This is a genomic window from Devosia yakushimensis, from assembly GCF_030159855.1.
GTDB lineage: Bacteria > Pseudomonadota > Alphaproteobacteria > Rhizobiales > Devosiaceae > Devosia > Devosia yakushimensis.
Genome location: NZ_BSNG01000001.1, coordinates 1,136,761 through 1,190,104, shown reverse-complemented (window position 1 = coordinate 1,190,104; position 53,344 = coordinate 1,136,761). Strand labels below are relative to the sequence as shown.

63 protein-coding genes and 1 tRNA gene are annotated in these 53,344 nt (G+C 61.8%); 36 read left to right on the top strand and 28 right to left on the bottom strand.

Going from position 1 to position 53,344, the window contains the following annotated elements:
• Positions 1-15: 15 nt before the first annotated feature.
• The 4 genes from QQL79_RS05825 to QQL79_RS05810 are packed head-to-tail and all read right to left on the bottom strand — an operon-like array spanning position 16 to position 1,771.
• Positions 16-279 carry a hypothetical protein gene (locus tag QQL79_RS05825; RefSeq protein ID WP_284388810.1) on the bottom strand — a complete coding sequence of 88 codons (264 nt, stop codon included), beginning with the start codon at positions 277-279 and terminating at the stop codon, positions 16-18.
• Positions 276-1,130, bottom strand: coding sequence for a helix-turn-helix domain-containing protein (locus QQL79_RS05820; protein ID WP_284388808.1), 855 nt, complete (start codon positions 1,128-1,130; stop codon positions 276-278). Before QQL79_RS05820 ends, QQL79_RS05825 begins: the two co-directional genes overlap by 4 nt.
• Positions 1,127-1,516 (bottom strand): hypothetical protein, encoded by a 390-nt coding sequence (locus tag QQL79_RS05815; RefSeq protein WP_284388806.1) that lies wholly within the window; start codon positions 1,514-1,516, stop codon positions 1,127-1,129. The genes QQL79_RS05820 and QQL79_RS05815 overlap by 4 nt, the downstream gene beginning before the upstream one ends.
• A gap of 6 nt (positions 1,517-1,522) precedes the next feature.
• On the bottom strand, positions 1,523-1,771 hold the full coding sequence (locus tag QQL79_RS05810) for a hypothetical protein (RefSeq protein ID WP_284388804.1): 249 nt from the start codon (positions 1,769-1,771) through the stop codon (positions 1,523-1,525).
• Positions 1,772-1,887: 116 nt separating this feature from the next.
• On the opposite strand from QQL79_RS05810, the gene QQL79_RS05805 reads away from it, so the two are divergent.
• Complete coding sequence (locus QQL79_RS05805; RefSeq protein ID WP_348523172.1) at positions 1,888-2,202, top strand: helix-turn-helix domain-containing protein; 315 nt, start codon at positions 1,888-1,890, stop codon at positions 2,200-2,202.
• Between the two features lie 11 nt (positions 2,203-2,213).
• On the opposite strand, the gene QQL79_RS05800 is transcribed toward QQL79_RS05805, so the two are convergent.
• Positions 2,214-2,459, bottom strand: a complete 246-nt coding sequence (locus QQL79_RS05800) for a hypothetical protein (RefSeq protein ID WP_284388803.1) — start codon at positions 2,457-2,459, stop codon at positions 2,214-2,216.
• 163 nt (positions 2,460-2,622) lie between these two features.
• Here QQL79_RS05800 and QQL79_RS05795 point away from each other — a divergent pair, with 163 nt between their 5' ends.
• The 19 genes from QQL79_RS05795 (at position 2,623) to QQL79_RS05705 (ending at position 12,610) form a co-directional block, all read left to right on the top strand.
• A complete protein-coding gene (locus QQL79_RS05795) occupies positions 2,623-2,886 on the top strand; it encodes a hypothetical protein (protein WP_284388801.1) in 264 nt (87 codons plus the stop codon).
• Between the two features lie 5 nt (positions 2,887-2,891).
• Complete coding sequence (locus tag QQL79_RS05790) at positions 2,892-3,146, top strand: hypothetical protein (protein ID WP_284388799.1); 255 nt, start codon at positions 2,892-2,894, stop codon at positions 3,144-3,146.
• Between the two features lies 1 nt (position 3,147).
• Complete coding sequence (locus QQL79_RS05785; RefSeq protein ID WP_284388797.1) at positions 3,148-3,396, top strand: hypothetical protein; 249 nt, start codon at positions 3,148-3,150, stop codon at positions 3,394-3,396.
• Positions 3,397-3,398: 2 nt separating this feature from the next.
• Positions 3,399-3,764 (top strand): hypothetical protein, encoded by a 366-nt coding sequence (locus QQL79_RS05780; protein WP_284388795.1) that lies wholly within the window; start codon positions 3,399-3,401, stop codon positions 3,762-3,764.
• 90 nt (positions 3,765-3,854) lie between these two features.
• Positions 3,855-4,115: a DUF2312 domain-containing protein gene (locus QQL79_RS05775; protein WP_284388793.1), complete on the top strand. Its 261-nt coding sequence runs from the start codon at positions 3,855-3,857 to the stop codon at positions 4,113-4,115.
• 4 nt (positions 4,116-4,119) lie between these two features.
• Complete coding sequence (locus QQL79_RS05770; protein WP_284388792.1) at positions 4,120-4,455, top strand: hypothetical protein; 336 nt, start codon at positions 4,120-4,122, stop codon at positions 4,453-4,455.
• A gap of 3 nt (positions 4,456-4,458) precedes the next feature.
• Entirely contained in the window at positions 4,459-4,866 is a 408-nt protein-coding gene (locus QQL79_RS05765) for a hypothetical protein (protein ID WP_284388790.1), read from the top strand.
• Positions 4,859-5,581: a hypothetical protein gene (locus tag QQL79_RS05760; protein ID WP_284388788.1), complete on the top strand. Its 723-nt coding sequence runs from the start codon at positions 4,859-4,861 to the stop codon at positions 5,579-5,581. The genes QQL79_RS05765 and QQL79_RS05760 overlap by 8 nt, the downstream gene beginning before the upstream one ends.
• Complete coding sequence (locus QQL79_RS05755; RefSeq protein WP_284388786.1) at positions 5,578-5,895, top strand: hypothetical protein; 318 nt, start codon at positions 5,578-5,580, stop codon at positions 5,893-5,895. Before QQL79_RS05760 ends, QQL79_RS05755 begins: the two co-directional genes overlap by 4 nt.
• On the top strand, positions 5,892-6,107 hold the full coding sequence (locus QQL79_RS05750; protein WP_284388784.1) for a hypothetical protein: 216 nt from the start codon (positions 5,892-5,894) through the stop codon (positions 6,105-6,107). The genes QQL79_RS05755 and QQL79_RS05750 overlap by 4 nt, the downstream gene beginning before the upstream one ends.
• Positions 6,104-7,246: a DNA-methyltransferase gene (locus QQL79_RS05745; protein ID WP_284388782.1), complete on the top strand. Its 1,143-nt coding sequence runs from the start codon at positions 6,104-6,106 to the stop codon at positions 7,244-7,246. The genes QQL79_RS05750 and QQL79_RS05745 overlap by 4 nt, the downstream gene beginning before the upstream one ends.
• Positions 7,243-7,455, top strand: coding sequence for a hypothetical protein (locus tag QQL79_RS05740; protein ID WP_284388780.1), 213 nt, complete (start codon positions 7,243-7,245; stop codon positions 7,453-7,455). The genes QQL79_RS05745 and QQL79_RS05740 overlap by 4 nt, the downstream gene beginning before the upstream one ends.
• A complete protein-coding gene (locus QQL79_RS05735; RefSeq protein WP_284388778.1) occupies positions 7,452-8,270 on the top strand; it encodes a DUF6551 family protein in 819 nt (272 codons plus the stop codon). Before QQL79_RS05740 ends, QQL79_RS05735 begins: the two co-directional genes overlap by 4 nt.
• On the top strand, positions 8,263-8,625 hold the full coding sequence (locus QQL79_RS05730; protein ID WP_284388777.1) for a helix-turn-helix domain-containing protein: 363 nt from the start codon (positions 8,263-8,265) through the stop codon (positions 8,623-8,625). Before QQL79_RS05735 ends, QQL79_RS05730 begins: the two co-directional genes overlap by 8 nt.
• Positions 8,622-8,900, top strand: a complete 279-nt coding sequence (locus QQL79_RS05725; RefSeq protein WP_284388776.1) for a hypothetical protein — start codon at positions 8,622-8,624, stop codon at positions 8,898-8,900. The genes QQL79_RS05730 and QQL79_RS05725 overlap by 4 nt, the downstream gene beginning before the upstream one ends.
• Positions 8,897-10,939 carry a DNA cytosine methyltransferase gene (locus tag QQL79_RS05720; RefSeq protein WP_284388775.1) on the top strand — a complete coding sequence of 681 codons (2,043 nt, stop codon included), beginning with the start codon at positions 8,897-8,899 and terminating at the stop codon, positions 10,937-10,939. The genes QQL79_RS05725 and QQL79_RS05720 overlap by 4 nt, the downstream gene beginning before the upstream one ends.
• Positions 10,936-11,571 carry a hypothetical protein gene (locus QQL79_RS05715; RefSeq protein ID WP_284388774.1) on the top strand — a complete coding sequence of 212 codons (636 nt, stop codon included), beginning with the start codon at positions 10,936-10,938 and terminating at the stop codon, positions 11,569-11,571. Before QQL79_RS05720 ends, QQL79_RS05715 begins: the two co-directional genes overlap by 4 nt.
• Positions 11,571-12,383, top strand: a complete 813-nt coding sequence (locus tag QQL79_RS05710; RefSeq protein ID WP_284388772.1) for a hypothetical protein — start codon at positions 11,571-11,573, stop codon at positions 12,381-12,383. Before QQL79_RS05715 ends, QQL79_RS05710 begins: the two co-directional genes overlap by 1 nt.
• A gap of 2 nt (positions 12,384-12,385) precedes the next feature.
• Complete coding sequence (locus tag QQL79_RS05705; protein ID WP_284388771.1) at positions 12,386-12,610, top strand: hypothetical protein; 225 nt, start codon at positions 12,386-12,388, stop codon at positions 12,608-12,610.
• Here QQL79_RS05705 and QQL79_RS05700 read toward each other — a convergent pair.
• Positions 12,573-13,916, bottom strand: a complete 1,344-nt coding sequence (locus QQL79_RS05700) for a tyrosine-type recombinase/integrase (RefSeq protein WP_284388769.1) — start codon at positions 13,914-13,916, stop codon at positions 12,573-12,575. The two genes, QQL79_RS05705 and QQL79_RS05700, sit on opposite strands and share 38 nt — an antisense overlap.
• A 209-nt stretch (positions 13,917-14,125) precedes the next feature.
• Here QQL79_RS05700 and rlmB point away from each other — a divergent pair, with 209 nt between their 5' ends.
• Positions 14,126-14,878 carry a 23S rRNA (guanosine(2251)-2'-O)-methyltransferase RlmB gene (gene rlmB / locus QQL79_RS05695; protein WP_284388766.1) on the top strand — a complete coding sequence of 251 codons (753 nt, stop codon included), beginning with the start codon at positions 14,126-14,128 and terminating at the stop codon, positions 14,876-14,878.
• Positions 14,878-15,267: a hypothetical protein gene (locus QQL79_RS05690; RefSeq protein ID WP_284388764.1), complete on the top strand. Its 390-nt coding sequence runs from the start codon at positions 14,878-14,880 to the stop codon at positions 15,265-15,267. The genes rlmB and QQL79_RS05690 overlap by 1 nt, the downstream gene beginning before the upstream one ends.
• Before the next feature lie 2 nt (positions 15,268-15,269).
• On the opposite strand, the gene QQL79_RS05685 is transcribed toward QQL79_RS05690, so the two are convergent.
• The 3 genes from QQL79_RS05685 to QQL79_RS05675 all read right to left on the bottom strand — a co-directional run bounded on the left by QQL79_RS05685 (position 15,270) and on the right by QQL79_RS05675 (position 17,262).
• Complete coding sequence (locus tag QQL79_RS05685) at positions 15,270-16,166, bottom strand: polysaccharide deacetylase family protein (RefSeq protein ID WP_284388762.1); 897 nt, start codon at positions 16,164-16,166, stop codon at positions 15,270-15,272.
• Positions 16,167-16,244: 78 nt separating this feature from the next.
• A complete protein-coding gene (locus QQL79_RS05680) occupies positions 16,245-16,718 on the bottom strand; it encodes a YaiI/YqxD family protein (RefSeq protein WP_284388760.1) in 474 nt (157 codons plus the stop codon).
• A complete protein-coding gene (locus QQL79_RS05675; RefSeq protein WP_284388757.1) occupies positions 16,702-17,262 on the bottom strand; it encodes an AAA family ATPase in 561 nt (186 codons plus the stop codon). Before QQL79_RS05675 ends, QQL79_RS05680 begins: the two co-directional genes overlap by 17 nt.
• 57 nt (positions 17,263-17,319) lie before the next feature.
• Here QQL79_RS05675 and QQL79_RS05670 point away from each other — a divergent pair, with 57 nt between their 5' ends.
• Positions 17,320-17,673, top strand: coding sequence for a cupin domain-containing protein (locus QQL79_RS05670; protein ID WP_370461244.1), 354 nt, complete (start codon positions 17,320-17,322; stop codon positions 17,671-17,673).
• Between the two features lie 116 nt (positions 17,674-17,789).
• On the opposite strand, the gene QQL79_RS05665 is transcribed toward QQL79_RS05670, so the two are convergent.
• The 5 genes from QQL79_RS05665 to QQL79_RS05645 all read right to left on the bottom strand — a co-directional run bounded on the left by QQL79_RS05665 (position 17,790) and on the right by QQL79_RS05645 (position 23,762).
• On the bottom strand, positions 17,790-18,917 hold the full coding sequence (locus QQL79_RS05665) for an S-(hydroxymethyl)glutathione dehydrogenase/class III alcohol dehydrogenase (protein ID WP_284388753.1): 1,128 nt from the start codon (positions 18,915-18,917) through the stop codon (positions 17,790-17,792).
• 74 nt (positions 18,918-18,991) lie between these two features.
• Positions 18,992-19,705, bottom strand: a complete 714-nt coding sequence (locus QQL79_RS05660; protein ID WP_284388752.1) for a DUF1345 domain-containing protein — start codon at positions 19,703-19,705, stop codon at positions 18,992-18,994.
• Between the two features lie 146 nt (positions 19,706-19,851).
• Positions 19,852-21,738, bottom strand: coding sequence for a sulfate adenylyltransferase subunit CysN (gene cysN, locus QQL79_RS05655; RefSeq protein ID WP_284388750.1), 1,887 nt, complete (start codon positions 21,736-21,738; stop codon positions 19,852-19,854).
• 2 nt (positions 21,739-21,740) lie between these two features.
• On the bottom strand, positions 21,741-22,658 hold the full coding sequence (gene cysD, locus QQL79_RS05650) for a sulfate adenylyltransferase subunit CysD (protein ID WP_284388748.1): 918 nt from the start codon (positions 22,656-22,658) through the stop codon (positions 21,741-21,743).
• Positions 22,659-22,886: 228 nt separating this feature from the next.
• A complete protein-coding gene (locus QQL79_RS05645) occupies positions 22,887-23,762 on the bottom strand; it encodes a WecB/TagA/CpsF family glycosyltransferase (RefSeq protein WP_502258416.1) in 876 nt (291 codons plus the stop codon).
• A 340-nt stretch (positions 23,763-24,102) separates the two neighbouring features.
• Between QQL79_RS05645 and QQL79_RS05640 the strand changes: the two genes are divergently transcribed.
• The 5 genes from QQL79_RS05640 (at position 24,103) to QQL79_RS05620 (ending at position 29,071) form a co-directional block, all read left to right on the top strand.
• Positions 24,103-24,178: transfer RNA gene (locus tag QQL79_RS05640), tRNA-Thr, on the top strand.
• Between the two features lie 117 nt (positions 24,179-24,295).
• Positions 24,296-26,410 carry a GumC family protein gene (locus QQL79_RS05635; protein ID WP_284388743.1) on the top strand — a complete coding sequence of 705 codons (2,115 nt, stop codon included), beginning with the start codon at positions 24,296-24,298 and terminating at the stop codon, positions 26,408-26,410.
• A gap of 87 nt (positions 26,411-26,497) precedes the next feature.
• Entirely contained in the window at positions 26,498-26,761 is a 264-nt protein-coding gene (locus QQL79_RS05630; protein ID WP_284388741.1) for a spike base protein, RCAP_Rcc01079 family, read from the top strand.
• Complete coding sequence (locus QQL79_RS05625; protein ID WP_284388738.1) at positions 26,761-27,717, top strand: phage head spike fiber domain-containing protein; 957 nt, start codon at positions 26,761-26,763, stop codon at positions 27,715-27,717. Before QQL79_RS05630 ends, QQL79_RS05625 begins: the two co-directional genes overlap by 1 nt.
• Before the next feature lie 46 nt (positions 27,718-27,763).
• On the top strand, positions 27,764-29,071 hold the full coding sequence (locus tag QQL79_RS05620; protein WP_284388737.1) for an O-antigen ligase family protein: 1,308 nt from the start codon (positions 27,764-27,766) through the stop codon (positions 29,069-29,071).
• On the opposite strand, the gene QQL79_RS05615 is transcribed toward QQL79_RS05620, so the two are convergent.
• The 6 genes from QQL79_RS05615 to QQL79_RS05590 all read right to left on the bottom strand — a co-directional run bounded on the left by QQL79_RS05615 (position 29,011) and on the right by QQL79_RS05590 (position 35,838).
• Positions 29,011-30,195, bottom strand: a complete 1,185-nt coding sequence (locus tag QQL79_RS05615) for a polysaccharide pyruvyl transferase family protein (RefSeq protein WP_284388736.1) — start codon at positions 30,193-30,195, stop codon at positions 29,011-29,013. The genes QQL79_RS05620 and QQL79_RS05615 overlap by 61 nt on opposite strands.
• A complete protein-coding gene (locus QQL79_RS05610) occupies positions 30,192-31,430 on the bottom strand; it encodes an oligosaccharide flippase family protein (protein WP_284388735.1) in 1,239 nt (412 codons plus the stop codon). Before QQL79_RS05610 ends, QQL79_RS05615 begins: the two co-directional genes overlap by 4 nt.
• Positions 31,427-32,368 carry a glycosyltransferase family 2 protein gene (locus QQL79_RS05605; RefSeq protein WP_284388734.1) on the bottom strand — a complete coding sequence of 314 codons (942 nt, stop codon included), beginning with the start codon at positions 32,366-32,368 and terminating at the stop codon, positions 31,427-31,429. Before QQL79_RS05605 ends, QQL79_RS05610 begins: the two co-directional genes overlap by 4 nt.
• Positions 32,359-33,342 (bottom strand): glycosyltransferase family 4 protein, encoded by a 984-nt coding sequence (locus QQL79_RS05600; protein WP_284388733.1) that lies wholly within the window; start codon positions 33,340-33,342, stop codon positions 32,359-32,361. Before QQL79_RS05600 ends, QQL79_RS05605 begins: the two co-directional genes overlap by 10 nt.
• A 226-nt stretch (positions 33,343-33,568) precedes the next feature.
• Positions 33,569-34,726 (bottom strand): glycosyltransferase family 4 protein, encoded by a 1,158-nt coding sequence (locus tag QQL79_RS05595; protein ID WP_284388731.1) that lies wholly within the window; start codon positions 34,724-34,726, stop codon positions 33,569-33,571.
• Entirely contained in the window at positions 34,723-35,838 is a 1,116-nt protein-coding gene (locus tag QQL79_RS05590) for a DUF1972 domain-containing protein (RefSeq protein WP_284388730.1), read from the bottom strand. Before QQL79_RS05590 ends, QQL79_RS05595 begins: the two co-directional genes overlap by 4 nt.
• Positions 35,839-36,636: 798 nt before the next feature.
• Between QQL79_RS05590 and QQL79_RS05585 the strand changes: the two genes are divergently transcribed.
• Positions 36,637-37,596: an endonuclease/exonuclease/phosphatase family protein gene (locus QQL79_RS05585; RefSeq protein ID WP_284388728.1), complete on the top strand. Its 960-nt coding sequence runs from the start codon at positions 36,637-36,639 to the stop codon at positions 37,594-37,596.
• A 3-nt stretch (positions 37,597-37,599) separates the two neighbouring features.
• Here the strand turns inward: QQL79_RS05585 and QQL79_RS05580 are convergent, their stop codons facing one another.
• On the bottom strand, positions 37,600-37,932 hold the full coding sequence (locus QQL79_RS05580) for a hypothetical protein (RefSeq protein ID WP_284388723.1): 333 nt from the start codon (positions 37,930-37,932) through the stop codon (positions 37,600-37,602).
• A gap of 659 nt (positions 37,933-38,591) precedes the next feature.
• Here QQL79_RS05580 and QQL79_RS05575 point away from each other — a divergent pair.
• The 3 genes from QQL79_RS05575 to QQL79_RS05565 all read left to right on the top strand — a co-directional run bounded on the left by QQL79_RS05575 (position 38,592) and on the right by QQL79_RS05565 (position 40,972).
• A complete protein-coding gene (locus QQL79_RS05575; protein WP_284388722.1) occupies positions 38,592-39,158 on the top strand; it encodes a hypothetical protein in 567 nt (188 codons plus the stop codon).
• Between the two features lie 109 nt (positions 39,159-39,267).
• Positions 39,268-40,086, top strand: a complete 819-nt coding sequence (locus QQL79_RS05570; protein ID WP_284388721.1) for a metallophosphoesterase family protein — start codon at positions 39,268-39,270, stop codon at positions 40,084-40,086.
• A 112-nt stretch (positions 40,087-40,198) separates the two neighbouring features.
• Positions 40,199-40,972, top strand: coding sequence for an NAD kinase (locus QQL79_RS05565; RefSeq protein WP_284388720.1), 774 nt, complete (start codon positions 40,199-40,201; stop codon positions 40,970-40,972).
• A gap of 26 nt (positions 40,973-40,998) precedes the next feature.
• Here QQL79_RS05565 and QQL79_RS05560 read toward each other — a convergent pair whose 3' ends face one another.
• The 4 genes from QQL79_RS05560 to QQL79_RS05545 form a co-directional block, all read right to left on the bottom strand.
• Complete coding sequence (locus QQL79_RS05560; RefSeq protein WP_284388719.1) at positions 40,999-42,201, bottom strand: DUF2336 domain-containing protein; 1,203 nt, start codon at positions 42,199-42,201, stop codon at positions 40,999-41,001.
• A gap of 106 nt (positions 42,202-42,307) precedes the next feature.
• Entirely contained in the window at positions 42,308-42,463 is a 156-nt protein-coding gene (locus QQL79_RS05555) for a hypothetical protein (RefSeq protein ID WP_284388718.1), read from the bottom strand.
• Positions 42,464-42,671: 208 nt separating this feature from the next.
• Complete coding sequence (locus QQL79_RS05550) at positions 42,672-43,481, bottom strand: transglycosylase SLT domain-containing protein (protein WP_284388716.1); 810 nt, start codon at positions 43,479-43,481, stop codon at positions 42,672-42,674.
• A gap of 66 nt (positions 43,482-43,547) precedes the next feature.
• A complete protein-coding gene (locus QQL79_RS05545) occupies positions 43,548-44,129 on the bottom strand; it encodes a nitroreductase family protein (RefSeq protein ID WP_284388714.1) in 582 nt (193 codons plus the stop codon).
• Between the two features lie 218 nt (positions 44,130-44,347).
• Here QQL79_RS05545 and QQL79_RS05540 point away from each other — a divergent pair, with 218 nt between their 5' ends.
• Both QQL79_RS05540 and QQL79_RS05535 read left to right on the top strand, forming a co-directional pair.
• The gene (locus tag QQL79_RS05540; protein WP_284388712.1) at positions 44,348-45,325 is read left to right on the top strand and encodes an RgsD C-terminal domain-containing protein; all 978 of its coding nucleotides are present in this window, start codon (positions 44,348-44,350) and stop codon (positions 45,323-45,325) included.
• A gap of 285 nt (positions 45,326-45,610) precedes the next feature.
• A complete protein-coding gene (locus QQL79_RS05535) occupies positions 45,611-47,146 on the top strand; it encodes an FAD-dependent oxidoreductase (RefSeq protein WP_284388710.1) in 1,536 nt (511 codons plus the stop codon).
• Between the two features lie 471 nt (positions 47,147-47,617).
• Here the strand turns inward: QQL79_RS05535 and QQL79_RS05530 are convergent, their stop codons facing one another.
• The gene (locus QQL79_RS05530) at positions 47,618-48,964 is read right to left on the bottom strand and encodes a UDP-glucose dehydrogenase family protein (protein WP_284392826.1); all 1,347 of its coding nucleotides are present in this window, start codon (positions 48,962-48,964) and stop codon (positions 47,618-47,620) included.
• Positions 48,965-49,538: 574 nt separating this feature from the next.
• Here QQL79_RS05530 and QQL79_RS05525 point away from each other — a divergent pair.
• Complete coding sequence (locus QQL79_RS05525) at positions 49,539-50,651, top strand: glycosyltransferase (RefSeq protein ID WP_284388708.1); 1,113 nt, start codon at positions 49,539-49,541, stop codon at positions 50,649-50,651.
• On the opposite strand, the gene QQL79_RS05520 is transcribed toward QQL79_RS05525, so the two are convergent.
• A complete protein-coding gene (locus QQL79_RS05520; RefSeq protein ID WP_284388706.1) occupies positions 50,641-51,888 on the bottom strand; it encodes a glycosyltransferase family 4 protein in 1,248 nt (415 codons plus the stop codon). The two genes, QQL79_RS05525 and QQL79_RS05520, sit on opposite strands and share 11 nt — an antisense overlap.
• Before the next feature lie 340 nt (positions 51,889-52,228).
• Between QQL79_RS05520 and QQL79_RS05515 the strand changes: the two genes are divergently transcribed.
• A complete protein-coding gene (locus QQL79_RS05515) occupies positions 52,229-52,705 on the top strand; it encodes a hypothetical protein (RefSeq protein WP_284388704.1) in 477 nt (158 codons plus the stop codon).
• Positions 52,706-52,728: 23 nt separating this feature from the next.
• Here QQL79_RS05515 and QQL79_RS05510 read toward each other — a convergent pair whose 3' ends face one another.
• Positions 52,729-53,208: a hypothetical protein gene (locus QQL79_RS05510; RefSeq protein ID WP_284388703.1), complete on the bottom strand. Its 480-nt coding sequence runs from the start codon at positions 53,206-53,208 to the stop codon at positions 52,729-52,731.
• Between the last annotated feature and the right edge of the window lie 136 nt (positions 53,209-53,344).

The window sequence follows — 53,344 nt, the reverse complement described above, 5'->3', positions numbered from 1 at the left end:
GCTCCGTTTGGTTGGTCACAGGCCCATGGCCCGCTCGTTCGCCTGGCGCTTGATGCGTTCCCATAGCCAGGCATCGATGCGCCCTAGGCGCGGCGTCCAGCCGGTGCGGCGGGCCGTTCTTTTGAGCTTGGTGCGGAGCTGGCGCAGGGCCTTGTCACCAAGGCGGTAATGATCGCCGCACATCACCTCGGCGCCCTCGCCCTCATCGGGCTCCCGCTTGTAGGTTCGCCGGCACCCCATGATCAGGCAGCCAATGCGGTCGTGGGGAATGGGTGTCATGCCCGTTCTCCCGACGGCCAGCGCGTCGTCACGAGCAACCAGCCTCGTTCCGTGGTCGCTCGCTCACCCTTTTCGCCATGCTGTTTGCGCATCGCAGCGAGCCACGGCCGCCATTCGGGCCGGTCAGGCGTCACCACGAAATAGCCATCGTCGTCGATGGTGGGCGGATCGTTGGCAAAGGCGCGGAAAGCGCGTTCGCGGATCGTGGTGGTCAGGTTCGGGATAGGCAGCGACCGCCGATACCAGCGCGCCGAAACGGTCGAGACCATCAGCGTGAAGACAGCGACGATATCGGCTGTGTCATCAGGCCCGAGCTGTTCGTAAGCCCGCTGGGCACTATCACGGCTCCCCTGCCCCCCCTCGGGCCACATCTCCCAGATACGGGCAAAGGCATCGGGGTCTACATCTGGTATGGCCTCGGCCTCACCCTGCTGTGGGGTAAGGGGAATCTTACTGGTTATCTTACTGGTTATTAGTGTCTCAGAGCTGTGAGACACGGATTTAGCGGTTTTTGAGACACGGGTATCCGTGTCGCAATTTGAGACACGGCCTACTACATCTAGTGTGGCGAAATCGGTATCGAAGGCGATGTAATACCGGGTGCTGAGTTGCATGCCCGTCACCGGGTCTTTGGCGGCGACACGCCGGACCAGCCCGGCTTCCTCAAGCTCGGTCAGATGCCGGTTGAGCGATGCGCGCGACACTTCGCATTCGTGGGCGAGCTTTTCCTGATGCCCAAAACAGTAGCCGGAGTCGGCATTGTGCCGGTCGGCCAGATGCACCAGCACCTTCCATACGGCGGGCTTGAACCCGCGCTGTTTCAGAGCCCAGTTCATCGCGGCGTGGCTCATCGGTCACCTGCCCCGGCGTCGCCGTGCCGCCGGGCATGCCGAAGGGTCGAGCGCCTGTGCTCGGCCTTGCCCATGATCTTGATGGCACGCTGGCGTGCCCGTGGGTGGATGGTCGTGGCCACCTTCTCGGGCTGGCTCACCTCGATTTCATAGGTGGCGGTCCGGATGCAGGTGCATCCATCGGCAATGGCCGCTGCCACAACCGGCGTCAGGATTTTTGCCCTGACCGCATCAATGGTCGTGTCGATGGCGGCGCAGTGATCAGCCGCCAGCGCCTTCGCACCCATCACCGCCTCGTCGCCAGGGACGATCACGCCCAGCACCCGCTGCACGTAGCGGGTGACGGCATGATAGCTGATGGCCGATAGCGAGACGTCCGGCGCCATGGCGGTCTAGGGGCTTGAGGCAGTAGCGGGTTCGGCGGGGGCGGTGATTCCCCATAGCTCCGGCGGCGCGGAATAGCCCAGCTCCTCAAGCGCCTTGGTCATGACCAGATAGGCGTGATGCGCAAATCGGCCCCGGGCCACCCAGTTGCTTACCACCTGCGACGAGGCCGCCTGGGTGAGGTCCTGCACGGCTCCGACACCGCCGAGCACGGCCGTGACCTGCTCCACACTGTCCAACTGGGTGAGTTTTGCCATCGTGCAAGCCGCCAAGGGTAACGTCATTGCGGCGACCATATGCAACGTTTTGTTGTGTGGCAATTGACAACATAACGTTTCTAGCGTCCTTACTCGGCTTGAAACAAAATGTTTTCATGCTGCCGGACATGCCAGACACATCAAACCAAGCCATAGGCCGCCGATTGGTCGCTGTGCGCGAAGCACGCGGTCACTTGCAGGCAACCATGGCTAAACTCATGGACGTCAGCTACCAGCGCTGGGGCAATTACGAGCGTGGTGAGCGCTTTCCCCCGCCGGATTTGCTGGCGCGCTTCTGGCAACTGACCGGCGCAACCTCCGACTTCATCCTGTTCGGCCACATGAACGGGCTGCCGTATGAGCTGGCGGAGAAGCTACGCGCCACCGCCAGCAAGAAGCTCACCGACACCAAAGACGCCGCCACCGGCTAATCCGGCAGAGCTTATTCGCCTTTTTGGTTTGCCGCAGGCGGCGGCACGGTGAACGACGGCGACGAGGCATCCTTTACCGCACGGATCGAATAGACCCGCCGTTCGTTGCGTGGCCGCAAGAAGCCCTCGACGAGCTCCTTGGCAAAGTCCAGGACGCGGAGAGCCGAATCCGGGTCCTCCGGAAGCATGTTGATAATTGTGGTCGCCAGTCGCCGCTCTTCAATCTCGCGCCGCTGCTTGCTGGAATCGTCTGCCATTTAGTTCCCCCAAAAGAACGCCGTGGCACCACGTGGTGGTGCTCTGTTTCAAAAGTCATAGCAACATTTTGTTTCGTCGACAATTGACGCACAACAAAATGTTTTGTAGCGTCCGACTATCAAATGCCAATTCGATTTGGCTGGCGGATGGGGGAACATCGCAATGACAATTGTACGTAATGGTAACCAGCCAGGCACGGATCTGATCTGGGATATGCCTGACGATGCCGTTGAGCTGGCACAGTCGAGCGAAACCATCGTGCCGGACCGGCGCTGGCTCATCATCTATCTGGGCGTCATGTTCGCCCTCGCGCTGGTCGCTCTGGTCTGGGGCGCCATCTGGCTCGCGACCAATCAGGCTGAGGCGCTGGCCACGTGCCAGCTGCGCCACAGCACCGATGTCTGCCAGATCGCGCTGAACGGGTGATCGCCATGACCGCCCGCATCATTCCCCTTTTCCAATCTCAGCGCGCCGCGCCATTGCCGGCGCCGTCCATACCAGCGCCGGTCGTCGACGCGGTGCGGGGCGATGGGCTGAACCCGCTTGCCCGCCAGATGGTGGCCGCCGCCGTCAAGAGCTGGATGGAGGGTGATCCCCTCACCCAGCGCGAACAGCGCATCGTCGATCTGCTGCTCGACACGAACTATTACGGCCAGCTCGGCCGCCTGGCGATGGTGGGGTGCTGACATGGCGACCCATTATTGCCGTTGCCGCGAGTTCGACGCGCACGATCAGAACGACCTCAACGAAATCATCTTCGACTGCTGCTCTCTGTGTGGCGGCAGGGTGCACCGCATCGAGCCTCTGGAATCTCAGGAGGCAGTATTTGCGCCGCCGCTCGAAGTAGCCGTTCCCGGCACTGCATCGATCAGCGCTGCCGCCTATTTTGCGGCTCTGCTCGGCGAGCCGGTTCCCGCAACCGAACAGCGAGGCTGACCATGACTCTGCGCTTTCTCAATCCCGATGGCACAGCCAACGCAGACGCCGAAGCGGCGCTGCTCAAGGGCCTGACCAGTGGCAACGAGCTGGAACGGTGCTTCACCCGTGCGATTGCGGCCAATGTCATGGGCCCGCTCGAGCTCTGGATGCAGGCCGAGATAGATCGTGGGACGGATAACGCCACGCTCATCACCGTCATCATGCGCCTCAAGCTGCAGGAGGTCGCGTCGATCACCGGCAGCGCTTTCACCGACGACGGCGCCACGCTGGTCCGCGACATGTGGATCAAGATGATTTCCAGGGATTTCACCGAACACGCCGGCAAGGTGCGCGAGATGCTCGCTGCCCGCCGTGCTGCCGGTTAGGCCGGGGCTCCCCTCCCCAGCCGGCCAGGCCCGGCGACTGTACCCCCAAGCCAGTCGCCGGGTCACCCTCTCACCCAACAGGAGCCTCCAATGGCCGAAGACAGCGTAGCCCAGGACCAGTTGCGAGCGTTCATCGAACGCATCGAGCGGATGGAGGAAGAGAAAGCCGCGATCGCCTCCGACATCAAGGAAATCTATGCCGAGGCCAAGGGCAACGGCTTCGATACCAAGATCCTGCGCAAGATTGTGGCCATCCGGAAACAGGACGCCAATGAGCGCATGGAGCAGGAAGCCCTGCTCGAGCTCTACATGTCCGCCCTGGGCATGGTCGCCGCGCCGGCGGAGGGCTGATCCGATGAGCACCACCGCCAAAACCACCCCAGCCACGAAGCCCAGCGCCCTCAAGATCGTCCCGCCGGTGGAAACCGACACTCTGGCCAACGCACTTGAGCAATTCGCCACCGAGCAGCGCCCGATGATCCGCCGCGGCGAGATCGCCCGCCAGAAGCTGGCGCAGCAGGTGCGCGAAACCGAAACCCTGCTCGTCGAGCTGGACGGTCGCGAAGCCCTGCTCGATCGCGTCTATGAAGCCGCCAAGGCCGCGATGGCCGACCAGCGCAACGACCTCAACGAAGAACTGGCGCTTTACACTCGCGGGCTGGAAGGCTCCGCCAGCGGTCGGGCGGACTGACCGATGGCCGGCACGGGGGTCTATAAGTGGTATTGGGGCCATGGTCCCTTCCCCGAACATTACCACGGGGGCGTAGCCACGGGCGACGAAGCGCTGGCGCTGGCCCGGGAGCATTTCCCGAACGGCGACTTCTGCATCGTCGAGGCCGATAAGACTCTTCCCTCCACCGATTGCTTTGACGCCGGGGATATCCTCGACCGTTTCGAGGACAAGAACATCGAGTGCTGGGGCGAAAACGGGTTCGATACGCCGATCACCAGCGCCGAAAAACGCGAGCTTGAGCAGAAGCTGGCCGACTGTTTCGCCCGCTGGCTGCGCAAGCATGGCCTGGCCACTGGGCACAACCTCAACGATATCCGCAAGACCGATTATTTCGCGCCCTTCACGCATGCGGAGGCGGCCAATGGCTGACCGTCCCATGCTCTTTTCAGGTCCCATGGTCCGCGCCCTGCTCGACGGCACCAAAACGCAGACCCGGCGCCTGTGCCGCCTGCCCCAGCCGACCGGTCCGATCATCGACATGGTCAAGGTGGCGACTGAGGCCGCGAGCGGTCGTTCCGTCTATGAAATGAAGGATAGCACCGGCCAGCACGTCGATATCCGCGCCGGCAAGTATTTCGTGACGCCGCACTACATGCCGCCGGTTGCGGTCGGGGATCGGCTCTGGGTACGCGAGACGTGGACCGCCCGGATGACGCATGGGTGGACTATCGCCGATGCTCGCTCCGGCTGGTATCCGACCGAAATACTCTACCAGGCAGACGGCGTTAAGAGCATCGACGGCTGGTGGCCATCCATCCACATGCCGCGCGAATTTTCGCGCATCACGCTCACCGTCACCGATGTGCGGGTTGAGCGGCTAAAGGACTGCTCTGCAGCGGATGCGCTGGCCGAGGGTGTTGTGGAGTTTTTCCGTGGCCCGGAACGCCTAGGCTGGCCCGCTGCCGCGCCCGACGATGCTATTGCCGCCGCGTCTGCATACGGCATCGTCGGCCCCGTCGAGATGTACCGCGATCTTTGGGAAAGCATCAACGGCCCCGGCTCCTGGGCTGCCAACCCTTGGGTGGTCGCCTACACCTTCACCGTCCAGCGCGGCAATATCGACCAATTGGCGAGGGCGGCATGATCAGCACCGCCCCCAGCGCCCAGACCATCGCCCGCACCATCGTCGTTGCGGCCCAGATGACCGGCGAGGATCCCGAGGCGATCATCGGCACCCGTCAACACTTCCGGGGCCGGTTGATCGCCTATGCCGCGCTGCTCATCGTGTTCCCAGGCCATTCGCCTGGCGCCACCGCGGCGCTGCTCAATTTCGCTGAAACCCGCAATGCCCAGTCCCGCCTCGCGGCGGCCCGCCGTTCTGCCTGGTGGAACGAGGACCGTGTCGACGAGCTCGTGGGTGAGCTCGTCGCCGACCAGTATGGGGAGCAGGCCGCATGATGACGAAAGCCGAAATGGCGGCGGGCCTCGCCGACGGCCGCACCCTCATTCAGGAGGAATGGGCCGACTTCGCAGAAATTCAGGCCATCAACGAGCTCGTTGCCGAAGGCCTGGCCAGCGCCACGCGCTGGGAATGGAAGGCCAGCTATCAATGTGAGCGGCGTGTCATCACCGCGCGGGTACTCGCTCCTCAACTGGAGCGCGCCTCGTGAGTAATCCGCTCTATCTCCTCAACGGTCGTGCCACGATCCATATCGGCGATGTCATCGCGCGGCTGCGCGATCTGCCGGATGGCTTCTTCGATTGCGTCGTGACCTCTCCACCATATTGGGGTGTGCGCGACTACGAAGTGATCGGGCAGATGGGCATGGAACGTACCCTTGCCGAGCACATCGAGGTCATGGTCGCCGTGTTCGAAGAGATCCGACGGGTCCTCAAGCCCGCCGGCACCGTGTGGCTGAACTATGGCGATTCATTCGCCGGCACGCCCAACGGCCGCAGCGCTGCAGCAACCCGCGCGCTCGGCAATGACGATCGAACCTTTCGCGACAAACCCTTTTCTACCGTGGGCACAGGACCGCTAGGCGCAGATTTTATGGACCGCCCTTTCCGGGACGTGGTCAATGCGATCAAGGCCAAAGACCTTTGCATGGTACCAAACATTCTGGCGTTGGCGCTGCGCGCCGCCGGCTGGTGGGTGCGGCAAGAGAATGTCTGGGGCAAGTCCAACCCCATGCCGGATTCGGCGGGCAAATATCGCCCGTCCACCGCACACGAAAAAATCTGGATGCTCGCCAAGAGCAAGCAGTATCTCTACGACCATGCCGCCGTGGCAATGCCAGCGAGCGGCACGGCACACGCCCGCACCGCCCTGGTGCCGGCCAAAGACACCCGTCCGGGCGTAACCCCCAAGAGCGCGCCGGAGAAGTCATTGGTGCGAGCTAAAGAGAGCTTCCACGCCTCGACCACCAAAATCCCCGACACACGCTATCTGCGCAACTTCGAACCGGCCCCTATTTCCGCTTGGCAGTTTAATTCTGTCGGCTTCACCGAAGCCCATTTCGCGACCTTCCCGCCAGAGCTGGCGGAACGCTGCATCAACGCGGGCTGCCCTGCCAACGGGCTGGTGCTCGACCCCTTCGGCGGCTCCGGTACCACCGCCCTGGTAGCGCTCCGCATGGGTCGCCGGGCCCATCTGATCGAGCTTAAGCCCGAATACGCCGACATGGCGCGGAAGCGCCTTGAGCGCGACTGGATGGGCGAGGACGAGCGCCGCCGCGCCATCGCCAAGGACAAGGGCACCCCACCGCCCGGCCCATTGTTTGAAACACCTTTGGAGGCAGCTGAATGAACTGGACCAAGCGCCGCTATAGCCCGATCGAGGCCTTCGGCTTCGTGCTGGCCACCATGATGATTATGGGCCGGCCCTTTTCATTCCTGCCGTGGCCTTGGGTCGAAGGGATAGCCGAAGTGTTAGCTTTCGTGGGCACGGTTCTGACCGCAGGTATCATCAGCGATGCCTTGCGGCAATCGAAGCTGAACGGCGGTGAGCCGGAATGAAGCGCGAGATCGCCGCCCTCAAGCTGCCTGACCTCAAAAAGGCCGTCATCGTCGGGGCCCCGCCGCGTCTGGCCATGGTGGACCCGAAAACACTTTACGTCGACGATAGCTACCAGCGCGGCCTGTCCGAACGCTCCATGCGCCTCGTCCGAAAAATTGTCGAGGAATGGGATTGGTCTGCCTACAAGCCCCCTATCGTGGTGGAGATTGACGGGCGGCGCGAAGTGATCGACGGCCAGCATACGGCCATCGCTGCAGCCACCCACGGCGGCATCGCCGAAATCCCGATTCTGGTTACCGAAGCCGACGCTCTGGCGGGTCGCGCCAATGCCTTTGTCCGGCACAACCGGGACCGCATCCAGGTCACCCCGACCCAGCTGCACAATGCCATGGTGGCGGCTGGTGACGAAGACGCACTGACCATCGATCAGGTGTGTCAGCGCGCCGGCGTGAAGATCCTGCGCAATCCGCCGCAGATGGGCAAATTCGCTCCCGGCGAGACGGTCGCGATAACCACCGTCCGCAGCCTGATCAGCCGGCGCCACCCTATCGGCGCCCGCAAGGTCCTCGAAATCTGTGTGGCCACCGGCGCCGCGCCGGTCTCCGCGGACCTGATCAAGGCCGTCGAATGCCTGCTCTTTGCCGAAGAATACAAGGGTGAGATCGATCCCGAGCGCATTGCGCCCATCATCAGTGCCTTGGGCGAAAGCCTGGCCAATGATGCGGAACGGTTTGCCGCAGAACGCAAGGTCCAGCGCTGGCGCGCCATGGCCTCCGTCATCTTCATGAACAAGCGTCGAGGCCGCAATGCTTAGTGACCTGGAGCAACGGCAGCAGAATGAAATCGAGACGCTGCGCGAGCGCATCCGCCAGCTCGAAGAGCTGCTTCTCCCATCCAACATTCCGGTTCCGGTTGAATGGTGCCTGACCGGCAAAGAAATGCGGGTCTTTTCGCATCTGGCCTCACGCGACATGGGTACCAAGGCCTCGATCATGGCGGCGCTCTATAGCGACCGTATTGATGAAGAGCCCAACCCGAAAATCGTCGACGTTTTCGTCTGCAAGCTCCGGGCGAAGCTCAAACCCTACAATGTCCATATCCGGACCATCTGGGGCACGGGCTACGCACTCGATGACCGCGAACAGTTTCTGATGGCGGTGCCGGCATGAACGCCATCGACCCATCGAACTACTTCTCCGCAGACGCAATGCCATTGAAGGAATTGCCAACGGCTTACTGGGCACCCACAGCTGATGAGGTCGCCGCAGCGGCGCAGGGCGGGCTTGTCGCGCTCATTTTCGAGTCTCCCCCTTGCTTTGGCTATTCGCGCCCGACCGCCATTGTGACCGCCACCCCTGCCGAGTTCCGAGACTGGGGGCCAGGCCCGACCCCGCGGCGTCGGATTGATGCCATCAACCGCATGTTGGGGGCAGAAAAGCCGTGAACGCCATCCTGCACAATTCCTTCCTCGACTTTGCGGAGGCCCATGGCTTCGACACCACGCAGGAGCTGGTGATCGACTGCTTTGCCGGCGGCGGCGGGGCCAGCGAGGGCATGGAAACGGCAATGCGCGATATGCGTCTGGCCGGCCTGCTGCCCGAAGCACATCGCTGCTCCGTCGATATCGCGATCAATCACGATCCGAAGGCCATCGCCATGCACATGGCGAACCACCCTAGAACCATGCACCTGACAGCCGATATCTGGACGGCTGATCCGCTGACCGTGACAGGCGGCATCGCCGTCGGCGCGCTCTGGGCATCGCCCGATTGCCGGGGTTTCAGCAAGGCGAAGGGCGGCGCGCCGGTAAGCAAGTCGGTTCGCTCGCTGGCTTGGGTCGTGGCGCACTGGGCCGAACAAGTCCGGCCGCGCGAAATCTACATGGAGAACGTCGAGGAGTTCCAAGACTGGGGCGACCTCGACTTATCCAGCCGCCCCGACAAGAAGCTCAAGGGCAAGGAATTCAAGCGCTGGGTCAAGCGCTTCCGTGCCATGGGCTACGCCGTCGAATGGCGTGTTCTAAGGGCCAATTTCTGGGGGGCGCCAACGATCCGCAAACGCCTCTACATCATGATGCGCTGCGACGGCGAGCCCATCATCTGGCCACCCGAAACCCATGCTGACCCGAAATCCGACGAGGTGGCATTGGGCTTGAAAGAGGCCTGGCCAGTTGCCGCCGATATCCTCGACTGGTCGCTGGACTGCCCCTCCATCTTCATGACGAAGCAAGAGGCCAAGGAGTACACTCGTCGGACAGGTCGGCGCATCCAGCGCCCACTGGCGTTTAACAGCGACGCCCGGATTGCCAAGGGCACCAAGCGCTATGTCACAGACAAGGGCGAAGACGCCTTCGCTGTCGTGCTCAACCATTCCGGCGAGGGCTTCCGCGGGCAAGGGCTCGATGACAGTTTTCCAACCGTAGCTCGGGCGCACGATGCCCATGGGCTGGTCGTGCCTCATCTGGTCAGCGTCAACCATGGGGATAGCGGCGGGCGTAGGGAATATCCCGTCAATGAGCCCATGGGCACAGTGGAAACTCAGCCCAGCCGCGCAATTGTCGCCGCGCAGATCGCGCCGTTTCTGTCCCATGGCCAACAGGGCGGCCGCAGTCGGCCAGCTGATGATCCGACGCATACCATCACGGCTTCGACAAAAGACACCAATCAGCTCGTTTCGGTTTTCTTGAACAAGCACACATCGGGCGGTGTTGGGTCAGATGCTCGCGAAGGTGTCCCAACGGTCACGGCGAACTCGTTCATCAAGCGCCCGGGCGGCGCCTCCCCGCTCGGCGCAACAGCGGTCTACCTCGCGCAGCACAATGGCGGCCCAAGGGGTCCGATCGGGCGGTCTGTCGACGAGCCTGTTTCGACCTTGATGGTCGAGGGGTCACAACAGCAGCTGGTATCCGCCCATATGCTGTCGTTGAAGGGCAGCGACCGCCGGGCATATTCGGTTGAGGATGGCCATCATGCCCTGACGGCCCAAGGTGGCCACTCGGCCGTCGTCATGCCCTTCATGACGGCATACTTCGGTACCGACGAGATCGGCAGCGCCACAGACGGCTCGTTCCGCACCGTCACCGTCAAGCCCAGGTTCGGGCATGTCGAAGTGACTATCGACGCTCCGCCCCTGACCGACGCCCAGCTCGACAAGGCCAGGCAGGTTGCGGCGTTCCTACGTCGGCACGGCTGCTGGGATGACCGTGAATTTGTCACGGTCGGGCCGTGGATCGTGGTGGACATCGGCATGCGCATGCTGACACCCCGCGAACTGGCCAGCGCGCAAGGTTTCCCTCCCGAATACATCCTCGCCGCGCCTTACATGGGCAAGACGCTCACCGAGACCGACCAGCGCCACAAGATCGGCAATTCTGTCTGCCCGGACATGGCCAAGGCCCTGTTTAAAGCAAATTACCGGCCCAAACCGCGCCTGATTGCAAACAATGATCAGGGCTGGCTGTTCGACGCGAGGGCAGCGGCATGAAACACACCCGCTCCAGCGCAGAATGGGAAATCCGCGACGCCGTGGTGGCGTGGATCAGGGAAGAGCTGCCTCGGGCCCGCGTCGTCCATGAGCTCGTCGTCGGCAGCTGCCGCGCCGACGTGGCAGCTGTCACTCCGGACAAGGTCTACCTTTGGGAAATCAAGTCTGAGCGCGACACGCTCGATCGCCTCAAGGCGCAGTTGAAGACCTTTGATGCCTGCGCTCATCACACCATTCTGGTGGCCCACCGCAAATGGTTCGACACCAAGCCCTATAACAACGGCGCCCCCCGCCTGGCGTGGGACGAGGAACTCAGCGGCGGATGGCTCCGCGACGTCTGGTGCTATCCCCGTCCCGAGGAAAGCACCCATCGCTGGAACTTCACCAACGACATGATCGCGGGGATGCGCCAGCCCCATGCGGTGCGCCTGTTGGGCCTGCTCTGGAAAGCTGAGCTCGTCGACCTTGCGCGGCGCCACATGGTTCGCGTGAACGACCGGCTCGCCATGGGCGCCATCATCGATGTGTTGGTGTGGCACCTCGACGGCCGCCAAATCTGCGAGGGCGTTTGCGCCGCGCTACGCAGGCGCGAGTTTGCCGAGGCAGACGAACCTATCGGCGGGGTCTCATAATGCCCCTGCTCGATATCCGCATCCCACCGCGCCCAAAGCGCCCAACAGGTCGCCCGCGCTCTGACGGCGTTCCGCCGCGCGCCACGCAATCCCGATTCCTGCTCGAGCCCGTATCCGGCAAGTCTGCCACCATGCCCCCGCATGATCATCCCGCCATCGTCGACGGCCGGACGATCTATCCGCGCACGGTACGCCCGCTCGAAGATCGGTATGTGCTGAAATCGGGCATCCATCAGTCCAAGATCGGCGGCAGGCTGCTCAAGGGCAAATGGAAGGGCATGCCGGTCTATTGCCTGACGCTCGAGGAGCGCGCCACCTGCCCGCGCGAATGCCAGCTCTGGCGAGCCTGCTACGGCAATGCAATGCATATGGCCCACCGCTGGCGTCACGGCGAAGCGCTGGAGCGCCGACTGCGTATCGAAGTCGCAAGGCTTGCCAAGGCCCACACCGAAGGCTTCGCCGTCCGCCTGCATATCCTGGGCGACTTCTATTCCGTCGTCTATGTCGAGCTCTGGGCCGATCTGCTGCGCCGCCACCGCGAGTTGCACGTCTTTGGCTTCTCAGCTCGCTGGAACCACGCCGATCCCATCGCGCGGCCGCTGATCACCCTTGCCATGGAAAACTGGGACCGGTTCGCCATCCGGTTCTCCAATGCGCCAGTGGACACCTGTTCGACGGTTACGATCGAGCACGCGGGCCAGCGCCCGGCCGACGCGATCATTTGCCCTGCCCAGATGGGCCAAACCGAATCCTGCTCAACCTGCGGCCTATGCTGGCAGACCGAGCGGCGCATTGCGTTCATCAGGCACTGATCATGACCCAGCGCGCCCCAGTGAGAGATGAAGTGGTCACAGTCGAGCGCCTCGAAAGGGCCGTCCACTTCCTGGCCTACATCGTCCTTCGCCATGGCGAGAAGTATGGGCCGCTACTGGAATGGCTCGACGACGAGCTGCAGCAAATGAAAAAGGCCCCCAGCGCCCGCGACCGCGCACAGCAAATTCTCAATCGGATGACGCGGGAGGTGTCGGCTCGTGTCTAAGTGGCAGCAGCACCTTGCTCAACCATCGCGCCTTGAGCTCGAGCGTCGGGCCCTTGCCGTATTTCGGCCGCTGAAACTTGTGCCCCATCATCGACGCCACGACCTTGTCAGGGGTCTCCACCTCAATCAGGCGATCCTCAAAGGCGTGCCGCAGGCTGTAAAGGGTATGGTCCTTCGTCGGCAACAGTTTGGCCTTCCGCAGGGCCTTGTTGACCGTTGCCGAGAGGGTATCGGCCTTGTCCCTGTAAGTCGGGAACCCATTGGGATGGCGCCGGAACGCCGCCAGCGCATTGCCGACCAGCGGCAGTTCCCGTTCCGACTGGGGATTCTTCAACTGCCGATCCTCTGGCACGATAGCCACCAGCGGAATTGGGGCGCCCAGCCTGATCTGGTGCGGCAGCACGCCACAGACCTCCGACGGGCGCAAACCCAGCTCCGCCACGATCAGCACGATATCGCGCGCCTCATCATTGAGGCGGTCCAGTTCCGGCGACAGCACGATTTCTTTGGTCTCGGCTGGCGAGAAAGCCGCACGGCTGCCTGTCGTTTCGCCTTCCAGCCTGAGACGGCTAAACACCGGCAAAAGGCCCAGATGGTTGGTCATATCCACCATCCGGTGCATCTTGTTCATATGGCCGATATCCTTATTGGCGGTCCCAATCTCAAGATTGTCGGTCACCAGCTTGGTTTGCCACCATTCTCGAAAGGCGATGGCATCTGCACGGGTCAGCTCGTCGAGATATTTGTCGCTGACCGCCTCAACGAAATTAGTGGCAGCCTTCACCTTTGGGTTGCGCCAGCGCTTGACCTGCGCATCGGAATATCCCGTGAGTTTGGCTGCCTGCACCTTTTCGTACTCGCCAGGCAGGTCCGAAACCCGAAACCGTGGCCGGCCCTCTCCTCCCAGCACTGCTGCAACATCGTCTTCCTTTTCGCCAGCTCTCTGAGTGATCAGAAGTTCAATGCGTGTCAGCGCCTCCACGACATCCCCACCGCCGCGCAGCTCCTCGACGGTCTGGTAGTTCGTCCCGAGGGCGCGAGCTCGCTTCTGGGCGGCCTCGAAACGCAACCGCGCATCCGCCGACTGTCCATCGCGCATGCCCTGCCAATACGCTTCCAATTGCAGATTGAGCTGCTCAACGACAACTTTTGCCCTCACCTTTCGCGGATCATCCAGCACGGCAATATTCGTGCTGATGCGAACGATCCGTCGGCGGTCGAGGTCTTCGAAATTCTTGGGGACGCGGCGGATCAGATACCAGATTCCATCACGATTTTTGGGGTCCGGTACCTTGGCGCGTCGCATTCTCTCTTCCCCTTTGTTACACAGTTTGTTACGCAGTCAATGGGCACAAAAAGCCCCGAAACGTCAAGGGATACAGCAATGACGGGCCTTTCGAGCATCGACTTCGAATCCAGTCCCCTCCACCAACGCCCCCCTCGAAAAACACACGGTTTAGAGCGCGCCGCGGCGCCCCGCTTGCTGGCGCGCCGCAAAGGCGATACCCCTGCCCTATGAGCATCAATAAATTTCCGCCCAAGCCGCGTTACAACCCCGATGACGGCCCGGTCTATCTCTATGGCCTGCACACGGTGCGCGCCGCGCTGGACAACAAGAATCGCACCAAGAAAGTGCTGCTGGCCACGCCAAACGCGCTGATGCGGCTCAAGGAGACCGGCGAGATCGGCAAGGTGACCGTCAAGGAAACCACGCCCAAGGAGCTTGATCGCCTGCTGGGCGACGATGCCGTGCATCAGGGCGCCGCGCTTGAGGTCGATCCGGTGAGCCGGTTTGGCCTTGATGATATCAAGCCGCTCAAGCTCGTGGTCGTGCTCGACCAGATCACCGACCCGCATAATGTGGGCGCGATTTTGCGCACGGCCTGCGCTTTCGGTGCCGATGCAGTGATCACCACGGCCCGCCATTCGCCGCGCGAGACCGGCGTGATGGCCAAATCGGCTTCCGGCGCGCTTGATCTGGTGCCCATGATCGAGGTGCGCAACCTTGGCGACGCACTCGAAAAGCTCAAGACGCGCGGCATGTTAGTGCTGGGCTTTGATTCGGAATCAGAACATCAGCTCAAGCCCCGTAGCGGCGACCAGCCCTTGGCCATTGTCATGGGCGCGGAGGGCAAGGGCCTGCGCCAGCGCACCCGTGAGCTCTGCGATGAAATGGTCAAGCTGGACATGCCAGGCCCGATCAAGTCGCTCAATGTTTCCAACGCCGCCGCCATCGCGCTCTTCGCGGCCACAGCAGGACGGTCCTGATGAGCGGTTTCGAGCCCTTTGCAATGGCGTTACGCCTTTCCGGCGTCACGCTGACCCAGCATGATCTCGATGTAGCGCTTAAGCAGCTCACCGGCCGCTTCGAGCCCGAAGATGCCGAAAACAGCCACTATGCGCAGGTGGATGTCGACGTCAAAAACCCGGTCCGGGCGCTGCTGGAACTGGCCGAACGCTCGGGCCCGACCATTGCCGCCATGCTGGAAGACCGCCGCATCGGCAAGGCCGTGCTCGACATCGCCTTCGACTATCCCGAGGACGGCGAAGCCATGTCGGCCCGCCTGCCCGCCCATATGGCCGCGGCGATTGCCGCCTATGGCATCGACATCGAGATTTCCGTGTACCTCACCGATGTCGAGGACGACGAGGAATAGGGCTAAAGCGCCCCACCCGGCGTCGGAGCATCGGCCGTAATCACATCGCGGCCGAACACACCGGTATCCTTGGGCACCAGTCGCACGACCTTGTAGCCCTTCTGTTCCAGTTGGGCGAGGAAGCTGGGCAGCATGTCGACCGTGCGCTGATGGATATCGTGGAAGAGGATGATTCCGCTGCCGCGCGCCTCAAGCCGCGCCATGGTCCGTGCCGCCACCTGGTCGCTGGTTTCCGAATAATAGTCCTTGCTGTCGATATCGACGTCGAGCACCACCATGTTGCCCATCATCAGATTGGTGCGCAGGAACCCGGTTTGCGACAGATACGGAAAGCGGAAGAACGGCGACAGCTTCTGCCCCGATTCCGCCAGCGCCGCTGAAATGGCGCGCTCGCCCATGGCAATGTCGTCCAAAGCCTCCTGCCGGGTCATGCCCGAGAGATCGGCATGGTCATAGGTGTGGCTGCCCACGGTATGGCCGGCCAGCGCCACGCTACCGGCGAGTTTGGGATTGGCTGCCGCCGCCCGGCCCAGCATGAGGAAGGTCGCCTTGACGCCGAACTGGTCCAGCGTGTCGAGAATGGCGGGCGTCTTGCCCGGCCGCGGCCCATCGTCAAAGGTCAGGATGACCTCGCCAGGATGCAGGATGATATCGGTGGTGGACGCCACGGCCAGGGTCCGCCCGGCGAGGTGCCCAGAGGAGAAAATGCGTTCGGGCATGGGCTGATCGGTCACCGGCTTGGACGCCATCAGGATGGAATTGGTGATCGTGTAGTCGGTTGCCTGATAGGCATGCGGCGCCACCTGCGAATTGGCGCCGAGATGGCTTGGCGGCTTGGCACAAGCACCGAGAGCAGCGCTTACGACGACGAGGGAAACAGCAAAACGCGTAAGCGACACGACCCGAACTCTGCTCAATCACAGCCGGGCTCACTTTTTGCTATTATGGTTAATATTTCCCTTGCGAGAACTTAACGACTACTTACCCGCCGCCAGTTTTGCTTTGCGCACAAGGGTGTCGAGCGCGCTTAAAAAGGCCGAACGGTCAGCCGGACGGAAGCCGGGATTGTAGCCCTTGATCTCGCCAGTCTCGCGCAGATGCTGCTTGAGATCGCGCATGGCCAGCGCCATGCCGATCGAGGCTGGCGTGAACGGCTTGCCGGTGAAACCGAGCACATGGCAGCCCTTGTCGATGGCGCGGCTGGCGAGTGGGATGTCGGCCGTGAGTATGATGTCATTGGCCTGAGCCTGCTCGACAATCCAGTCATCGGCTGCGTCGGCCCCCGCCGGCACGACCACGACCCGCACCATGGGGTCGCGCGAGGGGCGGATGCCGCCATTGCTGACAAAGGTCAGCACCACACCCAACCGCTCCGCCACCTTGAGCGCCTCGTCCTTGACGGGACAGGCATCGGCATCGACGAAGATGATCGGGTCAACCCGCTCGGGCATGGGCAATGGTTTCCGTAACGAAGGCGAGCCGTTCGGCGACGCCGGCCTTGGGGAGTTCGACGATGCGATATCCCAGTTCGACATAGACGTCACGTATCGACTCGAAAGTGCGGACCGCTTCGGCCCAATCCTGCTTGCGCTCGGCATCATTGGCATAGATTTCGCGCCAGGGCGGGGCGAAGAAAACCGTGTCATTGCAAGGATAGAGGGTGGCCGCGCGGCGGAAATGCTCGATGCCATCCAGACGCTCGAGCCGGGCATAGCCGATGAGATCGGCGACGCCACGGTCGCAGAGGGTCACCCCATCGCGGGCCAGCGCCGCCTCATAGGTCTGGATATCGCGGTCGAGCATCAGCTCGGCATAGAGCTTGCGATCCGCCCATGGCAAGGCACTACCACCGATACGCAATTGCGACTGGATGATCGCCCGGCCGGCCTCCTGCCCCACATGAATTCCCGCTGCGGCCGCCGCCGCCAGCAGTGTGGTCTTGCCGGAGCCGGGGCCGCCGGTAAGCACGAAGACATTGTTCGCCCGAATTGTCATGCTAGTTCCTTTCAAGAACGCGCGGCGGCAATCACGCCGCGCAGAGGGGAGAAAATGGTGGGAAAAATAATCGAGCGCGCAGCGTGGGCTTATGCCGCTTCGCCGGTCGATCGATGGTCAGGAGAATGGGAGGGCGGGCCAGATGGGGCCGGCATTTCGGTGATCTTCAATCACACCGAGGCAATCGGCGGCGGACCGCGACTGCATAGCCATCCCTACCCCGAAACCTTCATCATCCGCAAGGGCCGGGCGCGCTTCACTGTGGGCGGCGAGGTTTTCGAGGCAGTGGCGGGCCAGATCGTCGTGGCACCGGCCAACGTGCCGCATAAATTCGAGAATACCGGCCCCGGCCCGTTGGAGAATATCGATATCCACGAGGCCGGGGCGTTTGAGACAACCTGGCTGGAGTGAGGCTGGGCAGACCTCATCCTGAGCTTGTCGAAGGACGAGGTCGTGGCACCAAACCTCCACTCGACCTCATCGCAATGAGGCCTTTGAGGGTGATGTAGAAGCAAGCCGCGTCGATCCTAGTAAACCACGACGCTGCGGATGCTTTCGCCCGAATGCATCATCTCGAAGCCCTTGTTGATGTCTTCGAGGCGCAGCGTGTGGGTGATCATGGGATCAATCTGGATTTTTCCGTCGAGATACCAATCGACGATTTTCGGTACATCGGTGCGGCCTTTGGCGCCGCCAAACGCCGTGCCCATCCAGGTGCGGCCGGTAACGAGCTGGAACGGGCGGGTGGAGATTTCCTGCCCTGCCCCGGCCACGCCGATGACCACCGACTTGCCCCAGCCGCGATGGCTCGATTCCAACGCCTGACGCATAACCGTAGTGTTACCAGTGCAATCGAAGGTGTAATCGGCCCCGCCGATCAGATCGCCCCGGCGCTTGGTCAGGTTGACGAGGTAAGGCACGATATCGCCATCGATTTCCTTGGGGTTGACGAAATGCGTCATCCCGAAGCGCTCGCCCCAGGCCTTCTTGTCGTTATTGAGATCAACGCCGATGATCATATCAGCGCCGGCCAGCTTCAGGCCCTGGATAACGTTGAGGCCGATACCGCCCAGCCCGAACACCACTGCCGTCGCGCCGATTTCGACCTTGGCCGTATTGATCACCGCGCCAATGCCGGTAGTGACGCCGCAGCCAACATAACAGACCTTGTCGAAGGCCGCCGAGGCGTCGATCTTGGCGACGGCGATCTCGGGTAGAACCGTGTAATTGGAGAAGGTCGAGCAGCCCATATAGTGGAAAATCGGCTTGCCTTCGAAGGAGAAGCGCGAGGTGCCATCGGGCATCAGCCCCTGCCCCTGCGTGGCGCGAATGGCGGTACAGAGATTGGTCTTGCCGGAGCGGCAGGAATAACATTCGCGGCATTCGGGCGTGTAGAGCGGAATGACATGATCGCCCTTTTTGAGACTGGTGACGCCCGGCCCGACATCGACCACCACGCCCGCCCCTTCATGGCCGAGAATGGCCGGAAACAAGCCTTCAGGGTCCGCGCCCGAGAGAGTGAAATCATCGGTGTGGCAAATGCCCGTCGCCTTGATTTCGATCAGCACTTCACCGGCCTTGGGGCCTTCAAGATCCACTTCCACGATTTCGAGCGGCTTTCCGGCCTGGAACGCAACGGCGGCGCGGGTTTTCATGGCAGATTCTCCTTGAGGCATGTCTTGGCGATGGTGTTGCACAAAGCGGGCCGGGGCGGCAACCGCCCAGGACGTCACCCAGCCCCGACGGCCACCGCGACATTGACCGTGGCCGCCACGATCAAGGTATTGAAGAAATACGAGAATACCGAGTGGATCAGCACGATCCTGCGCATATTGCTGGAGGTGACGCGGATATCGGACACAGCAAAGGCCGTGCCGATGACGTAACCGAAATAGAGGAAGGCCAAGCCATCTGGCTTGTCGCCCTCGGGGAAATCGAGCCCGCCGGCTACCCCGTTCGGGTCACCCTCGACCTGGCGTTCGTAAAACTCATAGGCGTAGTGCAGCGAGGCCATGGTGTGGACGACAAACCAGCTCAGCAGCACGGATATGATGCTGAGGCTGACCTCGACGACAAGCGGCCCGTCCTTGCCGTTCAGCGCCATGAACAGAGTGGCGCTGCAAACCGCCACCACACCAATCACCACCGCAAAGATCAGTCCGGTGGGCGTATCGGCCTCGTCAGCGCGCAACCGCAGGAAGTCGGAATCGAGCAGCGGCAGCATCAGCGCGACCAGCGATAGATAAGTCACGAACATGGCGATGGCGCCGAACACCACGGCGAAAGCCGGCGCCAGCCAGAGGCTGACCAGCAGCACAATGACGCCCACAATCAGGGCGATGAAAAATGTGCCATGCCGCGGCAGATGCCGCGATGCGATCCACAGCCCCAGGGCATGAGCCTTGCCGCCGGATTTACGCCTCGCCCTGCGTCGTGTCGCCAATGTCCAGGCCCTCCCCGTGGGGAGCCTAGCGGGTTGGCAGGGGGAAGCAAGGCGGGTTAGCAGCTTCGACACATGCCTCCACAATCCCGGATGGCACCTCCCCCTTGAGGGGGAGGCCGGGAGCGGACCCGACTAGCGAATCTTGTTCAGAACCCCAGCTTGCCGTGCAGTTGGTCGGCCAGCTCCACCGGTTCATGCTCGGCGCCGTGCAGCACCAGCTCTGGATTGGTTGGCGCTTCGAACGGAGAATCGATACCGGTGAAATTCTTGATTTCGCCGGCACGTGCACGCTTGTAGAGGCCCTTGGGGTCGCGCGCTTCGCACACCTCGATGGGCGTATCCACATAGACTTCGGTGAAATTGACATCGCCGGCGATTTCGCGCGCCAGCCGTCTTTCCTTCTCGAAGGGCGAGATGAACGAAACCAGGACGATCAACCCCGCATCGGCCATGAGCTTGGCGACCTCGGCCACGCGGCGGATGTTTTCCACGCGCGCCGCTTCGGTAAAGCCGAGATCCTTGTTGAGGCCGTGGCGGACATTGTCGCCGTCAAGGATATAGGCATGCCGACCCTCGGCGGTGAGCCGTTTTTCAAGCAGGTTGGCGACCGATGACTTGCCGGAACCCGAAAGGCCCGTGAACCAGACGATCTGTGGCTGCTGCCCCTTCATCGAAGCGCGCACCTGCCGGTTCACGTCGAAGGATTGATAGGTCAGGTTCTGCGCCCGGCGCAGGCCGAATTCCACCGTTCCAGCGCCCAAAGTAGCATTGGAGATGCGATCGACCAGAATGAAGCCGCCGGTAACCCCATTGGCCGCGTAGGGATCAAAGGCAATCGCGCGATCCGAAGCGATGGTAACCGTCGCCACCTCGTTGAGATCGAGCTTGGTGGCCGCCGTCTGCTCCAACGTGTTCACATTGGTACGGAATTTGAGATCGGTAATGGTCGCGGGAACGACTTGCGAGCCGATCTTGAGCAGATAGGAGCGGCCCGGATAGGCGGGCTCTTCGCTCATCCACACCAGCCGGGCTTGGAACTGGTTGGAATATTCCGGCGTCTCACCGGTATGGCTGAGCACGTCGCCACGCGAGACGTCCACCTCCCGATCCAGGACCAGCGTAACCGCCTGCCCGGCCGCGGCGCGGTCGAGATCGCCATCCATGGTGACGATCCGCTTGATGCGCGCGGGCTTGCGCGAGGCAGCCACGAGTACGTCGTCGCCTACCTTGACCACCCCCGAGGCGACAGTGCCGGAAAAACCGCGGAAGTCGAGATTGGGCCGGTTCACCCATTGCACCGGGAAACGGAATTTCTGGCCCGAACGATCCTCTGCCACCTCGATCCCCTCGAGATAGGGCACGAGACCGGGTCCGCGATACCAGGGGGTATTGGCGCTCTGGCTCAGGATATTATCGCCCCGCAGTGCCGAAACCGGCACGGCCGAGAGAGTCTTGAAGCCTAGCGGCTCGGCAAAAGCACGGTATTCGGCGACGATTTTGTCGAACACGTCCTGGCTGTAATCGACCAGGTCGATCTTGTTGACCACCAGCACAACATGCTTCACCCCGATCAGCGACAGGATGAAACTATGCCGCCGCGTCTGGGTTAGTACGCCCTTGCGCGCATCGATCAGCAGCAGAGCCAGATCGGCATTGGAAGCGCCGGTCGCCATATTGCGGGTATATTGCTCGTGACCGGGCGTGTCGGCGACGATGAACTTGCGCTTGTCGGTGGAGAAGAACCGGTAAGCCACATCAATAGTGATGCCCTGCTCACGCTCGGCGGAAAGCCCGTCGACCAGCAGGGAAAAATCGATCCCCTCGTCGCCCGTGGTGCGGTTGCGGCTTTCCTTCTTGAGGCTTGCGAGCTGGTCGTCGAGGATCAACTGGCTGTCATAGAGCAGCCGCCCTATCAGCGTCGATTTGCCGTCATCCACGCTGCCGCAGGTGAGGAACCGCAGCAGGGATTTATCGGTTTGCTGATCGAGCCAGAGGTCAATATCGGTATCAGGCGTGGCCATGGACAGGGTCATCGTCAGAAATAGCCTTCCTGCTTCTTTTTCTCCATCGACCCTACCTGGTCGCTGTCGATCAGCCGCCCTTCGCGCTCAGAGGTGCGGGCGGCCTGCATTTCCATGATGATTTCGGGCAGGCTCGACGCCGTCGAACGCATCGCCCCGGTCAGCGGATAGCAGCCCAGCGTGCGGAACCGCACCAGTTCGTGTCGCGGCACTTCATCCTTGCCCAGCGGCATGCGGTCGTCATCGACCATCAGCAACGTGCCGAAACGCTCCACCACCGGCCGTTCGCGGGCGAAATAGAGCGGCACGATCGGAATGTTTTCCGAATAGATATAGGTCCAGATATCGAGCTCGGTCCAATTCGACAGCGGGAACACGCGCATGCTCTCGCCCGGATTGAGGCGGGTATTGAACACACGCCACAGCTCGGGGCGCTGGTTCTTGGGGTCCCAGGCATGGCCAGCATTGCGGTGGGAAAAGACACGTTCCTTGGCGCGGGATTTTTCCTCGTCGCGCCGGGCGCCGCCAATGGCCGCATCATATTGCCCCGCATTGAGCGCCTGCCGCAGAGCCGCAGTCTTCATAATGTCGGTATAGCGGGAGGAGCCGTGATCGAACGGATTGATATTGTCGCGCACGCCATCGGGATTGGTGTGCGTGATCAGGTCGAAGCCGAAATCTTCCGCCATCTTGTTGCGGAAGGCGATCATCTCGCGGAACTTCCACGTCGTATCGATATGCAGCAGCGGAAACGGAATTTTGGAAGGATAGAACGCCTTGCGCGCCAGATGCAGCAGGACGCTGGAATCCTTGCCGATGGAATACATCATCACCGGACGCTCGAAACTTGCCGCGACTTCGCGCAGGATTTCGATGCTCTCGGCTTCCAGGGTTTGCAGATGCGTCAGTCGATTGCCGTTCACAGCAGCCATGCTCCTAGCCGCTCAAATACGGCACTCGCCTAGGCTGATTGGTTAGCCCCGGATCGTGGCTGCATCAAGCCAGAAAACGCCGGAAACCCTTGCTGCGCAAGCTTGAAGCATATTCATCTCCCTTCCGGACAAGACGCGTTATAGAACTGCCGAGCTCCGCCCAGGTCGCGTTTGAATGTGCGCAGCGACCGGCAAACGCAGAAAAATAGTTCACGCGGTTAAAATATATTACCAACGGTCGATCCGCTCGCCGAGCTCGGCTATCCCCTTGCCCCACTTCTGCCGCGTGAGCATAAGCAGCGCGGCGTGGGGGCTGGTGGTGAGATAGCGGAACATCAGCCGCCGCGGCTCGCGCCCCATGCGATAAGCCCATTCCAGGCCCATATCCTGCATCCATTGCGGAGCCCGCAGCGCCGAGGCCGAGAGGAAATTGAACAGGCCACCGCTGGTCTTGATCACCCCGACATTGGGCATGGCATGGGCAAAACGCATGTAGAATTCCTGCTCGCGCGGCACGCCCAGTCCCAGCCAGAGGATGTCCGGACCAATCCGGTCGATATCCCGTACCACCCCGATCCACTGGCGATGGCTGTGATAGCCATGCCCCTGCCCCACGATCCGCAAATGCGGGTAGCGGTCGCGCACCGCATCAACCGCGCGGGCATTTTCCGCCTCCGTGCCGCCCAGGAAATACATGCTCACCACCCGCTCGCGCGCCACCGCGACGACATCGTGGAAAAGGTCGGTCGTCGCCACGCGCTCCGGCAGGGCAAAGCCGGTTATCCGCCGACTGGCCATAACCAGGGGTTGCCCGTCACAGCTGATCACATCGGCAAAACGCACGGCCTCACGCAGGCCCGAATGCCGCGCGGCCTCGGACAGAACCTGGCCATTGATGCTGGTGGCGATCCAGGGCCGGTCGCGACGGCGGTATTTGAGCGCGAGGTCGATCAACAGGCGCGCCGTCTGCCTGCGGTCCAGTCGCGCCACCGGCAGCCCGCCGATTTCCACCGACTCAAAGCGCGGATAAAACCGCGTCGGGAGCGCTGGCCGTCCCCGTCGCACCGGACGAAATGCAATTGGCCGCGGAACACGCCGTCTCATGGCAGCACCCCTCCCGGCCCGACTGGCCGCGCCACCGGGCAGGAAAACATCTGCCATTCACCAACAACAACGCGCTTCGACATTGGACTAATCCAGACGAGGAAATGGAGCAGACCGTAAATCGAAAAAGACGATGCAGGAATTTCAACAGATTATTTACGTTAAGTCTGACGGTTTTTGCTTACGTGAATAGACGTGTGCAGGAATTCTCTCGAGGAGCACTGCCCAGGGCCGCCGACATCGGAGATTCATCAAGAACGCAATAAAATCGCCGGGATTGGTATCACCTTATCAATCCCCGTTGCCCGCGAGCGCCTTCGATGCTAGATGGCATCGCATTGCCGGTATAGCTCAGTTGGTAGAGCACCTGATTTGTAATCAGGGGGTCTCGGGTTCGAACCCTGATGCCGGCACCACTCCCCCAACATTGCCAGTTTTTTTTTGCCAGGCTAAGCCCCGATAGCAATTGCCGAAAATTGCCTGGCATCGCATGATGAGCCATCGACTATTCCCGTGGGGGCGAGGAAGATCGAATGGAAGATGCCGAAGTCGACCTGCGCAATGTCCTCGGACTTCTGCGCAGGCAATTGCGATTGATTGTCGCCTCGGTAATCGTCGTCGTGACCCTGGCGGGCCTCGTCGCCTTCTCCTTGACCCCGATCTATTCAGCGACAGCGCTGATCCTCGTCGATCCGAGCCGCAAGAACCTGCTCGATCCCGACGCGCAGATCGGGAGCGGCGTCAGCGACAGCGCCCGCATCGATAGCGAAGTGGAAATCCTGCGTTCGGATAACGTGCTGCTCAAGGTCATCGAGGCCGAGAACCTCACGGCCGATGCCGAACTGGGCGCTTCCCTCTCCCTGCGCGAGCGCATTCTGACCCTGCTGCGCCTTTACGAGCCGCAGCCGCCCACTGCAGCGGAGGCGCTGCATCAGGTGCTGAACAATCTGCGCAATGCCGTCAGCATCCAGCGTCGGGGCCTCACCTATCTCATTTCGGTGCAGGGTCGATCCCCCGATTCAGAGCAGGCGGCACGCATCGCCAATGCGGTGGCTGGGGCCTATATCGACGATCAGGTGGCGGCCAAAGTGGCCAGCACCCTTTCTTCGCGTGACATCCTGCAAGCGCGCATCCAGCAGGCCCGCGACGCTATCACCGCTTCGGAAGGCGCATTCGACAGCTTTATCGACAGCAATGTTGCCCGTATCGCCACCGAGATCGGCCGGCCCGATCTGATGCAGACCCGCCAGCAGATAGCGCAATTGGAGGCAAACCGCCGGGCACGGTCGCAGCTGGCCGATGCCGCACAGGCCGATCTGGCGAATGCCGATTGGCAGGCGCTGGTGGCCTCCCTGCAATCCTCGGCCTTGACCGAACTGGCCCGGCAACGCACCGAGCTTACTGCCCGGCTCGCCACAGCGGATGCCACGGACCTCGACGAGCAATTGGCCGCTCTCGATATGAGTCTGCGCGATACGGCAAGCCTGGAGGTCGCTGGACTGCGCAACGCCATCACCGCTGCCCAGCAGCAGGAGGCCGAGCTGCGCCAGCAATTGCGGCAGTCCGTGATCGCCAGCGCCTTGCCCGCCGCGATCCTCACCGATCTCTACGGCTTGCGGCAGAATGCCGAACTGGCTCGCAGCCAGTATCAATTGCTGCTCTCGCGCCTGCAGGATCTGGAAACTCAGGCCGATTTGCAGGTCGCCGACAGCCGCATCGTCTCGCCCGCCCTGGCCCCGCAATCTCCCGCCTTTCCCAATCGGCCGCTGATCATGGCACTGGCAGGCTTTGCTGCCATCGGACTCGGTATTGCTCTGGCCTTTCTGTATGAGAACTTCATCGGTGGCTTCACCAGCGAGGCGCAGTTGGGTGCAGTGCTAAAGACGCGTGTCGCCAGCGCCGTCCCCCGGCAGAAGGCGCGGGCGGACAAGGAAAGCCTCGCCAATCTGATGGTCGCGGCTCCCCTTTCGGTCTTCGCCGAATCCGTTCGGCGGCTTCGGGCCACGCTGCAGCAGACACTGCGGAACGGAAAACCGGCGGCGGACGATGACAAGGGACGGGTGATCATGATCAGCTCGACCGCACCTGGCGAAGGCAAGACCACATTGGCCCTGTCCCTTGCCCGCTCCTACGCATTGTCGGGCAGCCGCACATTGTTGATCGATTGCGACCTGCGCAAGCCCAGTCTGCACCGGCATCTCGGCCTTGAGCCGTCCCATGGCCTGCTGGAATTTCTCGATGGCAATGAAATGGACGGCCTCAATGGCATCATCTCCGCCGATACCATGACAGACGCCACCTTCATCGTCGGCGCGCATCGCAGCGACGTGCCGACCGACCAGTTGCTGACCGGCCAATCCTTTGCCCGCCTGATGCGCGCAGCGCGGCACACATTCGACGTGGTGATCCTCGACACCCCGCCAGTGGGGCCGGTGGTCGACGCGCTTTACGTTGCCCCGGTGGCGGATGCGATCGTTTTCGTGACTCGTTGGGTCAGCACCTCCCAGCTCGATGCCAAACAGGCCCTTGCCAGCCTCACCGAGGCCATGGCGCCGGGTACCGGGATCGTCGCCATCATCAACCAGCAGGACCGCACCAGGGCTTCCTACATGCGCAAATACGGCACCTATTACACCGAGCTGCAGTAAGCCTGCTCCACGACTTGTTCGACTAATCCCCGCGCGGTAGCCGCCAACTAGCATTGGGCATCTTCATCCCGAACAGGACATCGTTTTATGCCCGACCGCTTCTCCGATCACGCTATTGGCCTTGAATCCCCTGCCACGCACGGCTTTGCCGTAGCGCCCAACGATGGCGCCGATCTCGCAGAGATCACCCGCGCCATCTATGTCGGTGCCACCGGCAACCTCGCGGTTACATTGGCAAGCGGCGCGGACGTGACGCTGGCCGGCGTGCCCGGCGGCACGCTGCTGCCCCTGCGGCTGCGCCGCATCAAGGCCACCGGCACTACCGCCACGGCCATTGTGGGGCTCCTCTAATGCTGGCCCTGAGTCTGGCCCCGGGCCAGCCCAGAACGACACCCTGGCCATCCGATACCTGGTTCGGCATCGACTTTGCCTCTGGCCGCAGCATTGCCGGCGGCCGCCATGTGCCGCTGACGGATGCGCTAACCTTCGCCCGCGCTTCCGACCGGCTGGTGCGGACAAACGCCGGTCATTGGCAGGCGGCCGGCCCCGGACAACCCGCCATTTCAGACCTCGGGCTGAGCCTTGAGCCGGAGCGCACCAACACAGTGGTCTTTAACACCGGCAATTCCGGCGCCGGTATCTTGCTGACCGGCACCACGCTCGCAAATCTGCCGGCGGGCAGCAGCCCTGCCCGCGATGCCCATGGCAAACGAGCGATCCAGGGCAGCGGGAATACCGATGGGGTCACCCGCCATTCGCTGAGTACATTGGGTGGCACCACCTATTCCTGGTCCCAGTCGTTCAAATATGATGGGTCCGCATGGGTCCGCTTCATGTTTTCCGACAATGTTGCCCATGGGCTCAATGTCTGGCTCGACTTGCAGACGATGACTGTGGGCACGGCGAGCGTCTTCGGCAACGCGGTTCTGCACAGTCACGCCCTCACTCCCGAGGGTAACGGCTGGTATCGCCTGAGCATGACCGGTGCGGTGCCCAACACGGCCTCCGGCGGCCTTTCCAGCTATGTCTGCACCGCCAATGGCAATTCGACCCGGCAGGCGGGCAGCTATTGCCTGTGGGGCACGCAGATGGAAACCGGCAAGCCAACCTCGCCCATCCTCACCTTCGGCGCCAGCGAAACGCGTCGCCAGGATCAGGCTGTGCTCTCCCTACCTGCCGGCGCCCATACCTTGCGTCAATGGCGGGCCGGAGCGCCCCAGGCAGTCAGTGTTCCCGGCGGCGCCTATACGCTGCCCGCCGATGACACGGGCGGCTTCATCCAATGGTTATGGTCGGATCAGTCATGACTTTGGGAACCGGGACAGGGCGGCAATTCCACGGCATGAGCAAACCATGATCCGAGCCTACAATGCCGCCTTCCCGGTTCTCGTTTTCCTGCTGATCGCCTGGCCGAAATACTGGCTGTTTCCGACGCCCCTGGGCATCGCCATCTCGCCATTTTCAGTGCTGACCCTGGCAATGCTGGCCATATTCGTCTTCAGCCTGAGCGAGGTTCGGATACGCTCTCATGTGGCATCCACCATTTCCCGGCACCGCCCGGCGTTCCTGCTCTATCTCGTCTGGATTCTATGGCGCCTCTTCTGCGACATCTTCGGCCAGACCCCACAGGAATCCATCGCGATCACCCTGCGCAGCGTGATCTATGGCGAATCCATCCTGCTGCTCGGGCTGATCGCCCTTCCCCGCCCGACGACACGCCGCACGATCCCGTTCGCGCTGTTGCTCGCTCTCGTCGTGGCCACGCTTGTCGGCCTCTATGAATGGTCGGTGGAGCGCACCTTTGCCGATATCCTGGGCATAAATTTTTCCGGGCTCGGCGCCGAGGCCGTTGTCAGTGCAAGCCGCCAGGTCACGGCATTCTACCGAGATGGCGCCTATCGCGCCGCCTCGCTCTTCAGCCATTCCATTGTCTTCGCGCAATATTCAGGCGCCATGGCACCCCTGGCCCTGCATATGTGCCGCTTCGGCCGCGGCATTATGCGGCTGCTCGGGGTGGCCGCGCTGTGCTGCATTCCGGTGGCCTTGCTCATCGCAGGCGCTCGCTCCGGCATAGTCGTGCTGATCGCCGCATTGGGCACCTATGCTTTCCTCACGCTGCTTGGCGGCAAGGCAACGCCAAAGCGCCTTTTCATCAGTTTGGCCGGTCTTGGATTGGCGGTTCTGCTTCTGGCCGCTCCTCTGCAGGGCCTGCTCGACTTGCTGATCCGAGGCGACACCGTGGCCGAACAGATGAGCACTAATGTCCGCGCCGAAATGCTGTCCAACGGCCTGCGAGCTTTGGAAGAGCGCCCTCTAACTGGCTATGGCGACGGTCGTTCCCCCGATATTGCCGGCCTTATCGGCCGGCACAATATCCGCACCATCGACAATTTCTATCTGTCGGCCGCCGTCGATTTCGGCCTGATCGGCCTGGCCTTGCTGCTTGGATTGCTTGTTGCCGCGATCGCCACCATGGCCGCAGGCATCGGCAATGCCCTGTCCGCCGTCGAGCGCAATTTGCAATCGGCCTATCTCGCGACGGCAGTGGCTATCCTGGTGGGACAAACAGTTCTCACCATTCCCGACAATATGGCGATCATCTATCTATTGCTCGGCCTGGCCGCGACGCGGGCCTCGAGCAGCCCGGCAACGGTATCCTGATAGGCCGCGAGCCGCCTTCGTGCGATCGCCAGACCGTGCCGGACCGCGTCTTGCAGCTCCGCCCGGCGCTCAAAGCCGTCGATCAAGGCAGCAAGGGCGGCCTCGGTGGACGTCGCCCTGCCATCCACCATATGCGGATAGTCCAGCGTGCCGAAAAGGCCGTTGAACTTGCGCGAATAGGCGACCGGCATCACGGGCACACCCGCCGACAAGGCCGCGATGGCAGCATGCATGCGCCCGGCAACCACATAATCCATGCCGGAAATATAGCCCTTTGCCTCCACCGAGGTGCCAAAGACCGGCGCCAGGACCAGCCCCGGATAGCGCCGCGCCAGAAGCCGCGCGACGGGCAGGTCGTCGTCGGGTCCGCCATTGCCGGTCACATGGACGATAAGATGCGTTTCAACATCTTGGCGCGCCAGCAGGGACTCGATCAGCTTATGCATCAAGGCCGCATAGTCGAGGCGCATGCCCAGATCGTTCCGCCCCGAATAGCCGCCATTATAGAGCAGGCCCGACACGTTGATCCCGACTCGTACTTGGCCGCCAACTCTGCCCGCTCGCTCGAAGGGCAGAGCAAACGCCACGTCGATGAATTCATCGGTATTGGCCAGGACACCATTGTCCTGCAGGAACGCCGTCGACAGCCCGTCGCGAGTATAGACTGCATCCGCCCGCCGCAACACCGCCGCTGCCAGCCAGCGCCGCACAGGATTGTCGAACGGCCCAATGGTTTGCGGCGCAATGATCAACGGGCGGCGCGCCGCCAAAACGGCGAGTTTGGTGCCCAGCAGGAAGCCATAGCGGAGGCCGCCATAGAGATCGGTAAAGCTGTCGCCCTCCCCGATATCGAATACCAGGTCCGACCGCCGTATCACGTCCATAAAGTCGGATTTGCCCCTCAATAGCGGCTTCAAACGCGGTGCCGGGCCAATGGCAACGTCGTCTGGAAAATCGGGCACGGCATGGTTCTGCCCGGTGCCCAGTGATGTGAAACGGACCGGCACCCCCACTGCGGCGGCAGCTGCCCTGATCACGCTGGCATTGCCCCGTGCCAAGGCATCGACACCCAAATTGCCGTGTCCGAATGTGTGCCACAAAAGGGCAATGTGCAGCCCCTTCATGGCCCGGCTGCCTCGATGAGCGGTCCGCGACGGTCGAGCCGCCGCAACGCCCACCAATAGACCGTTAGCGTCACCAATGTAGCGGCCAGAGAAACCAGCGGCGCCCCCACCATGCCCAATGTCATCAAGGCAATCGGCATGACCAGGACCATGCCTGCCATTCCCGCCCCCTGCCCGGCCAGCCGATACCAGACGGCGTGCCGGGCCGTCAGGACGATGCCGGATGCCGCAACGATGAACCGGGCAAGAACGAGCAGGCCAAACACCAGCCAAATCGCATTGGGCACGACAAACTCGGCGCCAAACAACCACGGCCCTAGGATCGGCATCGCCAAGGCCGTGAATGCCGCCGCCACGACGCCGATAGCGATGAATTCGCCGTGCATGCGCGGCTCCAGGCCGTCGTTGATCCCACGGTGGTGCTGATGCGACAGGGCTGGCATATAGACACCGGCCAGCACCTGGATAGGCAGCACCACATAGCCGGCAATCCGCGCCGCCACCTGATAGATGCCGGCCGCCTCCAGCCCGAGAACCGCACTGACCAGGATCGTATCGATCTGCGCGGCTGCCGTGGTCAGAATACTGTCCAGCGCCAGCGCCGATGACCCGCGCAGGAAACGAGCCGTGTCGAATAGCGGTCTATAAAAACAATTCTCCAGCACTACATGCCGCCGCAGCACTACAAAGCAGAGGATTGTTTGCAGCAGCCGCGCCACGGCAATGGCCACGGCAACCGGCAAAATCGCCGGCATTGCCAGCGCGGCACCTGCCACGATGGCCACATACAGCACTGCCCCTGCGAGCGTGACCCGAGCCTCAGCCTCATATCGCCCGACGCCACGCAAGGCGATCATGGTCAGATCGCCATAGGACATGATCATCATCGCGCCATAGAGCAGCAGGCCCGCAAGCCGCAACGGCATATCGATCTCGATCAAAAACAGCGCAGCAGTCGCCAACAGTGTCGTGCCGAACACCAGGATGGTCTTGACCCGCAGACACGCGGCAATGATTGCACCCGCCCGTTGGGGCTCGGCGCCGATATCGCGCAGGGCTTGCACCGAAAATCCGAAATCGGTCAGCAAGGCGGCAATGGAGGAATAGGCCAATACGGTCGCGATGAAGCCATAATCTGCCGGCCCCAGGCCTCGTGCCAGAACCAGCAGGCTGACGAGCCCGGTCGCAATTCTCGCCAGTAGTGACAGGGCCAGCAACAGTTTCTGTCGCGTCATGGCGCCGGCTCCGATTGCAAATGGATCGGCCCCACCCGGCTTGTATTGCTCAGGAAGTCCCGCACGGCGAGCCAACCGGCGGCAAGAGCTGCCATATCACGGTCGATCCCAGCCCGAGCCGCTTCCCTCGCCAAGCGGGCAAACGCGATTGGTAGAAGCCATGGATAATAACGGCGATAGAAGCGCAGCAGATTGACCTGCAGATAATAGCGGCTGGTATCGCTGGGCCGGCCTTGCGACGCCGTGCCGATCGAGCGCCCCTCCTTATGATAAACCAGGGATGCCGGCGCCCAGGCCTGCCGTTCGCCGGAAACGAGCTGCCGCGCCAGATCGAGCTCCTCGTAATAGAGAAAGTAATCCTCACCGAGACCACCGGTGCGCTCGAACACCGCCCGGCGCACCAGCATGCTGGCGCCGATCACATAATCCAATTGCGCTTCGATCGCCGCGCGGTCGGGCAGGTCATCGGCCGCGCAATTGTGCCCCAAATGCCCGCCACGGCCGATCCACGGGCTGAACCAGCCGCCCAAGCCTTGCACGACCTCCGGCCGGTGATGAAACAATAGCGTGCTGCCGCATATGGCTATATCCGGCTCCGCCTCCATCAGCGCCACCAGTGCCGTCAGAGCCCCCTGCGCCACCACGGTATCGTTGTTGAGCAGCCAGACATAATGGCAGCCGGGATCCCTCAATGCCCTAGCGATCCCGGCATTGCAGCCCCCGGCAAATCCCAAATTCGTACCATTTTCGACAATGGTGACCGGCCCTGGATGTCCACCGAGCCATTCTGTCAGCCGGCCGACAGACCCATCCGTCGAGCCATTGTCACAGACGGCAATGCTCACATCGTCCCTGTCCAGCCGATAAAGCGATTCCAGGCACTCGACCGTGTCTGCCCAGCCATTCCAGTTGACGATGACCACATGCACTAGCGCCATGAGCCATCCCGACGGTGGGCGGCGATTTCTTGCAGCAATAGTCCTGACAATACCGCAACACCGCCATGCCCAAACCGTTCACGAGCGGCGAGCCGCGCAGCGTTCGCGGCATAAGGCCGGGCGAGTGCCGCGATAACGCAATCGGCAAAGCTTTGCGCCGTGCCAGCCACCTCATAAGCGTCCGCCATCTCATCGGGAATTCCCGCAAGGGCGAAAGGCGTCGCCACAATGGGCGAAGCGCAGAACAGCATTTCAAGGCTCTTGGTGTTGAGCCCGCCCCCCGCTAGGATCGGATTGATCAACACGCGGACCTGCCGCCGCAAAGCCACCGCATCGCCCGGATTTTCGATCAATGTGACATTGGGCGTTCCGGCGATTTTCCGGGCTAGGTCCGGCGCCGCTCCGGCCCCAGCGATCAGAATATCGATATCGCTCCGCCGCTGGCGGATCAGCGGTAGTACGGTGTCGAGAAACCATCTCACGGCCGCGACATTATTGGGCGCCCAGAGATTGCCGAGATAGCCGGCATCGAAGCGGCGGTCTGCCCAGACAGGCCCCGTATCGGCCTCATCCTCCAGATCGGGAAATGCCGGCGGCACCCAGCTTACGGAACGCATACCGCGTCCATGCCAGAATGCAGCGTCCGACTGCGAGATATCGAGCACGGCGGCAGCTGACCGCAACGCGGCCACCTCATAGCGCCGTAGATGCAGCCGGGCGGCTGCGATCTGCAATTTCTGCCGTGCCGTCCGCGCCAGCCGGAATTGCGTAGCCATGTACCGGAATTCGATATTGTGCGAGCGGATCAAGACCGGCACCGCCAATGCAGCCCCCAAACGGCGCGCCAAATCGAACCCGTAAATGGACTCGCAGACAATAGCGGCCGGCCTGAACTGGCGTGCCACCGCCAGAACCGCCTCAAATCCTGACCCGCCAACCTGCCGCGCCGCCACGAGCGATGGTCGCCGTATCATCTGCACAAGCCGCCCCAACACTCGCTGGAGCGGGATAGGCACGACCAGATCAAATACCCTATGCAACTCGGGAGAGACCGGACCTTCCGCACCGGTCCAACCAACCAGCGCAAGTGACCAGCCCTTCTGCTTCAATCCAAGGTAGCGGTGCCATATGTCGACGCGCGCGCCATGGTTTGCCGGCCACGGCATTTCCGGCGCCACGACAAGCAATCGATGCCGGTCGTCAGGCGGCATGGAGCGCGCCCGGAACCAACTGCCCCTCACCAAGATAACGGCCGGCAATACCAACGAGCCCGGCCTGATAGCGATCCTTGGTAAATCGCGACAAATAGGCCGCCCGCCCGGCCCGCCCCATCGCCGCAATCTCGTCTTGCCGCTGCAAAGCCCATTCGAGCGCCCGGGCAAGAGCGGCCACGTCTCCCGGCGCCAAAAGCCATCCCGTCACGCCATCGATGACGATCTCGCTTAATCCGCCATGGCCGGCGGCCAGCACCGCCCGCCCATGCGCCATGGCCTCGACCGCCACGAGGCCAAAAGGCTCGGGGCGCTTGGACGGCACGACAACGATATCGCACCACCGATAAAGCGGTGCGGGATCGGCCACGAAACCCAGCAGCCGCACGTCGGCAGCGGGTTTTGCCCGATCCAGCAACACCTCCAGATTGCGGGCCGCGGGGCCGCCCTCAAATGCCGCCCCGGCAAAGTGGATATCGAGCCTTTTCGCGCTTCTCTCCGGCAGATGACTGATCGCATGAACCAACAGGTCCTGCCCCTTCCAGTCATTGATGCGGCCGATCATCAGCACCCGCAACCTGCCGTCATCACACCGGGTTCCGGCGACGGCACCGGGATCGCCAACTCCGTTGAGCAGCAGGTGATGTTCGACACCTGCCGACATTGCGAATGCGGCGCGCGTCGCAGCCGAATTGAACACCAGCGCGCTGCCTGAAAACCACAACAGGGTGCGGATCACGGCAAGGGCGCGCGCCCGCGGTATTTCATGAACATGAATGATGCTCGGCCGCCGTGAAAACCGCGCCGCTATCGCAAAATCGAACACCATTGCCGTGTTGATGTAGCAGAGTGCCCTGCCCCGCATGGCAAGCCAGGCCCGGCATACAAAGATCGGCAGGAGCAACACACCAAGCAGCAAGCGCCAGATACCATCGGCCCGCCGCGCGACCCAGACCGGCGTGATGGTGACGCCGAACCCCAACTCTTCAAGAGCGCGCGCTAGCGGCCCGGCCTTGGGCAGCAGAATACTGACATGATGGTCCGGATAGGCATCCCGCAAGGCGGTGACGGAACTGATAAAGGTTCGATCCGAACCGTAAAGTTCGTAGCCCTGGTGCACGGCCAATATCTCTGGGCGCTGCCTCATGACGCAAAGCGCGCCAGCAGCGCCTCATACCTGCCGTTGACGCGATCCAGGGTGAAATCGGCCGCATGCCGCGCCGCAGAACGCTCGCGCGCCACCTGCGTCGAAACGCCGGTTGGGTCCAGCCTGTCGAGAATATCGATCAGCTCGGCCTCGTCGGCAAAATAGAACTGCCCTTCCCCCGCCACCCAATGGTTGAAGCGATTGCGGTGCGCAATCACCGCATTGCCCGCGCCAAGCGCTTCCACCAGCGATGGATTGGTGCCCCCGACCTGATGCCCGTGCAGATAAGCCAGCGCGTGAAAGCGCAGCGCCTCGACCACGCTCTTCTCGTAGATGGCCCCGGGAAATACGACCTGCGACGACGCCGCAGCCTGCACCGCCCGGTGATACATGTTGTCGGGACTGAATTGGCCCAGCACCACAAGCCTGGTCTGGCGCAACCTGCTCGAAAAAGCCTTCACGATCTCAAGGATCGAATTTTCCGGCTCAATCCGGGCAATCGAGACCAGGTAATTGCCGGCCGCCAGTCCCAGCGCCTCCACCGGCGCCGACGAAGCCAGTTCGACCCTGTCGGCGCCATAGGGGATGATTTCGGCCCGGAAACATCCATGACGCCGCAAATGCCGCGCAATCTCGGGATGATCGGCCACCGGCACATTGGCCATATGCGCGCCGACAAACTCGTTGCAATAAAGCCAGGCCTTGACGTGGAGCGGCCATTTTGGCCGCCGCCATTCAACGCCATCCATATTCATGACGACAGGTCGTCCCCGCGCTCGCAAATAGAGGCAAAAGACCGCCGTATTGTATCCGAGAACAAGATTGACACCGCCCCGGCGGGCCGCATCGCGCACGCTGCGCCAATCAAAAGAGATGCTGCCGGCCGAGGAAGGCCTGCGCGATCCGAAATGGATGCGATGAATGCCGTGCCAGTCATCCTCGAAATCGTCCTGCACCCTGCCGTCGCCATGCGGTTCCAACTGGCAATAGACATTCACCTGCCAGCCTTTGTCCCGCAGATAAGGGGCCAGCTGGCCGGCAAAGGTCTCAAACCCACCATGCGCCGGAGGGAGCCCTCTTATGCCCAGAATATTGACGGTTTTGCCGGCCATGGCGGCGCGGCCGCTAATGCACGGGCCCGCCTGATCTCGCTTTTGTTTTCAGCCACCGATTTGAAGCCGAACGCCTGCTTTTCCCCAAAGCCATGCTTCTCATGCGTCTATGCCCCCGCAACGCAATGAACAAATACCGTCCGCCTGCCAGCAGATCAGTAAAAAGCCGTATAATTATACGTAGCCGAGACAGGCCACGGACCGCAAGTGGTTCATGCCTATAATGAATCGGGGTTTGCGCAGGACCTCTGCGACGGCGGGAACGCAAGCGAACAGCCGCTCGCCCTGCGTCAGACACAGTCAAACGGAAGACGATAAATGGTAAAAGAAAGATTAAAAGTTGCGAACGCAGTACAAATCGCAACATCTCGAAACATAGACGGACATAGTAAATATTTCCTTCCAATCAACAGGAATATTCTCTACCATTCATCGTAATGACATCGTCGATCTATTGGCGCAATCTAGCGCCATATCTCGACGGCCATCCTTCGCTTCGATAGCGCAAAATTGGATGAATAACGGCTCCTCACCCGGCTCTGGCGGGGTGAGTGGTGGAGAGGGGCAGCGTGCCTGCGGCGGAATGCGCTGCCCCCTCGGCCATTCGGCCGACCCAGCGGATTGTCACTGAGCTCGATAGTTCAGATATCGGGGATATACTGAACCCGCGATGAACCGCCAGTGATAAGCGCATAGCTCCTATCGACATCAATGTGTATTGACCGGCGCCGGCAAAGTATCGCTATTGGCGCTGCGAGTATCCATGTCGGCACAATCTTCCCGAAGCGGTCCACCACGATGAAACAAGAGCTTCGGGGGTCGATTTCCATATTGGCGGCGTTGGCTGTGCTGGTGCTCCTGGCATCAGCCCTCGAATTGCCGGTGCCCAACGCCGACGTATTGGATTCCGTGCGCTTTCATATCGCAGCGGCATGCCTGGCCTTCCCGGTGGTGCTCTATCTGCTGGGCGCGCGCTGGCGCGCCGTTCTGGCGCTGGGCTTCATTCTGGCCTGCGTCGCCCAGGGCGCCTATGTCATTCACGCGCAACAGAGAGCGCGCGACACCCTGGGCCCCGCCATCGCAGGCGATGGCTTTTCCATCATGAACTTCAACGTGCTCTCGACCTCCGATCGCGGCACCGAAATTGCCGATTACATGATCAGTCAGGCCCCTGATATCGCGGTAATCCTGGAGACGCCGGGCATCGAATCCGCCCTCGATCGGCTGAAAACCACCTTCCCCTATCGCATAGGGTGCGAAAATAGCCGGACCTGCGATTTGTCGCTCTTTTCACGCACCCCGTTTGTCAACGCGCAGATGCACCTGCTTGGCCAGATGAAGCGCCAGCGGCTGATCTCGGCACGCACCGTTATTGACGGGCGCACGGTGACCATTGTGGCTCTGCATCTGAGCAAGCCCTATTTCGACCGGATGTCCATTGGCGAATTGTGGCAGGTCACGCGCCTGCTGCGGCAGATCGAGGGCCCTGTGCTGCTCTCGGGCGATTTCAACAGCGCAGCCTGGTCCCGCAATCTGCGCCGCTTCGTGGCCCGCAACGAATTGGCGCCGCCGCCGCGCTACCCCTCGACCTGGCCGGTGCGCCTCGGAGAATTGGGTGTGCCGATCGACAATATGTTCACACGCGGCGCTCTGCGCATCGACGAGATCGGCGCCATGCCATCCAATTTCGCGTCCAACCACCGCGGGCTGCTGGCCCATGCGACATTCACAACGGCGCCCGATATGACGTCAAATTGACGGTCAATGCAGGTCCAGGCGAGGCCCCAGCTCACCCCAGTCTGCCCGCCAGAGCGAAGCATCCTGCAAGGCAACAACCACACGATTGAAGCCGTAAAGCGCGGACATCTGTGCCGCATAGTCCAGCGCAACGCCGACATCGTCGAACGGCCCCTCGGCCCTGGGCTCGATATGCTGGCCACCGTAAACCGTGCCGGGCCAATAGACCCAGGCGCTGGCCGTGCCGAATTCAAGCCCGGCAATCCGGAGTATCCGCGTATCGGAGGCAATGCTGACCGTTACGGCGTCGCCGGCCACATGGTCTTCATCATCGGTCCATCCATAACCCGCAGCCATAGCGCCCCTCCTGCATCTCACCGGCGCTCCGGGCAATTTTGCCCACAGATGCCCCACTAACCCGCAGATTGGTCTTTTTTAGGGCCCCATCTGAACAGGATGGTCAAAACACTCAACCCATCACCAGAAAATATACTGTATATCCACGACGCTCCGGGGCAGAACAATTCAATCGATGGCGGATAAATCCTTCCGTCAACCGCAAAACGCGCATTGCAGATATTCAGCGTCAGTCCGAAAAAGTGATCGGGCGCCATATAGCAGGAGAATTGCTGCTACGATATTGTATTTACTGGGCTCGATACACGCTATCGACATCGACTGACGTCGACGGGCAGCATTCTACCGCCGCAACGGGTGCTGCCCGCCCATATCCGCGACGTCCCTTTCTAGAAACACGCCGCGACCCTCCGAGAATTACTTGAAATAAAGATGGGAATCTTCAGAATTTATCTCTGAGCCATGCGCTTTTAGTGATCAGTTCCGTCGCGAATTCTAGTCACAAAAAATCCATTGGACATTGCCCTGCCATCCCCGTGCCCGCGCTTGTGTCCACGCTTCGTTTGGATAATGTCTCAGCACCTCTACGAAGCTGCCGGCCATCGCGTTGTCAGATATTTCTGGCGCGAACGGTCTGGCTCATGGCGAACGGAACGGCGATGGCGGCAGCGTTTGATGCAGGTCTGGACTTCACCATCAAGCGCGGAACGATCGAGGCCGTCCAGCCCAGCGCCGAGCAGCAGCTCTACCGGGTTTTTGCCGAGGTCAGCTTTACCGATGGCGACGGGTTTCGTCGTGTCGCCGCCGAACCCCAGCTTGCTGAATTTCTCGCCACGGATCGCTCCGGCACGTTCTATTTCTATAATGCACTCGGCCAAGGCGCCCTGCTTGCCGCCGATATCTACGGCATCGGCCTGCGCATCGCCGATCCTGAAATCTGGCGCAGCGCGCTCCGACAAAGCACCACGCGGATGGTCCCCTTTGTGCTCGCCGCCTTGATCGCGCTGGTTGCGGCCTGCAACACGCTGGCTTGGCTGGCTTGGGCCGTGTTTCTTGTCGCCGCTGCCCTCGCGGCCATCCACGGCTTGTCGGTCGCGCGTTTGAGCCGCATTGCAGCAGCCGCGCGGCGCATCCGGCGCTCGCTCGAGCCGGCCCGGCAGCCGGATCACGGGCATCGCACGACCGATACCGGCCGCTTCGACAATTCGCTTCGCTTGGCACTCTGATCGCTACTCAAGCGGGCCAAGCTTAACCCTGCCCGGCTTTGATGCTTGAATCGCCATCTCTGGGCATTCAAAATCACCCCTGGGTCCGCCGCGCCGGAGTTTTTGGCCAATGCCGCAGGCAAATATGCTTTCGCTGTTACGGCGCCTGCTGCCGCAGCGTCAGAGCGAGCCGGAGCCGCAGGGGCGCCAGCGTCTCGTTGCGGATGAATGGCCCGGCGCGATCTATGCCATTGGCGATATTCACGGATGTCTCGCCGAACTGCAGCGCATCGAACAGATGATCCTTGAGGATGCGGCAGGCACAAACGGGGAAATCTGGCTGGTCTATCTGGGCGACTATGTCGACCGCGGCCCCAATTCCGCCGGTGTCATCGACCACTTGCTGACCCCCGCTCCACCGGGAACACGACGCATTTGCCTTGCCGGCAATCATGAAGAGCTCATGCTGACCTATTGCCGCAACCCGGCGGCAGGCGCGCAATGGATGAAGCTGGGTGCGCTCGAAACGCTGCAATCCTATGGCATGCCCATGGCCGGCTTCACGACGGCCACCCTGCAGGCCCGCCTCGCCAGCCTGCGCGGGCACATTCCCTCCAGCCACCTGGATTTCCTGGAAAGCCTGCCGGTCGCGCTGAGCCTTCCGGGCGTCGTGCTGGTTCATGCCGGCATGAGACCCGACATCCCCCTAGAGCAGCAAAGCGACGACGTTCTGCAATGGATGCGTTACGATCCGGCCGCCGAGCCGGCCCGGCGCACAGGCCTGCTCGTGGTCCATGGCCATACCCCGGCCTCGGTGCCCTATGTATCGCCTGGCCGCATCTGCATCGATACGGGCGCCTACGCCACCGGCAGATTGACCGCCATCCGCCTTGCGCCCGGGGAGTCCCCGCGCCTGCTGACCGCCACTGTGCGCAATCCGGCGAGTTGATGGTACCCGCCACGGCCTTGCGTCTGGCACTGGCCTGGCTTCTATGGTACGGCCCAAAAGCATCGGCAGAACTTTCTTCCGACGCCAGGACTGCGCTGCCGGAGAATGCGACGTGACCTTCCAGACAGATCGGGTTGGCTTTGTGACCAACGGCACCGCCGAGGCCGATGCCGCAGCCGCGCGCTTGCGCGAACGCTATGGCGATGTGCCGGTTGACGAGGCATCCGTGGTCGTGGCGCTTGGCGGCGATGGCCTGATGCTGCAGAGCCTGCACCAGGCCATGGGCCGCAACGTGCCTGTCTACGGCATGAATTTCGGCTCGGTCGGCTTTCTGATGAATGTCTTTTCCGAGGACCATCTGGCCGAACGGCTCGCCGCGGCACAGGCCACGCGCATCTATCCGCTGTCCATGACCGTGCTCAGCACCTCGGGCGTGACCCAGATGGCTCTGGCGCTCAACGAAGTCTCGCTGTTCCGCTCGACCTATCAGGCTGCCAAGATTCAGATCGTGGTCGATGGCGAAACGCGCCTCGACGAATTGATCTGCGATGGCGTGCTGCTATCGACCCCGGCCGGCTCCACCGCCTATAACCTTTCCGCGCACGGCCCCATCCTGCCCATCGATGCCCCGCTGCTGGCGCTGACCCCCATCTCGCCCTTCCGCCCCCGCCGCTGGCGCGGCGCTATTCTGGGCAATCGGGCCGAGGTCAAGTTCATCACCCGCGAAGCCGCCAAGCGTCCCGTCAGCGCCGTTGCCGACAATGTGGAATTCCAGAACGTGCTGGAAGTCGTCATCCGCGAGGATCGGGATAGCGGCGTGACATTGCTGTTCGACCCCGGCACGAGCCTCGAAGAGCGCGTGTTGACCGAGCAGTTCCGCTATTAGGTTTTCTTTTCAGCAGACCTCGCGGACTATGCCGCCGGCAAAGCCAGCGTCTCGTCCCAATCGGGCACTACCATGCGCCGCTGGCCGGCTTCCTGGGCAAAGGCCGACATGACGCCCTCGGCCGCCTTGCGGGCCAGGGCCACATTCTGCTCGCTGAGATAGGCAAACGCCTCTTCCAGCTCTTCCGGGATATTGCCGGCATGGTCGGCAATCAGGCTTTCGGTCAGTGTCGTCACCACCAGATGGCGCGCGGCCGCATCGTCGGCCAGGTCGGCGGCGCGGGCATGGCCGATCAGCTTGATCAGCAGGTCGCGCATGGCCGGCCCCATGCCACAACGCACCAGCAAGGCATTGATGGCCGAGCGGCTGCCGGCCTCCAGCACGGTGAAAACCTTGTCGCGCGGCGATTGGCTGAGCTCGGCCACGCAATTGGCAAAGAACATCACATGGCCGGTGACCATGGCATGCAGCAGCACGCGCATATTGAGCCTGTCGCTGGCAATCAGCTCGGCGGCATAGCCGGTGCTGGGATTGATCGCCTCGCGCTCGCCAATGGCGGAAATCGCCGTATCGACGCTATCGCGCAAGAGCCGGTTCAATCGCTCCGGCGCCACCGCCCCCTTGACGATACGGGCGCCGCGCATCGCTTCCATGGCCAATTGCACCAGCAGCAGCCGCGCGCCTGCCGGCAGGTCCTGCCGCCGCAGCAAGGCGCCGCGCATCTGCGCATCTGTGCCCTGCGTGGCCACCAACCGGTCGATAGAGGCCGAGCCGATCGATATATCGGCACGCGCCAGCAATTTGAGAGTCATCTGGCGATGATCGCGGGCGATAAGAGCATCCACCAACCGCACGCTGAGCGTCTGCCGCTGGCCGATGGCAATCAACAGATCGGGCTCGCCCTGCCGAACGACCGGCATGATATCGGCGTCAATCAATACCGGCGAATATTGCAGCACGGCCCGGGCGATCACCCCGCTATCGTGCAATAGAGCCATGATAATGGGTCGCGGCGCCTCGGCCGAATGCAACAGGCCATAGGCCAAGGCGGCGCGCACCTTGACCGAAGGGTCCTCAAGAAACCGGAACAATACGGCGTACAACGCCGCATGTTCATCGGCCGGCCCGCTATGGCTGAGATAGGCGCTTGCCGCCATATAGGCGGCCTGCCCGCGCTCCTCGCTATCGGGCGACTGCGCCAACCACAGGAACTCGTTATACTCAACCATGCCACACCCCGGAGCAACTCAGGGCAAGACTATCCGGCAAGTTTTAAGGAACGGTTCACCATAACAATACTAACGCGCTAGAACGCCGCAAGGGCAGTTACGACAGTCAAAGAATGTTGGAGGCCAGGTCGAACAGGTTGATTGCGCCATAGCCCGCGACCACGACAATCAGCCAGGCGGCAATAGCCATCCCGGTGATCACCCAGCCGCGCGGTATTCCGCGCCCCGTTTCGACTTCCCCCCGCGTAGTCGATCTGGCCATATTTCAATCCATCGCTTCGCTAGCGCCGATCTGGTCTAGAATCGCTCAGCTACAGCAGATTCATCCCAACCGGATCGCAGTTCAATCAGTCTGCACCCCTATGACTGATAAATTCTAAATGCACCGGAAACAGGCGAGTTCCGCTATTATGTGCCGCCGATTCGCAGGGTATCGCGGCCATCTGGATTTGCTGAGACCCCACAGGCAGCTAGCGCGCATAGAGCTGCGTAAAAAACGCTGCCCCCTCTTCCGGCAGGGTCGGCAAGGGCGATCTGGCAGCCCCCTCCTCCACCGTCTTGAACAGGCCGGTGAACGACATGTTCTCCGGCGAGAACCGCGACGCCACGACCGGTGGCTCGGTCGGGGTGGTCCCGTTCATCTGCTGCGCCGTAAACGAGGCGGCCGGCTGTGTGCCGACATGCTTAGCCACCAGCGACTGATAGACCTCGCGGATCGTGCGGGCCCGGCCGTCATCGTAAAAGATCGCGCGATTGGCTGCGGCCTGCTTGGGAAACAATTGCGCGGCGATCTGCTCGGGATTTTGCAGCCCGGCATTGAACATGCGCTCGGCCCCCTGCGCGCCCAGGAAATGCGCAATGTAAAGCTCCCCGGCACTGGGCATCCGCCCAAAGCGCGCGCTCAGATAATCACCATTGCTCTTGGTGAAGGCTGCGGCCAGGTCGGCGGCCATTTGCGGGTCTTCGCGTAGCTTGAGGATTTGGGCCTTCTGCGCCGGGTCTCGCACGACATAGTCACCGTCGGCCGTCACCTCCACGGCCTGGGCATATTGGCCATAACCCAGCCGGGGCCCCTCCTGCTTGAGCACCTGCAGCCAGGTGGATTCAAGAAATTGGAACAGTCCCACAGCCGATGACGTCTGCGCCTTGGCCTGCGGATTGAGGCTGCTTTCGCGCATGGCGGTTTGCAGCAGATAATCGAAATCCACCCCATTCCTGTCGCCGGCGGCGGTCAGGACATAGGCCAGGCTCTGCGGCACAGTTATGGGTTGCACGCCCATCGCAAACTCACCCGGGGAATCGCTCTGGTTAACAAAGCGCCAATCAGCGTTAACAGACTGTTAACCTCAACGCGCCTGCCAGTAGCTCACCACCTCATCGAGCGGCGGGCGCGGCCGGTCTTCGATTTTGGTCGTGGGGGTGCCGATATGCACGAAGCCGACAAACCGCTCGCCCGGCCTGGCGCCAAGCGCCTGGGCTGCCTCCGCATCATAGGCGTACCAGCGGGTCACCCATTGCGCGGCATAGCCCAGCGCATTGGCGGCATGCACCAGGTTGAAGGCCACATTGCCCGCCGAGATCAACTGTTCGAATTCCGGAATCTTGGGATGTTCCGCCGCCGTCGAAATCACCCCGATGGTCAGCGGTGCCGGCAGGAAACGCTGGCGCTCGATATCCAGTTCGGTGTCCGTGGCGGCCGGGTTCTTCGTCTTGGCGATATCGGCCAGCACAGCCCCTGCCCGGCCCCGTTCGTCACCGGTGAAGAGCACCAGCCGCCAGGGCGCGAGCTTGCCATGGTCGGGCACACGGGTCCCGATGGTCAGCAAGGTCTTGAGTTCTTCCGCGCTCGGACCCGGCTCGACCAGAAAGGCCGGACCGACCGAACGGCGCGTCAGCAGGTAATCGACGAGGGCAGCATTGGCAGGCATGGTCATCTCCCGATAGTGCCGGAGCAATACAAGTCGCTGGCCGCCACGGCCAGTCCATTCACACAAAATCGCATGCGACACAGTCTCACCGGTTTTCAATCACGGTCGGCTGTGACACAGCTTCTCCCCAATCGCTGCCTATCACGGCCCGATTGCGAGTCGGCGGCAGCGCAATAGCGTGCTGATCGCCGCCAGGGCGGCAAGGCCGGGGTATCGATATGCGTTTTGGACCGTTCTTGGCGATCCTATTGGGTGTTTTGGCGCTGGGGCAACCGCTGGCGCCGCTCGCCATCATGCCGGCCATGGCCCAGCAAGCCGAGGAAATGCCGCCCATGCCGCGCCCGCGGCCCGATCCGGATGCGCGGCCTACTATCGCGCCACCCGCCATTTCGCCCGACAGCCCGGCAACCGAAGCCATCGACGCCATCACCTCGGCGCCACAACCGGTAACGCTGACGGCAATCATCACGCCCGATAGTCCCCCGATCACCGAGGGGCTTATCTGGCGCATCTTTGATGCCACCCCCGATGCCAGCGGCGAAATCGCCATGGCGGCCAAATCCGACGAGGGCACCGCCAAGCTCTCCCTGCCGCCGGGCGAATATCTGGTGCATATCGCCTATGGCCGCGCCCAAATCAGCGACACGCTATCGGTCACCCCCGGCGATAATCAGAAGACCTATATCCTCGAGGCCGGCGCTCTGCGCCTCAACGCCGCCGTCACCGGCGACATTCCCATTCCGCCCAATCTGCTCAGCTTCGAGATCTTCACCTCGGGCGACGAGGCCACGCGCACCCCGATCGCCCAGGGCGTGCAGGCCAACGAGATCGTCACCATCAATTCGGGCACCTATCACGTGGTTTCCCATTTCGGTGCCATCAACGCGGTAGTGCGTGCCGATCTGCAGGTGGAGCCCGGCCAATTGACCGATGCCACGCTCTACCATCTGGCCAGCCAGATTTCCTTCAAACTGGTCTCGGAAGCGGGTGGCGAAGCCATTGCAGACGTCGACTGGACGGTAAAAACCGCCGACGGCGCCACCATATTCACCGAGCTGGGTGCCTTCCCCACAACGGTGCTCGCCGAAGGCACCTATCTCGTCCTCGCCAAGCAGGGCGACCAGGTGTTCAACCGCGAATTCGAAGTCAAGCCCGGCCCGCCGCAGGACATTGAAGTTCTGACCACAGCCTACTGACTAAAGCTCCGGCGAAAGAGTTATCGCGAACGGCAACGACGCTATTTTAGTGTCGTACTTTATTGTATTTTTTGTCAAATTACTGCCGCATCCAAAAAATATTACTAGACTCATGTTTTATAAGAAATTCTCGATGGAAAAACTCAAAATGAGGTGCCATCATCGAGAATGTTACCCGGAAGCAATACCTTCCCCAGAACTACAAGGCACACCTTCGGGCAATAATACCTAAATTGACATCATTGCTGCATTTGGAGGGCAAGTGTGCCGCATGTCGATCTTAGTATGGCTAGTCCAGCAGATTTTGAGCTGCGCTGGGACATTTGCGTTGTCGGAGCAGGTCCGGCAGGCATAGCTGCGGCCATGCGGCTGGCGCAGCGGGGAAAACGGGTCATCGTGCTGGAAAGCGGACATTCCGCGCCAACGGCGGAAGCAACCGCACTCAATACCATCGATGCCCCCCTGGCCGAGTATGATGGCGCCCTCAAGGGCCGGCACCGCGGCCTGGGCGGCACGTCCGACCTGTGGGGCGGCCGGCTCATCCCCCTGACCAGGCACGATCTTTCTGCGCGCGACTATGTCGGCCTGCCCGCCTGGCCGATCTCCTATGACGATATCTACCGCCACGCACGGGACGTCGAAATCCTGTTCGACATGCCGGACCGGAACTTCGCGCAATTGCCCGAGGGACGGCCGGAAAGCCTGGTCTCCATCGGCAGCGTCGATGGCGTGGAATGCCGCCTGCCCAAAATCGTCCGCTTCCGCAATCGCAATGTCTATCTGCAGCTGGCGCCCGAAATAGCCCACAACGGCAATATTACTGTGCTCTCCAATGCCACGGCAGTCGATTTCGACCTGTCGCCGGAAGGCAACCGCATCGCCGCCATAAGAGCAACCGGATTTCACGGCCGGCAGGTCTCCATCCAGGCCGATGAGTTCGTTTTCGCCGCCGGCACGCTCGAGAGCACCAGGCTCATGCTGCTGCTGGCGCGCAAGGCCAATGCCGACGCGAAATCCACCGGGCCCATTGGCGAGCATTTTGTCGACCACCTGGCGGTCAATGTCGGCCGGGTATTCCATTTCGCCCCCAATATGATCGCCTACCTGGTCGGGCACGCGCGCACCCGCGGCCAGCGCCACGCCACCCATTTCGAGCTGCTGCCCGCCGCCCAGCGCAATGGCACTCTCGGCTCGGCCTATCTCTGCCTGCGGCTCGACATGATGGACCAGGAGGTCAATGTCGTCCGTGACCGCTTGCGCCGCCGGCTCGACAAGCCGGACGCCAATATCGGCGCGACCCTGACCTCCGGCCGCAAACTGGCTCATGCGGCCGCCTGGCGCCTGCTGCATCACGATTGGCTGCTGCCGCCATCGGTGGAAATCCATGCTGAAATCCGCACCGAGCAATTGCCCAGCGCCGCCAACCGCATCGAGCTTTCCGATAGCGTCGACCCGCTTGGCGTTCCGCGCATCAAGCTGGATTGGCGCATTCTCGACAGCGATCTCAAGACCGCCGACCAGGCGCTCGCCATCTATCGGCGGATGTGGGAAGGCCATGCCCTGCAAAGCGCCTGCCAGATCGATTGGCTCACCGCTGCCGACACTCCCCTGCGGGAAAGCGACTTCCGCGATGTCTATCACCCCTCAGGCAGCACGCGCATGGGCACGACTGCCGGCGACAGCGTGGTCGACAACCAATTGCGCAGCCACGCCTTCCCCAATGTCAGGATATTGTCGCCTTCGGTCTTCCCCAGCTCGGGCAGCGCCAATCCGATGTTGACGCTGCTGTGCCTGGCTTATCGGTTGGCTGATCAGATGTGAGAAGAGTGGCTGGTGAGGCATTGTCCCGCCACACCCACCGTCGCCTTTCCTCGGGCTTGACCCGAGGACCATTCGCCGCTCGTGCCATGCTGGTAGCGGCCCTCGGGTCAGGCCCCGAGGGAGGCACAGTGGGGAGGGTAGGTTGGGAGCCAACCTTGAGAGCAACAGATCGCGCAATCGGCCGCAATGTCCGGCGCAGAACGGAATTCATTCCGCGCTCTAACCTCGGGCTGGATGCCGTGGATAGCCTTCAGCATGGATCCCGGCCTGCGCCGGGATGACATCGTGGATGGGATGGCTGTTGGGCACCATCTCCCCCAAACACCATCTACCCCCAAACACCGTCGCTTTCCTCGGGCTTGACCCGAGGATCACTCGCCGCTTGCGCCGGGCTGAAAGCGGCCCTCGGGTCAAGCCCGAGGGAAGCGATTGTGGGGTGGAAGCTATGGAGTACTCCTCACAGAGCCACCATCACTCCGCCGCACTCGAAATGGTGTCCTCCTGTTCGCCACCGCTGCGGCGTCCGACGCTGGTATAGGCAAAGCCTGCCGCCTCGGCTTCATTGGGCCGATAGACATTGCGCAGGTCGACCAGCACCGGGCTGATCATCAGGTCCTTGATGCGCACCAGATCGAGCGAGCGGAAAGCGTTCCACTCCGTCACCAGCACCAGGCAATCCGCGCCCTTGGCGGCGTCATAGGCGCTTTCACAATATTCAACATTGTCGAGCACGGCCCTGGCGGCCTCCATGCCCTCCGGGTCATAGGCGCGGACACGCGCACCCGCATCGATCAGCGTCTGGATAATGGCGATGGATGGGGCGTCGCGCATATCGTCGGTATTGGGCTTGAAGGTCAGCCCCAATACGCCCACGGTCTTGCCTCGCGCCTTGCCCTGCAGCGCGGCGATGACCTTGCGGCCCATGGCGCGCTTGCGCTGGTCGTTGATGGCAATCGTGGTTTCAACCAGCCGCAGCGGCGTGCCGTAATCCTGGCCCGTCTTGGCCAGCGCCAGCGTATCCTTGGGAAAGCAGGAGCCGCCATAGCCGGGCCCCGGATGCAGGAACTTGCTGCCGATGCGGTTATCCGCTCCGATCCCGCGGGCCACATCCTGCACATTGGCGCCGGTCTGCTCGCAGAGATCGGCGATCTCGTTGATGAAGGTGATCTTCATCGCCAGAAACGCATTGCCGGCATATTTGGTCAGCTCGGCCGTACGGCGGCCGGTAAAGATCAGCGGGCCCTGGTTCAGATAGAGTGGGCGATAGACCTCTTCCATGACGGGGCGGGCGCGTTCGTCCTCGATCCCGACGACAATGCGGTCGGGCCGCTTGAAGTCCTCGATCGCCGCGCCCTCGCGCAGAAATTCTGGGTTGGAGACCACGACAACGTCGGCCTCCGGATTGGTCTCGCGAATAATGCGCTCGACTTCGTCGCCGGTTCCCACCGGCACGGTCGATTTGGTCACGATCACCGTAAAGCCCCGCACGGCCCGCGCGATATCCCGCGCAGCCGCATAGACATAGCTCAGATCGGCATGGCCATCGCCCCGGCGGGAAGGCGTGCCCACCGCAACAAAAACGATATCGGCCTGCGCCACGGCAGATGGCAGGTCATTGGTGAAGGTCAGCCGGCCGGCGCTAGCATTGGTGGCGACCAATGCATCCAGGCCCGGTTCGAAAATGGGAATTTCACCGCGCTGCAGCGCTTCTATCTTGGCGGTGTTGAGATCGACACAAACCACGTCATGCCCGAAGTCCGCAAAACAAGCGCCGCTGACGAGCCCCACATAACCGGACCCGATCATTGTCACACGCATCATTATTCTCCTTCGCCGCGAACATTTATGTCCCACCGCCGGACGAAGTCGACATTAGCCCAAAACACCCCCCTGTACAGTGAACATTTCTGTAATACTTAAGAGCACGGAGGCACTGGCAAAGATAAAACAGAGACTGTGACAGGACCGTCAAATTCTACAAATAAAACCGCACGAGATAATACAGTCCGAACACCAGACCCCAACTCGCAACCGCCAGCAGGAGAATGATAAGACCACGGCTGCGATAAGGTGGCTGATCCCGCCGTATATCGGCTCTATGTCGTGACGTTTGTCGTACCGCCTGGGCCAGACCCTCAGTATGCACATCGAGGTTATGCATCGGGCTACTCTCTTTCTCAGCATTCCGAGAGTACAAAAGTGATAATTCTTGACCATAAAAAGGCCGGAAATACACTTTTCGAGCGCCTATTTACCATGCCGACACACTACAATACTATTTTCTGCAACAGAAACACTAACATAGCCGTTAAAGGAATGGGTCGCCGCCCCGCCCATATTTCAGTTCACAGCAAGACGCCGGACGCATGACGTATTATTTTTTGGGACCCCGATGACGAAGGTCGTCTTTATCATCAACTCGCTGACCGGCGGCGGCGCGGAGCGCATTATGGCGCGTCTGCTTGGCAATTCGGCCGCAAAGGCCGATGGCGCCGAGCTGCACCTGATCCTGCTCGATGTCGAGCCCGCCGCTTATACGGTGCCCTCCTCCATCATCGTCCACCAGCTCGATACCAGGGGTTCCCTGGTCGGTGGGCTCAGGCAGCTCTGGCACAAGATCAACGAGCTGGCGCCCGATATCTGCGTGAGTTTCTTGACCCGGTCGAACCTGCTGTCGATCCTTATCTGCCGGATCAAGGGCATACGCTGCGTCATCAGCGAGCGGGTCAATACCAGCAGCCACCATCCGCGCAACGCCGCCGGCTATCTGGCGCGGTTCCTGACCTATATCGGTTATCGCCACGCCAGCCGGGTGATTGCCGTCTCCTCGGGCATTGCCAAGGATCTCTCGGAAAATTACGCCGTCCCGCTCGCCAATATCTCGGCCATTCCCAATCCGATCGATGGGGAGATGATCCGCAAGAACGGCGCGGCACCCGTCGATCTGCCCCATGCCCGCCCGCTGATCGTGGGCATGGGCCGGCTGGTGCCCAACAAGAATTTCGCCATGCTGATCGACGCCTTCGCCCAGCTCGATAGCCAGGGCACCTTGCTGATCATGGGCGAAGGTCCGCTGCTGGCCGCGCTGGAACAGCAGACTGCCGAACTGGGTTTGCAGGATCAGGTGGTCTTTGCCGGCTTCCGCGAGAACCCGTTCAGCATCATCAAGGCGGCCGATTGCTATGTGCTGCCCTCCAATGGCGAGGGTTTTCCCAATGGGCTGGTCGAGGCCATGTGCCTGGGCACGCCTGTTATCTCCACCAATTGCCATTCCGGGCCATCGGAAATCCTCGATGACCGGCCCTATTTTCCGATCGAGGCCGCCACGGAATGCCAATATGGCCTGCTGGTGCCCACCAATGATGCCAAAAGCCTGGCCCAGGCCATGCGGCAGGTGCTGGCGCCCGACCAGCAGCGGGACCGCAGCGCGCTAGCGCTGCAAGGCGCCTCGCGCTATGCGCTGGACGCCACCATCGAGCAATATTGGCGGGCGATCAGGGGCTGAGCACCGCCCGTCGTGCCATGAGCGCCGGTGCCGCCTCGCAATAGACATCCAGCGTCTGCTGCGCCACCGTGGGCCAGCGATAGGTCGACATGACGCCCGACCAGTCATGCGCCGGCACGCCCTGCCCCGCATGGCGATCCAGCGCCTGGCCGAGCCTGGCGGCCAGGTCGTCCACCGATCCGACCTTGTGGTAGCAATCCTCGGGCAGCGCGAGATCCATATTGGCCGCAATGTCGCTGATCACCACCGGGCGATCGAGGCTCATCGCTTCAAGCGCGGCAATGGGCATGCCTTCATGGGACGAAGGCAGGGCAAACACCGCTGCATTGCCCAGCAACTGCACCAGGGCATCGCCCTTCTGGAAACCGGCCATGACGACGCCGGGCGTGGCATCGGCCAGTTCCTTGAGCCGCCGCGTATAGTCGCTGGGGTGATCCACGCCCCCCACCAGCACCAGCTTCAGATCGGGCCGCTGCAGCCGGGCAAAGGCCCGGATCAAATCGTCCTGCCGCTTTTCGGGAACCAGGCGTCCGACATTGACGATATAGCGGCCGGGCTCGAGGCCGAATTTGTCCAACGTCTCCCGCCCCGCCGTCGCACGGGGCAGGTTCACCGCATTGGGAATATAGTTGAACTGCCGTCCGAACCGGTCGGTGAGCGCCTGCGCCAGGCCGCGCGACACGCAAATGCGGCCATTGGCCAGATTGCCCTGGCACCATTCGCCAAACCGCAGCACGGCCTTGGCCATGCCACCCCATTTCTCCCGGTCATAATCGCTGCCGTGATGCGTGCAGACCACGCGCAGCCCCATGGCCCGCGCCAGGGGCACGACAATGCTGGGGCCGATGGCATGCACATGCAGCACTTTCGGCCGCACGATGCCGGCCCATAATGTCGCCAGCACGCTATGGGCCGGTGCTTCGAACGACACATTCCGCGGCGCCCACAGAGCCCGCGTAAAACTGTTCCGGCCGAGCTGGACCGAACCTTCCGGTGCATAGCGGTTACGCACGACAGTACAGGTGCGCAAACCCAGGGTTTCAAACTCTTCGACGAGGGAGCTGACATGCCGCTCCACCCCGCCCTGCCCGCCATTGACCGAGCGAAGCCCTATGAACATTACGTCCACCGGCCCCAGATCGAAGCCGCGCCTCTCCGTCATCGCCAGGCCACGCCGTGTCGCGCTGCCACCATGCAGCGTCTGCACCCATCTCGGCGGGGTCAAAAAAGGCGCCATTCCCTTCTCCATCTGACAAGCAGTGTAAGAGCCAGTTTACTCAGACTTCGACCCATCGGCGCCGCGAGACAGGTCAAACTCGAAATTGATACGCACGACCTTCAGAGATAGCAATTCATAAAACGACACATATTAGTTCAGTCAATGGCATAACTCCTATTCGTAAATTGTATATCTGCAAGAATCATGAAATTTATTCTGCAACAATTGAGTCCATGATCTTTTGCAACTTCCACACGATCGACGAGCATAGTAGTATTCGACACGGAAGTAGACAATTTTATGATCTTTTCCGTTCAATCATATAACGCATCAATGAATGCAGAGCCCCGGAGAAATAATGTTGGCGAAGCCGATAACCAGACGCGGAGAAAACCAACAATCCCCCCGCGATTTTCTGTCCAACCAGCCTCGTTCCACCCATCCGGTTCACCGCAACGCCGTGGGCTGGCGCCTGGAAGCCGTCCGCCAGGTCAGGTTGCTGATGGGTCAGGGATACCGGCGCTTTGCCGCTCAGCACGAAATAGCCACCCAACTCGGCCGGACCATCGACGAAATGCAGGAATGGGAACGAGATCTCCTGCGCTCGCCCGATTATGAAAACGACCTGCTGTGCAGCGAACTGGCTGGTGAGTTCCTCGAACGGCTGGTTGCCGGCCACTACACCAATATTCCGCAATACAAATCATTCGGTTCGTACAAGGGCGTCTACAATTTCGAGCGCGCAGCCAACATCGCCAAAGCGCGCCGCCAGAATTCGATGACCGAAATCCGCACCGCACTGAAGATGTCGTCCCGTCCTTCACTGCTGAAATAGAATAGGGGCGGCGCGTGCCGCCCTCAGTTCTCGCTCGCCCGCAGACCGCCGGAATCGCCGCCGCCAAACAGGCTATCCCCGCTCGGCGTGGCAATCGCCGCCGTGACCACGAAGTCACAGGCATTGACGGTCTGGTAGATCAGCCTGATCTGGGCCTGCTGCGCATCGGTGCGCGCGGAAAGGCTTGCCAGCCGGATGGCCACGGCAACTTCGCTCTCGACCCGGCAGAAGGGGGTAAACAGAAGATTGGTGAGATCGACGACCAGATCGGCAACCGATTGATCGAAATCTATACCCGGCGCCCGCTGCAGAAACGACAGATAATCGGCAGTCGCCGATACGCATGCGCCGTTCTGGCTGACTTGTTCATCACGCTCGGCACGCACAACATCTTTACAGATATCAATAACGGCACCACGCGTGGAAAACTGTTGAGCTGCAATCCCCTGCATTCCAGTCGCGCTCAACACCGCGACAGTTGCAGCCAACACAAATACTCTCATCGCACTTGTCCTACTACTAGCCGCAGGACTATTAAATTCCGCCATGTGCATTTAGTCAAATAAATAATGAAGCGTTAACCAGTAGAAAGTCTGATTAGAAGTATCAGAATATTCTTGCCGTGTAGAAGCTTAGTTC

Excerpts from the sequence above, each read along its gene's own strand:
- QQL79_RS05510 (WP_284388703.1), bottom strand. The coding sequence starts at position 53,208 with ATGAGAGTATTTGTGTTGGCTGCAACTGTCGCGGTGTTGAGCGCGACT.
- QQL79_RS05735 (WP_284388778.1), top strand. The coding sequence starts at position 7,452 with ATGAAGCGCGAGATCGCCGCCCTCAAGCTGCCTGACCTCAAAAAGGCC.
- QQL79_RS05545 (WP_284388714.1), bottom strand. The coding sequence starts at position 44,129 with ATGCCTGCCAATGCTGCCCTCGTCGATTACCTGCTGACGCGCCGTTCG.
- QQL79_RS05635 (WP_284388743.1), top strand. The coding sequence starts at position 24,296 with ATGGAAGATGCCGAAGTCGACCTGCGCAATGTCCTCGGACTTCTGCGC.
- QQL79_RS05710 (WP_284388772.1), top strand. The coding sequence starts at position 11,571 with ATGCCCCTGCTCGATATCCGCATCCCACCGCGCCCAAAGCGCCCAACA.
- QQL79_RS05775 (WP_284388793.1), top strand. The coding sequence starts at position 3,855 with ATGGCCGAAGACAGCGTAGCCCAGGACCAGTTGCGAGCGTTCATCGAA.
- QQL79_RS05755 (WP_284388786.1), top strand. The coding sequence starts at position 5,578 with ATGATCAGCACCGCCCCCAGCGCCCAGACCATCGCCCGCACCATCGTC.
- QQL79_RS05665 (WP_284388753.1), bottom strand. The coding sequence starts at position 18,917 with ATGAAAACCCGCGCCGCCGTTGCGTTCCAGGCCGGAAAGCCGCTCGAA.
- QQL79_RS05810 (WP_284388804.1), bottom strand. The coding sequence starts at position 1,771 with ATGGCAAAACTCACCCAGTTGGACAGTGTGGAGCAGGTCACGGCCGTG.
- QQL79_RS05535 (WP_284388710.1), top strand. The coding sequence starts at position 45,611 with ATGGCTAGTCCAGCAGATTTTGAGCTGCGCTGGGACATTTGCGTTGTC.
- QQL79_RS05715 (WP_284388774.1), top strand. The coding sequence starts at position 10,936 with ATGAAACACACCCGCTCCAGCGCAGAATGGGAAATCCGCGACGCCGTG.
- QQL79_RS05595 (WP_284388731.1), bottom strand. The coding sequence starts at position 34,726 with ATGAGGCAGCGCCCAGAGATATTGGCCGTGCACCAGGGCTACGAACTT.
- QQL79_RS05515 (WP_284388704.1), top strand. The coding sequence starts at position 52,229 with ATGTTGGCGAAGCCGATAACCAGACGCGGAGAAAACCAACAATCCCCC.
- QQL79_RS05630 (WP_284388741.1), top strand. The coding sequence starts at position 26,498 with ATGCCCGACCGCTTCTCCGATCACGCTATTGGCCTTGAATCCCCTGCC.
- QQL79_RS05700 (WP_284388769.1), bottom strand. The coding sequence starts at position 13,916 with ATGCGACGCGCCAAGGTACCGGACCCCAAAAATCGTGATGGAATCTGG.
- QQL79_RS05525 (WP_284388708.1), top strand. The coding sequence starts at position 49,539 with ATGACGAAGGTCGTCTTTATCATCAACTCGCTGACCGGCGGCGGCGCG.
- QQL79_RS05550 (WP_284388716.1), bottom strand. The coding sequence starts at position 43,481 with ATGGGCGTGCAACCCATAACTGTGCCGCAGAGCCTGGCCTATGTCCTG.
- QQL79_RS05555 (WP_284388718.1), bottom strand. The coding sequence starts at position 42,463 with ATGGCCAGATCGACTACGCGGGGGGAAGTCGAAACGGGGCGCGGAATA.
- QQL79_RS05625 (WP_284388738.1), top strand. The coding sequence starts at position 26,761 with ATGCTGGCCCTGAGTCTGGCCCCGGGCCAGCCCAGAACGACACCCTGG.
- QQL79_RS05725 (WP_284388776.1), top strand. The coding sequence starts at position 8,622 with ATGAACGCCATCGACCCATCGAACTACTTCTCCGCAGACGCAATGCCA.
- QQL79_RS05825 (WP_284388810.1), bottom strand. The coding sequence starts at position 279 with ATGACACCCATTCCCCACGACCGCATTGGCTGCCTGATCATGGGGTGC.
- rlmB (WP_284388766.1), top strand. The coding sequence starts at position 14,126 with ATGAGCATCAATAAATTTCCGCCCAAGCCGCGTTACAACCCCGATGAC.
- QQL79_RS05600 (WP_284388733.1), bottom strand. The coding sequence starts at position 33,342 with ATGATACGGCGACCATCGCTCGTGGCGGCGCGGCAGGTTGGCGGGTCA.
- QQL79_RS05580 (WP_284388723.1), bottom strand. The coding sequence starts at position 37,932 with ATGGCTGCGGGTTATGGATGGACCGATGATGAAGACCATGTGGCCGGC.
- cysD (WP_284388748.1), bottom strand. The coding sequence starts at position 22,658 with ATGGCTGCTGTGAACGGCAATCGACTGACGCATCTGCAAACCCTGGAA.
- QQL79_RS05820 (WP_284388808.1), bottom strand. The coding sequence starts at position 1,130 with ATGAGCCACGCCGCGATGAACTGGGCTCTGAAACAGCGCGGGTTCAAG.
- QQL79_RS05785 (WP_284388797.1), top strand. The coding sequence starts at position 3,148 with ATGGCGACCCATTATTGCCGTTGCCGCGAGTTCGACGCGCACGATCAG.
- QQL79_RS05570 (WP_284388721.1), top strand. The coding sequence starts at position 39,268 with ATGCCGCAGGCAAATATGCTTTCGCTGTTACGGCGCCTGCTGCCGCAG.
- QQL79_RS05575 (WP_284388722.1), top strand. The coding sequence starts at position 38,592 with ATGGCGGCAGCGTTTGATGCAGGTCTGGACTTCACCATCAAGCGCGGA.
- QQL79_RS05540 (WP_284388712.1), top strand. The coding sequence starts at position 44,348 with ATGCGTTTTGGACCGTTCTTGGCGATCCTATTGGGTGTTTTGGCGCTG.
- QQL79_RS05590 (WP_284388730.1), bottom strand. The coding sequence starts at position 35,838 with ATGGCCGGCAAAACCGTCAATATTCTGGGCATAAGAGGGCTCCCTCCG.
- QQL79_RS05815 (WP_284388806.1), bottom strand. The coding sequence starts at position 1,516 with ATGGCGCCGGACGTCTCGCTATCGGCCATCAGCTATCATGCCGTCACC.
- QQL79_RS05690 (WP_284388764.1), top strand. The coding sequence starts at position 14,878 with ATGAGCGGTTTCGAGCCCTTTGCAATGGCGTTACGCCTTTCCGGCGTC.
- QQL79_RS05605 (WP_284388734.1), bottom strand. The coding sequence starts at position 32,368 with ATGGCGCTAGTGCATGTGGTCATCGTCAACTGGAATGGCTGGGCAGAC.
- QQL79_RS05680 (WP_284388760.1), bottom strand. The coding sequence starts at position 16,718 with ATGCCCGAGCGGGTTGACCCGATCATCTTCGTCGATGCCGATGCCTGT.
- QQL79_RS05790 (WP_284388799.1), top strand. The coding sequence starts at position 2,892 with ATGACCGCCCGCATCATTCCCCTTTTCCAATCTCAGCGCGCCGCGCCA.
- QQL79_RS05770 (WP_284388792.1), top strand. The coding sequence starts at position 4,120 with ATGAGCACCACCGCCAAAACCACCCCAGCCACGAAGCCCAGCGCCCTC.
- QQL79_RS05530 (WP_284392826.1), bottom strand. The coding sequence starts at position 48,964 with ATGCGTGTGACAATGATCGGGTCCGGTTATGTGGGGCTCGTCAGCGGC.
- cysN (WP_284388750.1), bottom strand. The coding sequence starts at position 21,738 with ATGACCCTGTCCATGGCCACGCCTGATACCGATATTGACCTCTGGCTC.
- QQL79_RS05730 (WP_284388777.1), top strand. The coding sequence starts at position 8,263 with ATGCTTAGTGACCTGGAGCAACGGCAGCAGAATGAAATCGAGACGCTG.
- QQL79_RS05805 (WP_348523172.1), top strand. The coding sequence starts at position 1,888 with ATGCTGCCGGACATGCCAGACACATCAAACCAAGCCATAGGCCGCCGA.
- QQL79_RS05765 (WP_284388790.1), top strand. The coding sequence starts at position 4,459 with ATGGCCGGCACGGGGGTCTATAAGTGGTATTGGGGCCATGGTCCCTTC.
- QQL79_RS05780 (WP_284388795.1), top strand. The coding sequence starts at position 3,399 with ATGACTCTGCGCTTTCTCAATCCCGATGGCACAGCCAACGCAGACGCC.
- QQL79_RS05645 (WP_502258416.1), bottom strand. The coding sequence starts at position 23,762 with ATGAGACGGCGTGTTCCGCGGCCAATTGCATTTCGTCCGGTGCGACGG.
- QQL79_RS05750 (WP_284388784.1), top strand. The coding sequence starts at position 5,892 with ATGATGACGAAAGCCGAAATGGCGGCGGGCCTCGCCGACGGCCGCACC.
- QQL79_RS05560 (WP_284388719.1), bottom strand. The coding sequence starts at position 42,201 with ATGGTTGAGTATAACGAGTTCCTGTGGTTGGCGCAGTCGCCCGATAGC.
- QQL79_RS05520 (WP_284388706.1), bottom strand. The coding sequence starts at position 51,888 with ATGGCGCCTTTTTTGACCCCGCCGAGATGGGTGCAGACGCTGCATGGT.
- QQL79_RS05705 (WP_284388771.1), top strand. The coding sequence starts at position 12,386 with ATGACCCAGCGCGCCCCAGTGAGAGATGAAGTGGTCACAGTCGAGCGC.
- QQL79_RS05760 (WP_284388788.1), top strand. The coding sequence starts at position 4,859 with ATGGCTGACCGTCCCATGCTCTTTTCAGGTCCCATGGTCCGCGCCCTG.
- QQL79_RS05740 (WP_284388780.1), top strand. The coding sequence starts at position 7,243 with ATGAACTGGACCAAGCGCCGCTATAGCCCGATCGAGGCCTTCGGCTTC.
- QQL79_RS05800 (WP_284388803.1), bottom strand. The coding sequence starts at position 2,459 with ATGGCAGACGATTCCAGCAAGCAGCGGCGCGAGATTGAAGAGCGGCGA.
- QQL79_RS05585 (WP_284388728.1), top strand. The coding sequence starts at position 36,637 with ATGAAACAAGAGCTTCGGGGGTCGATTTCCATATTGGCGGCGTTGGCT.
- QQL79_RS05620 (WP_284388737.1), top strand. The coding sequence starts at position 27,764 with ATGATCCGAGCCTACAATGCCGCCTTCCCGGTTCTCGTTTTCCTGCTG.
- QQL79_RS05675 (WP_284388757.1), bottom strand. The coding sequence starts at position 17,262 with ATGACAATTCGGGCGAACAATGTCTTCGTGCTTACCGGCGGCCCCGGC.
- QQL79_RS05615 (WP_284388736.1), bottom strand. The coding sequence starts at position 30,195 with ATGAAGGGGCTGCACATTGCCCTTTTGTGGCACACATTCGGACACGGC.
- QQL79_RS05795 (WP_284388801.1), top strand. The coding sequence starts at position 2,623 with ATGACAATTGTACGTAATGGTAACCAGCCAGGCACGGATCTGATCTGG.
- QQL79_RS05610 (WP_284388735.1), bottom strand. The coding sequence starts at position 31,430 with ATGACGCGACAGAAACTGTTGCTGGCCCTGTCACTACTGGCGAGAATT.